The sequence below is a fragment of the Streptomyces sp. LUP30 genome (genome assembly GCF_001746365.1).
Taxonomy (GTDB): Bacteria; Actinomycetota; Actinomycetes; order Streptomycetales; family Streptomycetaceae; genus Streptomyces.
Genome location: NZ_MJAJ01000035.1, coordinates 1 through 57368, shown reverse-complemented (window position 1 = coordinate 57368; position 57368 = coordinate 1). Strand labels below are relative to the sequence as shown.

At 72.0% G+C, this 57368-nt stretch carries 48 protein-coding genes (1 of these 48 running past the window's edge); 21 read left to right on the top strand and 27 right to left on the bottom strand.

Annotated elements, in window-relative coordinates; translation table 11 throughout:
- Positions 1–1253, bottom strand: partial view of a phosphotransferase gene (locus tag BG482_RS25840; RefSeq protein WP_079142155.1) — the 5' portion only. It extends 7 nt beyond the left edge of the window; only the first 1253 of its 1260 coding nucleotides appear in the window; the start codon lies at positions 1251–1253; its stop codon lies beyond the left edge, outside the window.
- Positions 1254–1872: 619 nt separating this feature from the next.
- Between BG482_RS25840 and pdhA the strand changes: the two genes are divergently transcribed.
- From pdhA to BG482_RS25825, 3 genes are read left to right on the top strand one after another with little or no spacing between them, the layout of a single operon-like run.
- Positions 1873–3093 (top strand): pyruvate dehydrogenase (acetyl-transferring) E1 component subunit alpha, encoded by a 1221-nt coding sequence (gene pdhA, locus BG482_RS25835; RefSeq protein WP_069771529.1) that lies wholly within the window; start codon positions 1873–1875, stop codon positions 3091–3093.
- Between the two features lies 1 nt (position 3094).
- Positions 3095–4087, top strand: coding sequence for an alpha-ketoacid dehydrogenase subunit beta (locus BG482_RS25830; RefSeq protein WP_069771528.1), 993 nt, complete (start codon positions 3095–3097; stop codon positions 4085–4087).
- Between the two features lie 10 nt (positions 4088–4097).
- Positions 4098–5582, top strand: coding sequence for a dihydrolipoamide acetyltransferase family protein (locus BG482_RS25825; protein WP_069771527.1), 1485 nt, complete (start codon positions 4098–4100; stop codon positions 5580–5582).
- 88 nt (positions 5583–5670) lie between these two features.
- On the opposite strand, the gene BG482_RS25820 is transcribed toward BG482_RS25825, so the two are convergent.
- Both BG482_RS25820 and BG482_RS25815 read right to left on the bottom strand, forming a co-directional pair.
- Positions 5671–6918, bottom strand: coding sequence for a nitrate/nitrite transporter (locus BG482_RS25820; protein WP_069771560.1), 1248 nt, complete (start codon positions 6916–6918; stop codon positions 5671–5673).
- Positions 6919–6983: 65 nt separating this feature from the next.
- A complete protein-coding gene (locus BG482_RS25815; protein WP_069771561.1) occupies positions 6984–7667 on the bottom strand; it encodes a GntR family transcriptional regulator in 684 nt (227 codons plus the stop codon).
- Between the two features lie 245 nt (positions 7668–7912).
- Here BG482_RS25815 and BG482_RS25810 point away from each other — a divergent pair, with 245 nt between their 5' ends.
- On the top strand, positions 7913–8815 hold the full coding sequence (locus BG482_RS25810; RefSeq protein ID WP_069771526.1) for a D-alanyl-D-alanine carboxypeptidase family protein: 903 nt from the start codon (positions 7913–7915) through the stop codon (positions 8813–8815).
- 91 nt (positions 8816–8906) lie between these two features.
- Here BG482_RS25810 and BG482_RS25805 read toward each other — a convergent pair whose 3' ends face one another.
- Entirely contained in the window at positions 8907–9731 is an 825-nt protein-coding gene (locus BG482_RS25805; protein WP_069771525.1) for a maleylpyruvate isomerase family mycothiol-dependent enzyme, read from the bottom strand.
- Between the two features lie 216 nt (positions 9732–9947).
- Between BG482_RS25805 and BG482_RS25800 the strand changes: the two genes are divergently transcribed.
- On the top strand, positions 9948–10784 hold the full coding sequence (locus BG482_RS25800) for a carbon-nitrogen family hydrolase (RefSeq protein WP_069771524.1): 837 nt from the start codon (positions 9948–9950) through the stop codon (positions 10782–10784).
- A gap of 4 nt (positions 10785–10788) precedes the next feature.
- On the opposite strand, the gene BG482_RS25795 is transcribed toward BG482_RS25800, so the two are convergent.
- The 4 genes from BG482_RS25795 to BG482_RS25780 form a co-directional block, all read right to left on the bottom strand.
- Positions 10789–11298 (bottom strand): LURP-one-related/scramblase family protein, encoded by a 510-nt coding sequence (locus BG482_RS25795; RefSeq protein WP_069771523.1) that lies wholly within the window; start codon positions 11296–11298, stop codon positions 10789–10791.
- A gap of 267 nt (positions 11299–11565) precedes the next feature.
- Positions 11566–11814, bottom strand: coding sequence for a DUF6458 family protein (locus BG482_RS25790; RefSeq protein WP_069771522.1), 249 nt, complete (start codon positions 11812–11814; stop codon positions 11566–11568).
- A 125-nt stretch (positions 11815–11939) separates the two neighbouring features.
- Entirely contained in the window at positions 11940–13238 is a 1299-nt protein-coding gene (locus BG482_RS25785; protein ID WP_069771521.1) for a M18 family aminopeptidase, read from the bottom strand.
- A gap of 154 nt (positions 13239–13392) precedes the next feature.
- Complete coding sequence (locus BG482_RS25780; protein WP_069771520.1) at positions 13393–15219, bottom strand: acyl-CoA dehydrogenase; 1827 nt, start codon at positions 15217–15219, stop codon at positions 13393–13395.
- Between the two features lie 237 nt (positions 15220–15456).
- Here BG482_RS25780 and BG482_RS25775 point away from each other — a divergent pair, with 237 nt between their 5' ends.
- Complete coding sequence (locus BG482_RS25775) at positions 15457–15936, top strand: SseB family protein (protein WP_069771519.1); 480 nt, start codon at positions 15457–15459, stop codon at positions 15934–15936.
- 136 nt (positions 15937–16072) lie between these two features.
- Positions 16073–17053, top strand: a complete 981-nt coding sequence (locus BG482_RS25770; RefSeq protein WP_069771518.1) for a pirin family protein — start codon at positions 16073–16075, stop codon at positions 17051–17053.
- A gap of 84 nt (positions 17054–17137) precedes the next feature.
- On the opposite strand, the gene BG482_RS25765 is transcribed toward BG482_RS25770, so the two are convergent.
- On the bottom strand, positions 17138–18073 hold the full coding sequence (locus tag BG482_RS25765) for a Bro-N domain-containing protein (protein WP_069771517.1): 936 nt from the start codon (positions 18071–18073) through the stop codon (positions 17138–17140).
- A gap of 72 nt (positions 18074–18145) precedes the next feature.
- Positions 18146–20329, bottom strand: coding sequence for a SpoIIE family protein phosphatase (locus BG482_RS25760; RefSeq protein ID WP_069771516.1), 2184 nt, complete (start codon positions 20327–20329; stop codon positions 18146–18148).
- A gap of 165 nt (positions 20330–20494) precedes the next feature.
- Between BG482_RS25760 and aspS the strand changes: the two genes are divergently transcribed.
- Positions 20495–22258: an aspartate--tRNA ligase gene (gene aspS / locus BG482_RS25755; RefSeq protein ID WP_069771515.1), complete on the top strand. Its 1764-nt coding sequence runs from the start codon at positions 20495–20497 to the stop codon at positions 22256–22258.
- Between the two features lie 171 nt (positions 22259–22429).
- A complete protein-coding gene (locus BG482_RS25750) occupies positions 22430–23398 on the top strand; it encodes an intradiol ring-cleavage dioxygenase (RefSeq protein ID WP_069771514.1) in 969 nt (322 codons plus the stop codon).
- 727 nt (positions 23399–24125) lie between these two features.
- Here the strand turns inward: BG482_RS25750 and BG482_RS25745 are convergent.
- A complete protein-coding gene (locus BG482_RS25745; RefSeq protein ID WP_069771513.1) occupies positions 24126–24803 on the bottom strand; it encodes a hypothetical protein in 678 nt (225 codons plus the stop codon).
- 166 nt (positions 24804–24969) lie between these two features.
- Between BG482_RS25745 and BG482_RS25740 the strand changes: the two genes are divergently transcribed.
- Entirely contained in the window at positions 24970–26313 is a 1344-nt protein-coding gene (locus BG482_RS25740) for a polysaccharide lyase family 1 protein (RefSeq protein ID WP_069771512.1), read from the top strand.
- A 102-nt stretch (positions 26314–26415) separates the two neighbouring features.
- Here the strand turns inward: BG482_RS25740 and BG482_RS25735 are convergent, their stop codons facing one another.
- The 6 genes from BG482_RS25735 to BG482_RS25710 form a co-directional block, all read right to left on the bottom strand.
- Positions 26416–26907, bottom strand: coding sequence for a hypothetical protein (locus BG482_RS25735; protein WP_069771511.1), 492 nt, complete (start codon positions 26905–26907; stop codon positions 26416–26418).
- A gap of 182 nt (positions 26908–27089) precedes the next feature.
- Positions 27090–28706, bottom strand: a complete 1617-nt coding sequence (metG, locus tag BG482_RS25730; protein WP_069771510.1) for a methionine--tRNA ligase — start codon at positions 28704–28706, stop codon at positions 27090–27092.
- A gap of 109 nt (positions 28707–28815) precedes the next feature.
- Positions 28816–30819, bottom strand: a complete 2004-nt coding sequence (locus BG482_RS25725; RefSeq protein ID WP_069771509.1) for a VWA domain-containing protein — start codon at positions 30817–30819, stop codon at positions 28816–28818.
- Between the two features lie 168 nt (positions 30820–30987).
- The gene (locus BG482_RS25720) at positions 30988–32940 is read right to left on the bottom strand and encodes an FUSC family protein (RefSeq protein WP_069771508.1); all 1953 of its coding nucleotides are present in this window, start codon (positions 32938–32940) and stop codon (positions 30988–30990) included.
- A 125-nt stretch (positions 32941–33065) separates the two neighbouring features.
- The gene (locus BG482_RS25715) at positions 33066–33974 is read right to left on the bottom strand and encodes a hypothetical protein (RefSeq protein WP_069771507.1); all 909 of its coding nucleotides are present in this window, start codon (positions 33972–33974) and stop codon (positions 33066–33068) included.
- A gap of 390 nt (positions 33975–34364) precedes the next feature.
- Positions 34365–34811 (bottom strand): hypothetical protein, encoded by a 447-nt coding sequence (locus BG482_RS25710; RefSeq protein WP_069771506.1) that lies wholly within the window; start codon positions 34809–34811, stop codon positions 34365–34367.
- Positions 34812–35187: 376 nt separating this feature from the next.
- On the opposite strand from BG482_RS25710, the gene BG482_RS25705 reads away from it, so the two are divergent.
- The gene (locus BG482_RS25705) at positions 35188–36507 is read left to right on the top strand and encodes a hypothetical protein (RefSeq protein WP_069771559.1); all 1320 of its coding nucleotides are present in this window, start codon (positions 35188–35190) and stop codon (positions 36505–36507) included.
- A gap of 52 nt (positions 36508–36559) precedes the next feature.
- Here BG482_RS25705 and BG482_RS44125 read toward each other — a convergent pair whose 3' ends face one another.
- Positions 36560–36730 carry a hypothetical protein gene (locus tag BG482_RS44125; protein WP_176741459.1) on the bottom strand — a complete coding sequence of 57 codons (171 nt, stop codon included), beginning with the start codon at positions 36728–36730 and terminating at the stop codon, positions 36560–36562.
- Positions 36731–36859: 129 nt separating this feature from the next.
- Here BG482_RS44125 and BG482_RS25700 point away from each other — a divergent pair, with 129 nt between their 5' ends.
- Both BG482_RS25700 and BG482_RS25695 read left to right on the top strand, forming a co-directional pair.
- Positions 36860–38203 carry a helix-turn-helix transcriptional regulator gene (locus BG482_RS25700; protein WP_069771505.1) on the top strand — a complete coding sequence of 448 codons (1344 nt, stop codon included), beginning with the start codon at positions 36860–36862 and terminating at the stop codon, positions 38201–38203.
- A 199-nt stretch (positions 38204–38402) separates the two neighbouring features.
- The gene (locus tag BG482_RS25695) at positions 38403–39119 is read left to right on the top strand and encodes a GAF and ANTAR domain-containing protein (RefSeq protein ID WP_069771504.1); all 717 of its coding nucleotides are present in this window, start codon (positions 38403–38405) and stop codon (positions 39117–39119) included.
- Positions 39120–39213: 94 nt separating this feature from the next.
- On the opposite strand, the gene BG482_RS25690 is transcribed toward BG482_RS25695, so the two are convergent.
- On the bottom strand, positions 39214–39984 hold the full coding sequence (locus BG482_RS25690; RefSeq protein WP_069771503.1) for a hypothetical protein: 771 nt from the start codon (positions 39982–39984) through the stop codon (positions 39214–39216).
- A 318-nt stretch (positions 39985–40302) separates the two neighbouring features.
- Here BG482_RS25690 and thrS point away from each other — a divergent pair, with 318 nt between their 5' ends.
- Together thrS and BG482_RS25680 are read left to right on the top strand one after the other, a co-directional pair.
- A complete protein-coding gene (thrS, locus tag BG482_RS25685) occupies positions 40303–41556 on the top strand; it encodes a threonine--tRNA ligase (RefSeq protein WP_079142148.1) in 1254 nt (417 codons plus the stop codon).
- A gap of 36 nt (positions 41557–41592) precedes the next feature.
- Entirely contained in the window at positions 41593–42555 is a 963-nt protein-coding gene (locus tag BG482_RS25680) for a nucleoside hydrolase (protein WP_069771502.1), read from the top strand.
- Positions 42556–42589: 34 nt separating this feature from the next.
- Here the strand turns inward: BG482_RS25680 and BG482_RS25675 are convergent, their stop codons facing one another.
- A complete protein-coding gene (locus tag BG482_RS25675; RefSeq protein ID WP_069771501.1) occupies positions 42590–43558 on the bottom strand; it encodes an LAETG motif-containing sortase-dependent surface protein in 969 nt (322 codons plus the stop codon).
- Between the two features lie 254 nt (positions 43559–43812).
- On the opposite strand from BG482_RS25675, the gene BG482_RS25670 reads away from it, so the two are divergent.
- Positions 43813–45459: a glycoside hydrolase family 13 protein gene (locus BG482_RS25670; RefSeq protein WP_079142162.1), complete on the top strand. Its 1647-nt coding sequence runs from the start codon at positions 43813–43815 to the stop codon at positions 45457–45459.
- 31 nt (positions 45460–45490) lie between these two features.
- Here the strand turns inward: BG482_RS25670 and BG482_RS25665 are convergent, their stop codons facing one another.
- The gene (locus BG482_RS25665) at positions 45491–46219 is read right to left on the bottom strand and encodes a DUF4142 domain-containing protein (RefSeq protein ID WP_069771556.1); all 729 of its coding nucleotides are present in this window, start codon (positions 46217–46219) and stop codon (positions 45491–45493) included.
- Positions 46220–46473: 254 nt separating this feature from the next.
- On the opposite strand from BG482_RS25665, the gene BG482_RS25660 reads away from it, so the two are divergent.
- Positions 46474–47169, top strand: coding sequence for an MOSC domain-containing protein (locus BG482_RS25660; RefSeq protein ID WP_069771500.1), 696 nt, complete (start codon positions 46474–46476; stop codon positions 47167–47169).
- Here the strand turns inward: BG482_RS25660 and BG482_RS25655 are convergent.
- The gene (locus BG482_RS25655) at positions 47166–47417 is read right to left on the bottom strand and encodes a hypothetical protein (RefSeq protein ID WP_141746661.1); all 252 of its coding nucleotides are present in this window, start codon (positions 47415–47417) and stop codon (positions 47166–47168) included. The two genes, BG482_RS25660 and BG482_RS25655, sit on opposite strands and share 4 nt — an antisense overlap.
- 290 nt (positions 47418–47707) lie before the next feature.
- On the opposite strand from BG482_RS25655, the gene BG482_RS25650 reads away from it, so the two are divergent.
- The gene (locus tag BG482_RS25650) at positions 47708–48412 is read left to right on the top strand and encodes a DUF6445 family protein (protein WP_176741462.1); all 705 of its coding nucleotides are present in this window, start codon (positions 47708–47710) and stop codon (positions 48410–48412) included.
- 52 nt (positions 48413–48464) lie between these two features.
- Here the strand turns inward: BG482_RS25650 and BG482_RS25645 are convergent, their stop codons facing one another.
- A complete protein-coding gene (locus BG482_RS25645) occupies positions 48465–49004 on the bottom strand; it encodes a hypothetical protein (RefSeq protein ID WP_069771498.1) in 540 nt (179 codons plus the stop codon).
- 183 nt (positions 49005–49187) lie between these two features.
- On the opposite strand from BG482_RS25645, the gene BG482_RS25640 reads away from it, so the two are divergent.
- Positions 49188–49679: a hypothetical protein gene (locus tag BG482_RS25640; protein ID WP_069771497.1), complete on the top strand. Its 492-nt coding sequence runs from the start codon at positions 49188–49190 to the stop codon at positions 49677–49679.
- Here BG482_RS25640 and BG482_RS25635 read toward each other — a convergent pair.
- The 3 genes from BG482_RS25635 to BG482_RS25625 all read right to left on the bottom strand — a co-directional run bounded on the left by BG482_RS25635 (position 49662) and on the right by BG482_RS25625 (position 52133).
- Positions 49662–50549, bottom strand: coding sequence for a M23 family metallopeptidase (locus BG482_RS25635; protein WP_079142146.1), 888 nt, complete (start codon positions 50547–50549; stop codon positions 49662–49664). The two genes, BG482_RS25640 and BG482_RS25635, sit on opposite strands and share 18 nt — an antisense overlap.
- Positions 50550–50611: 62 nt before the next feature.
- The gene (locus BG482_RS25630) at positions 50612–51595 is read right to left on the bottom strand and encodes a glycoside hydrolase family 26 protein (RefSeq protein WP_069771496.1); all 984 of its coding nucleotides are present in this window, start codon (positions 51593–51595) and stop codon (positions 50612–50614) included.
- Positions 51596–51599: 4 nt separating this feature from the next.
- Positions 51600–52133, bottom strand: coding sequence for a GNAT family N-acetyltransferase (locus BG482_RS25625; protein ID WP_079142144.1), 534 nt, complete (start codon positions 52131–52133; stop codon positions 51600–51602).
- A 249-nt stretch (positions 52134–52382) separates the two neighbouring features.
- Here BG482_RS25625 and BG482_RS25620 point away from each other — a divergent pair, with 249 nt between their 5' ends.
- On the top strand, positions 52383–54092 hold the full coding sequence (locus tag BG482_RS25620) for a lysyl oxidase family protein (protein WP_069771495.1): 1710 nt from the start codon (positions 52383–52385) through the stop codon (positions 54090–54092).
- A gap of 370 nt (positions 54093–54462) precedes the next feature.
- Positions 54463–55758 carry an LCP family protein gene (locus BG482_RS25615; protein WP_069771494.1) on the top strand — a complete coding sequence of 432 codons (1296 nt, stop codon included), beginning with the start codon at positions 54463–54465 and terminating at the stop codon, positions 55756–55758.
- A 298-nt stretch (positions 55759–56056) separates the two neighbouring features.
- On the opposite strand, the gene BG482_RS25610 is transcribed toward BG482_RS25615, so the two are convergent.
- The coding region (locus BG482_RS25610) for a zinc ribbon domain-containing protein (RefSeq protein WP_176741460.1) at positions 56057–57368 on the bottom strand (1312 nt) is incomplete at its 5' end.

Sequence of the window (57368 nt, the reverse complement as noted above, 5' to 3'; positions counted from 1 at the left end):
GTGAACGCCCCGCAGACGGCGTCGTACTCCCGCGTCCACCACACCGCGAGCGCCGAAGACGCCGGGAACTGGGAGTCCGCGCGGGTGTCGCCGCGCTCGTAGTGCCAGCGCAGCATCCAGAAGTCGTTGAGCCGTTCCCACCACACGCGGTGCACGGCCGCGCCGAGTTCGCGGGGTGAGGCTCCCGCCGCCCGCCGGTACGCGCGCGCGTACTCCCTCGCCTTCGGCAGGTCGAGCGTGCCGTCGGGCCGGACGAAGAAGATCGCGGCCGCGCGGACGGCCTCCTCGGCGCGGGGCTGGACCCCGAGCCGGTCCCAGTCGACGATGGCGGCGGGGGCGTCCCCGCGGTAGAGCAGGTTGAAGGGGTGGAAGTCCCCGTGCACCCAGCCGACCGGCCCGCCGGGCGGGGGTCGCCGGTCGGCGTGCCGTTCCAGGAGCCGGCGCCGCTCCAGGAGGCGGTGGCGGGCGAGCTCGTCGAAGGAGTCGGCGGGGCGGTGTCGCCGCACGCGCGCGAGGAGATCGTCGATCAGGACGAAGGTGTCCGCCGGGTCGGGGCTCGGGGCGGGGGCTTCGGGCCGGCCGGCAGCGGTGGACCCGACAGGGGCGGCGGGCCCGCCCGGGGGCTCCGGCTCGGCCCGGGCGGGCGGCTCGGCAGGGGCGGCGCGGGCGGCAGGGGCTGAGGGGCGGGTGAGCGGGAAGGGACCGGTCGGAGGCGTGATGGCCTCCGGGACAGGGGTGTGCTGTGGGTGGGGGGCGCGTGCGCCGCGCCCGGTCGGGGTGGTGCGCTCCGGGTCGCGCGCCGGAGGCACCCGCTCTCCACGCCCCGGCGACTGCCCGGCCGACGGGCGCATCACGTGCTCCAGGCTGGCGTGCACCACCCCGAGCAGCGCTCCGAGGCGGCCGCACTGGCCGGGGGTGAGCTGGGAGCCGTGCCGGTGACGGCCCTCGATCCACGGGTGCAGGGCGTAGGCGTGGCCGCCGACCACGGCGACCGTACGGCCGTCGCGGCCGGGCAGCGGGGGAGCGACCGGGACGCCCAGACCGGCCAGCCGTTCGGTGGCCCGGTGCTGGCGGGCGATCGACGCGGGGTCGGCGGTGTCCGGGTCGAAGTGGTGTTTGAGGAAGTAGCGGCCGCGGGTGGTGCGCAGCCGGAATCCGCGGTTGAGCAGCCCTTCCTCGACGGGCTCGCAGGCGAGCGCGGAGCCGGCGGCGTACCGGTGGAGCAGAGCGCCCAAAGGGGGCGCGTGGGGCATTGAGGGGGGTACACAGGAGCGCGGCACGCGCCCGATGCTAGGCCACCGGTCGAGCCCGTGAGCTGGCCGTTGTCACAGATGGTCACCAAGCGACAACGGGTGTCACGCTCGGTCGTATCAGGTCGCATCAGGCCGCATCAGGTCGTGTCGGGGCTCGCCGCAGGGCGTCGACGAGGGCGTGGACGAGGGTGGCGACGAGGGGTCCGTCGACCGGAGTGCCCGGCACGCGCAGGGGTCCGTCGACCGGCGTTCCGACCGCCCGAACGGCCGCAGGTCGCTGACCGAATGCTCTTCCCGTGGCGCGGGTGCCCGGGATAACGTGCCGTTGCTCCGGCCTCCTGCAAGGCTGTGACCAGGCTCCTTCCCGACTTTGCCGATTTACTTGGAAATCCAAGCAAAAACGCAGGTCAGGAGGGGTTTCACAGAAATGTGAGGCACTGGGTAACGTGTCGACCGCAGGGCGCTCGCCGGGGCACCTGTCACGCCTGGTCCGACCGAGTGACACCCACCCCGTGCACGGGTGTCGGAAACAGGTGAGCCGCTCCCTCAGGCTCTTGGAGAGCCGGGGGGACCCCAGCCACCCGGCGACCCCGGGGGCCGGACCGACGGAGGAGCACACGTGACCGTGGAGAGCACTGCCGCGCACAAGCCGCGACGCAGCGCCGGAAGCAAGGCCGGCGCCAGCGGCACCGAGCGCACCCGCACCACCGCCAGGAAGAGCGCCGAGCCCGAGCTCGTGCAGCTGCTGACGCCGGAGGGCAAGCGGGTCAAGAACGCCAAGAACGCCGAGTACGCCAAGTACGTCTCCGGTGTCACCCCTGAAGACCTCCGCGGCCTCTACCGCGACATGGTGCTCACCCGCCGTTTCGACGCCGAGGCGACCGCCCTCCAGCGCCAGGGCGAACTCGGCCTGTGGGCCTCGCTGCTCGGTCAGGAGGCCGCGCAGATCGGCTCCGGCCGGGCCACCCGCGAGGACGACTACGTCTTCCCGACCTACCGCGAGCACGGCGTCGCCTGGTGCCGCGGGGTCGACCCGACGAACCTGCTCGGCATGTTCCGCGGCGTGAACAACGGCGGCTGGGACCCCAACAGCAACAACTTCCACCTGTACACCATCGTCATCGGCTCCCAGACGCTGCACGCGACCGGGTACGCGATGGGCGTCGCCAAGGACGGCGCGGACAGCGCGGTCATCGCCTACTTCGGCGACGGCGCCTCCAGCCAGGGCGACGTGGCGGAGTCCTTCACCTTCTCCGCGGTCTACAACGCGCCGGTCGTGTTCTTCTGCCAGAACAACCAGTGGGCGATCTCCGAGCCCACCGAGAAGCAGACCCGCGTCCCGCTCTACCAGCGCGCCCAGGGCTACGGCTTCCCGGGTGTCCGCGTGGACGGCAACGACGTGCTGGCCTGCCTCGCGGTCACCCGGTGGGCGCTGGAGCGGGCCCGCAACGGCGAGGGCCCCACCCTCGTCGAGGCCTACACGTACCGCATGGGCGCCCACACCACCTCCGACGACCCGACGAAGTACCGGGCCGACGAGGAGCGCGAGGCCTGGGAGGCGAAGGACCCGATCCTGCGCCTGCGCCGCCACCTGGAGGCCTCAAACCACACGGACGAGGGATTCTTCGCGGAACTCGAAGCGGAGAGCGAGGCGTTGGGCAGGCGAGTGCGCGAAGCGGTCCGCGCCATGCCGGACCCGGACCACTTCGCGATCTTCGAGAACGTGTACGCGGACGGACACGCGCTGGTGGACGAGGAGCGGGCGCAGTTCGCCGCGTACCAGGCGTCGTTCGCGACGGAATCCGAGAGCGGCTTCGCCGCGGGTACGGGGGGAAACTGAGATGGCGGACACCGCAACCACCAAGAACCTGGCCCTGGCCAAGGCGATCAACGAGTCGCTGCGCCACGCCCTGGAGGCGGACCCCAAGGTCCTGATCATGGGTGAGGACGTCGGCAAGCTCGGCGGCGTCTTCCGGGTGACCGACGGCCTGCAGAAGGACTTCGGCGAGAGCCGCGTCATCGACACCCCGCTCGCCGAGTCGGGCATCGTGGGCACGGCGATCGGGCTGGCCCTGCGCGGCTACCGCCCGGTGGTGGAGATCCAGTTCGACGGCTTCGTCTTCCCCGCCTACGACCAGATCGTCACCCAGCTCGCGAAGATGCACGCCCGTTCGCTGGGCAAGGTCAAGCTCCCGGTCGTCGTGCGCATCCCCTACGGCGGCGGCATCGGCGCGGTCGAGCACCACTCGGAGTCGCCGGAAGCGCTCTTCGCGCACGTGTCCGGCCTGAAGATCGTCTCCCCGTCCAACGCGTCCGACGCGTACTGGATGATGCAGCAGGCCATCCAGAGCGACGACCCGGTGATCTTCTTCGAGCCCAAGCGGCGCTACTGGGACAAGGCCGAGGTCAACACGGAGGCCATCCCCGGCCCGCTGCACAAGGCCCAGGTCGTCCGCGAGGGCACGGACCTGACCCTCGTCGCCTACGGCCCGATGGTGAAGCTCTGCCAGGAGGTCGCCGCCGCGGCCGCCGAGGAGGGCAAGAACCTGGAGGTCGTGGACCTGCGCTCGGTGTCCCCGCTGGACTTCGACTCGATCCAGACATCGGTGGAGAAGACCCGCCGCCTGGTCGTCGTCCACGAGGCGCCGGTGTTCTTCGGCTCGGGCGCGGAGATCGCCGCCCGGATCACCGAGCGCTGCTTCTACCACCTGGAGGCGCCGGTTCTGCGGGTCGGCGGCTATCACGCCCCGTACCCGCCGGCGCGCCTGGAGGAGGAGTACCTGCCGGGCCTGGACCGGGTGCTCGACGCCGTCGACCGTGCCCTGGCGTACTGAGGAGAGGGTCGTGACGACGATGACGGAAGCGTCCGTACGCGAGTTCAAGATGCCCGACGTGGGCGAGGGGCTCACCGAGGCCGAGATCCTCAAGTGGTACGTCCAGCCGGGCGACACGGTCACGGACGGCCAGGTGGTCTGCGAGGTCGAGACCGCCAAGGCCGCCGTGGAACTGCCCATCCCCTACGACGGCGTCGTGCGCTCGCTGCACTTCCCCGAGGGCACCACGGTCGACGTGGGCACGTCGATCATCGCGGTGGACGTGGCGGGCGGCGCGGGCGCCGTCCCGGTCGCCGAGGTACCGGCGCAGGCCCCCACGCAGACGCCGGCCGCTCCGGAGGAATCCCGGCCGAAGCCCGGGACGGTGACGGCCGGGACCGCGACGCCCGAGGCGGCGAAGCCGGTGGGCTCGGGCCGCCAGCCGGTGCTCGTCGGCTACGGCGTGGCCGCGTCCTCCACCAAGCGCCGGCCGCGCAAGGGCCCGGAGATCACCGTCCCGCAGGTCCCGGACACCATCCAGGCGGAGCTGAACGGCCACGGCGGCGCGCCCGCCGTGAGGGAGCGGCCCCTGGCCAAGCCGCCGGTCCGCAAGCTGGCCAAGGACCTGGGCGTCGACCTCGCCACCGTGGTCCCGTCCGGCCCGGACGGCATCATCACCCGCGAGGACGTCCACGCGGCGGCGAACCCGGCCGCCGTGGCCGCACCGGCCATCGAGCCGGCGACCCCGGCTCCGGCCGTCCCGGCGACGCCGGCCCCGGTCACGGCCCCCGCGGCCGTGGCGTCGTACGACACCGCCCGGGAGACCCGCATCCCCGTCAAGGGCGTGCGCAAGGCGACGGCGGCGGCGATGGTCGGCTCGGCGTTCACCGCGCCGCACGTCACGGAGTTCGTGACGATCGACGTGACCCGCACGCTGAAGCTCGTCGAGGAGCTCAAGCGGGACAAGGAGATGCAGGGCCTCAGGGTCAACCCGCTCCTCGTCATCGCCAAGGCCCTGCTGGTCGCCGTCAAGCGCCACCCGGAGATCAACGCGTCCTGGGACGAGGCGGCACAGGAGATCGTGGTCAAGCACTACGTCAACCTGGGCATCGCCGCGGCCACTCCCAGGGGGCTGCTGGTCCCGAACATCAAGGACGCCCACGCCCAGACGCTGCCGCAGCTGGCGCAGTCCCTCGGCGACCTGGTGTCCACGGCGAGGGAGGGCAAGACATCGCCCGCCGCCATGCAGGGCGGCACGGTGACCATCACCAACGTCGGCGTCTTCGGCGTCGACACCGGCACCCCGATCCTCAACCCCGGCGAGTCCGCGATCCTCGCGGTCGGCGCGATCAGGCTGCAGCCGTGGGTCCACAAGGGCAAGGTCAAGCCCCGCCAGGTCACCACCCTGGCGCTGAGCTTCGACCACCGCCTCGTGGACGGGGAGCTGGGCTCCAAGGTGCTGGCCGACGTGGCGGCGATCCTGGAGCAGCCGAAGAAGCTGATCACCTGGGGCTGAGCGGTACGGCCCGACGGAGGGAGCCGCGCCCCGGTCACACGGGTCGCGGCTCCCCTTCGTCGAGCCGCCCGGGGACGGGCTGCCGTCCTCAGGCCGGCACGTGCACCGTTTCCACCCTGCTGGCCACCAGCCGCTCCCGTTCCCGCCGAGCGGCCCGACTGCGCAGGCGCAGGATCTGGCTGACGCCGAGGGCCTGCAGGACGAAGACGAAGGAGAAGGCGATCGTGTAGTCGTCGCCGGTCGCGTCCAGCAGCACGCCGATCGCGAAGAGCGTCGTCATGGACGCCACGAAACCGCCCATGTTCGTGATGCCGGAGGCCGTCCCCTGGCGCTCGGGCGGGTTCGCCGGCCGGGCGAAGTCGAACCCGAGCATGCTGGCGGGGCCGCACGCGCCGAGGACCGCGCAGACCACCACGAGCAGCCACATCGGCGCACGGTCGCCGGGCCAGGCCAGCATCGCCGCCCACATCACCGCCGTCGTGCCCACCGTGCCCAGGGCCAGCGGCAGCCGTGCCTCGTGGTGACGGGCGACGATCTGGCCGTAGACCAGGCCCACGACCATGTTGCACAGGACCACCAGCGTGAGGAGTTCACCGGCCGTGGCCCGGGTCAGACCCTGTGCCTCGACCAGGAACGGAAGCCCCCACAGAAGCAGGAACACCATCGCCGGGAACTGGGTGGTGAAGTGCACCCACAGGCCCAGCCGGGTGCCCGGCTCACGCCAGGACGCGGCGATCTGGCGGCGGACGTAGGCCGCGCCCCGGTGCGGGAACGGCTCGGGCTCATGGCCCTCGGGGTGGTCCTTCAGGAACAGCAGCAGCAGGACCAGCACCACCACACCCGCCAGCGCGCTGCCCGCGAAGGCCGCCGTCCAGCCGACGCCGTGCAGCAGACGAGCCAGGACCAGGGTGGAGACGAGGTTGCCCGCCATCCCCACCAGGCCGGCGAGCTGGGCGACCATCGGCCCGCGCCGCGCCGGGAACCACCGGGATCCCAGCCGCAGCACGCTGATGAACGTCATCGCGTCCCCGCAGCCCAGCAGGGCGCGCGAGGCGAGGGCCGTGCCGTACGAAGGGGAGAAGGCGAAGCCGAGCTGACCGGCCGTGAACAGCACGACGCCGATGGCCAGCACCTTCTTCGTGCCCAGCCGGTCGACCAGCAGACCCACCGGTATCTGCATGCCGGCGTAGACGAGCAGCTGCAGGATCGAGAACGTCGACAGAGCCGAGGCGTTCACATGGAAGCGGTCGGCGGCGTCGAGGCCGGCCACCCCCAGAGACGTGCGGAAGATGACCGCGACGAAGTAGACCGAGACGCCGATCCCCCAGACGGCCATGGCGCGCCGTCCGCCCGGGGGAGGGTCACCCGGAAGGGTGGAGTTCACGTCGCGGGGCACGGTGCTCATCGGACCTCCCCGCGGGCGAGGTGGGAGAACCAGCCGATGTGCCGGTGCACGAGCTCGACGGCCCGCTCGGCGTCGCCGGAGCGCAGCGCCTGAAGGATCTCCGCGTGCTCGGAGAGGGTCTTGGCGATCCGGTCGGGATGCGAGTGCAGGACGGCGACGCCCATCCGCAGCTGGCGGTCGCGGAGTTGGTCGTAGAGCCGGGACAGGATCTCGTTGCCGCCGCTGCGGACGATCTCGGCGTGGAAGCAGCGGTCCGTCACGGCGGCCGCGGCCAGGTCGCCCGTCGCCGCCTGCTCCCGCTGCTGGGCGAGCAGTTCCTCCAGGCGTGCGACGAGAGCGGCCGGCGCGGGCACGGCCTTGCGCGCCGCGTGCACCTCGACCAGCAGGCGGGTCTCCACCACGTCGGCGATCTCCTGTGCGGAGACCGGCAGGACCAGCGCACCCTTCTTCGGGTAGAGCCTGATCAGTCCTTCCGCCTCCAGCCGCAGCAGCGCCTCGCGCACCGGTGTGCGCGAGACCCCCACGGCCTCGGCGAGCTCTCCCTCGGTGAGAAGGGCGCCGCCCTCGTAACGGCGTTCCAGGACACCCTGTTTGACGTGCGCGTACACGCGATCGGCGGCCGGCTGCCGCTTGACGGGGACAGGGAAGGGGACGGGGGCGGGCGGAGCGGAGGACTGCATGCCCACAGGATAGATACAACACGTACGCATGGTGGGAGCGGTCCAGGATGCGGACCCGCGGAGGGGGTCCGACGGGCGTCGGCGGGTGGGGTCCGGGTAAGGGGCGGATCAAGTAATCGGAAATTCTGCCCGGCAGACGCACAACTTTGTGTGCTACTTACGTGTCACACATGTGCGGCCCATCTCTTTCCCCCTTTGAACTTGGCCGTACCGCAGGGGCATTCGACGTAATCGGGGTATTTCAGTTGATAACCGCCATCAAGGGCATCCGAGTCCGCAGGGCCACCGCCGTTGCCGTCACCGCCGGCGCAGTGCTCGCGACCGGGGTCCTCACCGCGGCGCCCGCGCAGGCTGTCGCGACGCCCACGATCGCCGCCAAGACCGGCTTCGTGATGAACAACGCGAACGGTGCGGCGCTGTACAACAAGGGTATGGACAGCAAGCTGTCCACCGGCTCCACCACCAAGATCATGACGGCGAACGTCGTGCTCTCGCAGTCGAACCTGAACCTGGACACCAAGGTCGTCATCCAGAAGGCCTACAGCGACTACATCGTCGCGAACACCGCGTCGTCCGCGCGGCTGATCGTCGGCGACAAGGTCACGGTCCGTCAGCTGCTCTACGGGCTGATGCTGCCGTCCGGTTGTGACGCCGCGTACGCCCTGGCCGACACGTACGGCACGGGCACGACGCGGGCCGCGCGCGTGAAGAGCTTCATCGCCAAGATGAACGCCAAGGCGAAGACGCTCGGCATGACGAACACGCACTTCGACTCGTTCGACGGCATCGGCAGCGGGGCGAACTACTCGACCGCCAAGGACCTCACGAAGCTCGCCAGCAACTCGCTGAAGAACGCGAACTTCCGTGCGGTCGTCAAGACCAAGTCGTACACCGCCAAGACCGTCACCAAGACCGGCTCCATCCGCACCATGGGGGCCTGGACCAACACCAACACGCTGCTGAGCAGCTACAGCGGCGCCATCGGCGTGAAGACGGGCTCCGGCCCGGAGGCGAAGTACTGCCTCGTCTTCGCCGCCACCCGCAACGGCAAGACCGTCGTGGGCACGGTGCTGGCGTCCACCAGCGTGACGGTGCGCGCGGCCGACGCGACGAAGCTGCTGAACTACGGCTTCGCCAGGCTGGGCTGACCTCCGGTCAACCGCTGAGCACGCAGAACGGGCCCGTCGTGATCGTCACGACGGGCCCGTTCCGTCGGGCGCCGCTCCCGGCAGGCGCCGGTTACCTGGTGACCGCGAAGTTCCGCAGGACGGCCGCCGTGAGCTCCGGCTCGCCCTCCGCCTTGACCCGGTCGGCCACCGCCTCCGCCGTCACCCGGCCGCAGGCCAGGCGGACGTACGTCTCCCAGTCGAGGGTGAACGCGGCGGCCGGCCCGAGCGCGGGGGCCGTCTCCAGGGTCCCGCGGCCCTGGATGTCGACGCGGATGGTCCGCAGGAACTCGATCGGGCCGTGCACGTCGAAGACGACCGCGGAACTGCGCGGTGCGTCGGCCTTCTCGGCGACGACCGCCGGCAGCTCGGCGAGGAGCGCGTCCCGGGTGATGTGCGCGCCGGGCGAGTCGAGGTTGCCGGGGCGGCCGAGGGCGGCGCGCAGATCCTGCTCGTGCACCCACACGTTGAACGCGTGCAGCCGCATGGACTCCTCGAGCGTGAGCTCGGTGCCGAGCGGCCCGCGCACCATCGCCGTGGGCTGGCGCGACTCGTTGCGCAGCTGCCGGTTGCGGCGGATGACCGTGTACTCCAGCTCGGACGTCATCTCGGGGGCCGTGTGGTGGCGGCGGACGTCGACCTGCATCTCCATGTAGCGCTGCAGGTCGTTGGTGACGTGGAAGAGGTCGCGGGGGAGGGTGTGGATGGGACGCGGGTCGCCGTACATCTCGCAGTCCAGTCCGATGACGTGCGAGACGATGTCGCGCACCGACCAGCCCGGGCAGGGCGTCCGGCGGTTCCAGTCCGCCTCCACCAGCGGCTCCACCAGCTCGGATATCGCTTCGATGGAGTGGGTCCAGGCGTCGGCGTAGGGCTGGAGGGTGGGATGCAGACTCACGGAAACGGGACCCCTCGGCGATCGGTACTCGGGTGGGCTGTGGCGGCGTTGCCAGCGGGAGCGGGCGCTGTCGGCGGCGTCTCGAGACTCCCCCCGTCTCGGCTGCGCTCGAATCGGGGGGACCCCCAAGTTACGCTGCTGTGAGGCACCCCGGCAGTGCTTTCGTGTGACGATCGTAGGCCCTGTGGACTACTCGAATACCAGGACGGTGGTAGTGTGCGCGCCTCTCTGATCCAGATCGCCGTAGACGAGGACGAATCGGTCGAATCGCGGCGGTCGAGGATGGCCGCACTGGTCCGGGAACAGGCGGGCGCCGCCGACCTCGTGGTGCTGCCGGAACTGTGGACGACGGGCGCGTTCGCCTATGAGAAGTTCGCCGACGAGGCCGAGTCGCTGGACGGGCCGACGGCCGAGGCGATGGCGAAGGCCGCGAGCGACGCGGGCGTGTGGCTGCACGCGGGCTCGATCCCGGAGCGGGTTCCGTCCGACGACGCCCGCGCCGAGGGCGGGAGTGCCGAGGGCGGGAGTGCCCTCTACAACACGTCTCTGGTCTTCTCCCCCTCCGGTGAGCTGGTCGCGTCCTACCGCAAGATCCACCGCTTCGGCTTCGACAAGGGCGAGGCCGTGCTGATGGCCGCGGGCGAGGATCTGGTGACGGTCCGTCTGCCCGAGACGACCGTCGGCGTCGCCACCTGCTACGACCTCCGTTTCCCCGAGTTGTTCCGCGGTCTCGTCGACGCCGGCGCCGAGACCCTAGTCGTCTCCGCGGGCTGGCCGGAGCGCCGCCGGGCGCACTGGACGCTGCTGGCCCAGGCGCGGGCGGTCGAGAACCAGGCGTTCGTGCTCGCGTGTGGAACGGCCGGGACGCACGCCGGAGTTCCGCAGGCGGGTCACTCGATCGTGGTCGATCCGTGGGGTGAGGTCCTCGCGGAGGCGGGAGCCGGCGAGGAGATCCTCACCGTCGACCTCGACCCGGCGAAGGCGTCCGAGACCCGCGAGCAGTTCCCGGCCCTCAAGGACAGGGTGCTCGGACTGCGGCCCCCGCGCCGGTGACCGCTCAGTCGTCCCCGTCCTTGTCGTCCCGCTCCTTGTCGGCGAGGTGGATCACGCACACCGCCACCGCGATCAGCAGCGCGATGTCGGCGTCCTCGCGCACGACGTCGACGCCGTAGGTCTCCCGCACGTGCAGCCAGCGACGGGAGACCACGGCCAGCAGTTCGCCGTCGTACTCGACCGCGAACTCCCGGTCCAGGATCTTGCCGCTGACGTCGAGCTCGGTGCGGCCGTCCGCCAGGGCCACCCGGTAATGGTTGCGCAGCAGCGACAACCGTTTGCGCCGGATCGTGGCCAGCGGTTCGCCGTCCCGTTCGATCACCATGGTGTCCCGCAGGGCGAACATCTTCTGGTGGATGTCGATCAGGACGCGCCCGCGGACGTCCTTCAGCTCGAAGGTGTCCCGCAGCCGCATGGCCTTGCCGTCGACGAGGTAGACCTTGTTGCCTCGGTCGTCCTCGATCCAGTAGTCGTCACCGAACCCGAGGAGCCGGTCGCGCACGAGGAATCTCATACGGGTACTGCTTCCCCGGGCGGAGGAACGTCTCCCGTCGGCGACGGGATTTCCCGACACGGTTGACCCGACTGCCGACGGCGGGGGTGTCGGCCGCGGGGGTGCCGGCCGCGACGGTGAACACGGAGCGGGGGAGCCGGCGCAGCGGTACGGGCCCGGCAGGTGTTCCCGCCGGGCCTCAGGAGTCCCGTTTCTTCACGATATTCACACAAAGGTACCGGACATATCGGGGTGCGGAACGCTCAGGACGCCCCTTCTGCCGGTTCGTCAGACGCCGTAGCCGTCGCTGTATCCGTCGGTGTGACGCCGTTCGGTCTCGACCACCGTGGTCGAGGCGGGCGGCACCATGACCCGGCGACGCCGGGCGATGCTGCTGAAGGTCGTCACACCGATCAGGCCGACGATCATCAGGATGACGCCGACCAGGTCGAGGTTGACCCCCTGCATGTGCCAGTCGGTCGCAAACGTGAGGATGGCTCCCACGGCGATGAGGATGATGCACCCGCCGAGGCCCATGATGTCGCCTCCCTGTCAGGATCACCGGTCGGTCCGGCTCCGACATCCGGGTACCCCCGCGGGGAACTCCCATGCGGGGCCCGATCCCTGCGCCCGCCCGGGGGCCCGGCCCGACAGGCGGCGGACTACCCCTGCAGGAACGCCGTCAGGGCGTTGGCCAGCAGGTACGGGTCGGCGTCGCCGCACAACTCCCGGGCGCTGTGCATCGACAGGATGGCCACGCCGATGTCGACCGTGCGGATGCCGTGCCGGGCGGCGGTGATCGGGCCGATGGTCGTGCCGCACGGCATGGAGTTGTTGGAGACGAAGGTCTGGAAGGGAACGCCGGCCTTGTCGCAGGCGGCGGCGAAGAGCGCGCGGCCCGTGCCGTCCGTCGCATAGCGGTTGTTGACGTTGACCTTGAGGATCGGTCCGCCGTTGACCCGCGGATGGTGCGTCGGGTCGTGCCGCTCCGCGTAGTTGGGGTGGACGGCGTGCCCGGTGTCGGAGGACAGACAGACGGTGCCCGCGAAGGCTCTCGCCCGGTCCTCGTACGATCCGCCGCGCGCGAAGACCGAACGCTCCAGCACGTTGCCGAGGAGCGGGCCGTCGGCGCCGGTGTCGCTCTGCGAGCCGTTCTCCTCGTGGTCGAAGGCGGCCAGCACCGGGATGCACGGGAGTTCCTCGCCGCCGGCCGCCACGGCCGCCAGCGCCGCCGTCCCGGCGTGCACGGACAGCAGGTTGTCCATGCGCGGACCGGCCACCAGCTCCTCGTCGCGGCCCAGATAGGCGGGCGGCTCCACGGAGTGCACCATCAGGTCCCAGCCGGTCACCTGGCCCGGGGCCAGTCCGGCCTCCTGCTCCAGGAAAGCGATGAGGTCGCCGTCGCGCAGGTCGCCGCCCAGACCCCAGACCGGCTGGAGGTGGCGCTGCTTGTCGAGCTTGAGGCCGTCGGCGTTGACCGACCGGTCCAGGTGGATGGCGAGTTGGGGGACGCGCAGCAGGGGACGGCCGACGTCCACCAGGCGGGTCGTGCCGTCGCGCAGGGTCAGCCGTCCCGCCAGGCCCAGGTCGCGGTCGAGCCAGGAGTTGAGCAGCGGGCCGCCGTAGATCTCCACGGCCACCTGGCGCCAGCCGTGCGCGCCGGTGTCGGGCTGCGGTTTGACGCGCAGGTTCGGGGAGTCGGTGTGCGCGCCGATGATCCGGAACGGCGTGTGCGGCGTGGCGCCCTCGGGCACGTACCAGGCCACGATCGCGCCCCCGCGCAGCACGTACTTGCCGCCGTTGGTCCCGTCCCAGGCGTCCGTCTCCGAGACCTGTCGGAAACCGGCCTTCTCCAGCCGCTCGGCCGCCGTCGCCACTGCGTGGTACGGCGACGGGCTCGCCGTCAGGAACGTCATGAGGTCGTCGGTGTGGCCGCGGTCGAAGCGGGAGGGTTCGCTCATGGGGTTCACCTTAACGACGTACGAAAGCCCGCTCCCGGCGATGGGAGCGGGCCCTCGTGAGGACAGTGTGGAGTGCTGAGCTGGAGTGCTCGGCCGGGGGCGCCCAGAAGAGCGCCCCGCCGTTGTCCGGGTGTCCGGGTGGTCCGGGTGAGTCCTAGAAAGCGGCCTCGTCCAGCTCCATCAGGTCGAGGTCGACGCCCTCGGCGACCTTGCGGGCCAGGGTGACGCCGGGCAGGACGTTGGCCGCGAAGAACTTCGCCGCCGCGATCTTGCCGGTGTAGAAGGCCCGGTCCTTCGCGGAGGCCGTCTCCAGCTTCTCGGCGGCGATCGCCGCGCCCTTGAGGAGCAGGTAGCCGACGATCACGTCACCCGAGGCGAGCAGCAGGCGCGTGGTGTTGAGGCCCACCTTGTAGATGTTCTTGACGTCCTGCTCGGTGGCGGCGAGGTCGGTCAGCATCAGGCCGACGATGGCCTCCAGCTCGACGGCGGCCTTGGCCAGGTGCTCGCGCGCGCCCGCCAGGTCCTCGCCGCCGGTGCCGAGCGCCAGGAACTTCTTGATGTCCTCGGCGAGGGAGTTCAGGGCCGCGCCCTGGTTGCGGACGATCTTGCGGAAGAAGAAGTCCTGGCCCTGGATCGCGGTGGTGCCCTCGTAGAGGGTGTCGATCTTGGCGTCGCGGATGTACTGCTCGATCGGGTACTCCTGCAGGAAGCCGGAGCCGCCGAAGGTCTGCAGCGACTGGGCGAGCTGCTCGTAGCCCTTCTCCGAGCCGTAGCCCTTGACGATCGGCAGGAGCAGGTCGTTGAGCGCGTGCTCGGTCTTGGTGTCCTCGCCGGCCGCCTCCTTGACCGCGATGGCGTCCTGGATCGAGGCCGTGTAGAGGACGAGCGCGCGCATGCCCTCCGCGTACGCCTTCTGCGTGATCAGCGCGCGGCGCACGTCGGGGTGGTGGGTGATGGTGACCTTGGGCGCGGCCTTGTCCATGAAGTTCGCCAGGTCGGGGCCCTGGACGCGCTCCTTGGCGTACTCCAGCGCGTTGAGGTAACCGGTGGAGAGGGTGGAGATCGCCTTCGTGCCGACCATCATGCGGGCGAACTCGATGATGCGGAACATCTGGCGGATGCCGTCGTGCTTGTCGCCGATCAGCCAGCCCTTGGCGGGGTGGCGGTCGCCGAACGTCATCTCGCAGGTGTTGGAGGCCTTGAGGCCCATCTTGTGCTCGACGTTCGTGGCGTAGACGCCGTTGCGCTCGCCCAGTTCGCCGGTCTCGAAGTCGAAGAGCGTCTTCGGGACCATGAACAGGGACAGGCCCTTGGTGCCGGGACCGGCGCCCTCGGGACGGGCCAGCACGTAGTGGATGATGTTCTCCGACATGTCGTGCTCGCCGGACGTGATGAAGCGCTTCACGCCCTCGATGTGCCAGGAGCCGTCCTCCTGCTGGACCGCCTTGGTGCGGCCCGCTCCCACGTCCGAGCCGGCGTCCGGCTCGGTGAGGACCATCGTGGAGCCCCACTGCCTCTCGACGGCGATCTGCGCGATCTTCTTCTGGACGTCGTTGCCCTCGTCGAAGAGGATGCCGGCGAAGGCGGGACCGGAGGAGTACATCCACACGGCCGGGTTCGCGCCGAGGATCAGCTCCGCGAAGCCCCAGATCAGCGACGGCGGGGCGGTGGTGCCGCCGATCTCCTCGGGCAGGCCGAGACGCCAGTACTCGGAGTCCATGAAGGCCTGGTAGCTCTTCTTGAACGACGCGGGCACCGGCGCGGTGTTGGTCTGCGGGTCGAAGACCGGCGGGTTGCGGTCGGCGTCCGCGAAGGACTCCGCCAGCTCGTTCTCCGAGAGGCGGGTCAGCTCCTCCAGGATGCTTTTCGCGGTCTCGGTGTCCATCTCCTCGAACGGGCCGGAGCCGTACAGCTTGTCGCGCCCGAGTACTTCGAAGAGGTTGAACTCGATGTCGCGGAGATTCGACTTGTAGTGCCCCATGGCGACGGCTCCCGGCTCCCTAGAGAGATCGGCGAGGCACTGGATCCTCGCGCTAGTTCACGTACCAACAAGTAGCTACGATGATGCTACCCGTCGGTAATAAGTCGCAACCCCTACTCGGCCAAGTGTGAGAAGGGTCTAGTCGACGGGACGGCGGCGACCGCCGAACGGTTTCCGGGGTCGGCGGGATCTTCCCCTGCCGCTCGCCGACCGGTCCGTCTCGGTACGCTTGCGCCCATGTACGGATACGGCCAGCCCATGGACGGGGCCGCACAGCAGCAGTACGCCCCGCCGCAGCAGCAGATGCCCGGCGGCCACGGCGGTTACGGCCAACAGCCGCCGCTCTATCCGGAGCCGTCCCCGCCGTCCCTCGCGGACGCGGTGCGGGCCTTCACCACCGGCCAGTTGGCCGCCGAGGACTTCCAGCAGGTCTTCGCGACCTCCAAGGTCTACTGCCCGCGCGGCGACAACCCCGGGTTCCTCGCCCTGCACAACACCCAGCAGCCGGTGATCCCGATGTTCACCAGCCTCAAGGAACTGCGCCGGTACGCCGGCAAGGAGTCCAAGTACTTCGTGATCACCGGGGCCGAGGTGATCGACCTGCTGCCCACCGGCTACGGCTTCGTCCTGGACATGGAGGGCGAGCACCGGATCGTCTTCGACGCGAAGGCGGTCGAGCAGATGGTCGACTTCGCGATGCGCCGGATGTACGGCTGAGCGTTCCGATGTCCTTTTCCCGCCCCGCCGGCGGGAGCGCCCGGAGGGAATGCCCTCCGGGCTTTCGCTGTTACGGGTGGCAGAAAGTTCAACGCTCAACTAAACTGGGACGTACGTCGCCCAAGGAGGTACGGACATGCCCGCAGTGACCGTCGAGAACCCGCTGACCCTGCCGCGCGTCGCGGCACCGGCCGACGCGGTCGCACGTCCCGTGCTCACCGTCACGACCGCGCCGAGCGGTTTCGAGGGTGAGGGCTTCCCGGTGCGCCGTGCGTTCGCCGGGATCAACTACCGCCACCTCGACCCGTTCATCATGATGGACCAGATGGGCGAGGTGGACTACGCGCCGGGAGAGCCCAAGGGCACTCCCTGGCACCCGCACCGCGGCTTCGAGACCGTCACCTACATCATCGACGGGATCTTCGACCACCAGGACAGCCAGGGCGGCGGCGGCACCATCACCAACGGCGACACCCAGTGGATGACGGCCGGTTCCGGTCTCCTCCACATCGAGGCGCCGCCGGAGTCGCTGGTCATGTCCGGCGGTCTCTTCCACGGCCTCCAGCTGTGGGTGAACCTCCCGGCCAAGGACAAGATGATGGCCCCCCGCTACCAGGACATCCGCGGTGGACACGTACAGCTCCTGACCACTCCGGACGGCGGCGCGCTCCTGCGCGTCATCGCGGGCGAGCTGGACGGCCACGCCGGCCCGGGGATCACCCACACCCCCATCACCATGGTCCACGCGACCCTGGCGCCGGGTGCGGAGCTCACTCTTCCGTGGCGCGAGGACTTCAACGGCCTCGCCTACGTCCTGGCGGGCCGCGGTTCGGTCGGCGCCGAGCGCCGCCCGATCCAGCTGGGCCAGACGGCGGTCTTCGGCGCGGGTTCCTCGCTGACGGTCCGCGCGGACGAGAAGCAGGACTCCCACACGCCCGACCTGGAGGTCGTCCTCCTCGGCGGGCAGCCGATCCGCGAGCCGATGGCCCACTACGGCCCGTTCGTCATGAACACCCGCGACGAGCTCCAGCAGGCCTTCGACGACTTCCAGAAGGGGCGGCTGGGCACCATCCCGGCGGTCCACGGAATGACCGAGGGCGGCCCGCAGACCGCCTGAGTTCCGGTACCTTGCGACAGGGCCCGAAGCCGCAACCTGGTTTTGCGACTTCGGGCCCTGCCTCAATCCGGTTCCGTTACCGCGTCACCGCAGAACGCAGATCGGGCTCCCGTCCTCTGCATGACCCGCGTGCCGCACACATCCTTGCTCGAACAGCAGCTCCAAACAGTCATGCACGCGCTCGTGCGACAGCCCCGTGTGGGCGGCGATCTCCTCCACGCGATACCTGGCCCCACCGTGCAGCAGTGCCGGGGCCAGATAGGCGGCCACCGCGTGAGTGTCCTCTGTGACGACGAGATTCTCCGCCTTCCATCGGGCGAGGAGTTGCTGGGGCGTCAGTTCCGGGGCAGGCGAGCGCCGGGAGCGGTCGACGGGGTGCTTGAGGGCAGCGGCGATCTCCCGCAGAGCATCGGCCATGACGTCCTGGCTGCGCGTGATCTGTCGCAGTAGGTCGGTCCGCTCCTCCTGGAACGCAGCCAGCATCTCGTCCGCCCGAATGTTCCGCTCTTCCAGTCGCACGATGGCGTCGGCGACCTGCTGAGGCATGACGTAGGCCGTGCCGTTGGAGTCCGCGGCCAGTACGGGGGCCGGCTCCAGGGAGTAGGAGCCGTCGTGAAGGACAGTCCTGATGACCTCGGAGACCCAGGCCTTGAACGGCTCGCACTCTGGCTTGGAGCATCCGTTGACGAGCCTGATGAGCCCCTTCAGGTTGACCATGTTCATCGACTTCTTGAGCCCGTGACCTGCGATGTTGCGTGAAGCGTCTGCTCCGAAGACGCTTTGCGCAAGGTCGTTCAAGGTCTTCTTGGAGTCTGCTGCAACGTGCGCGATGAGCGCTTGACGCGTGTTCACGTAACCCAGTTCCGTGGCGACGTCTGCCGCCACGAACCAGTGCTCCCCGTCCGGTGTCGTTAGCCTCCTCAGCCGCGCCCCCGTCGCCGCGAAGACGAAGTCGTTGATGTTGATCGCGTCCTGCCGTGCCGCCGACTGAGGCGGCGGTGTGTTGTTCTGCTCGTACATCGAGCGTCACCTCCGCCTCGGACGCTAGGCATATGCCCGATCGGTGGGTGTGCCCCTTGCGGAGGTTCACCCTTATAGGGGACGTTGAGGCATCGATTCTGCAGGTTTGCCGGGGTTTTGGGGTTCGTAGAGTTCGAACCAGATGCTCTTGCCCTCGCCTCGGGGCGCCACCCCCCAGGTGTGCGCGAGGAGTTCGATGAGGACGAGGCCGCGGCCCGAGGAGGCCAGTTCGCCGGGGCGGCGTTTGTGCGGGAGGGCGTCGCTGTTGTCGGTGACCTCGATACGCAGCCGGCGCTCGCCGGGCGCGCCGGTGACCTCGGCGACGAGCAGCGCGTCGGCGTCGGTGTGGACGAGGACGTTCGTGAGGGTCTCGGAGACGAGCAGGACCGCGGAGTCGACCTGGTCCTCGCAGGCCCAGTCGTGCAGCAGCTCGCGCACCTGCTGGCGGGCGACGGCGATCCGCTCCGGCTCGGCCTGCGCGACCGTCAGCATCGAACGGCGCACGAGCCGCCGCGCCGGCAGGGGGACGGCTCCCGGACCACAGCCGCCCTCGCCCTGCCGGCACAGGAGCAGTACGGCTATGTCGTCCTCGCGACGGTCCGCGAGGGGGCCGGTGGTGTGGTGTGAGGAGGGGCCGTGCACCGCCTGGACCAGGGCGTCGGCCAGTTCCTCGAGGTCGCCCTCGTGGGCCTCCAGGGTCTTGCGGACGCGCTGCCAGCCGGTGTCGAGGTCGTGGCCACCGGTCTCCAGGAGCCCGTCGGTGCACAGCATCAGCGTTTCGCCGGGTTCCAGGACGAGCCGGGTCGTGGGGTAGTCGGCGTCCGGGTCGATGCCCAGGGGCAGGCCGCCGGCGGTCGCCCTGACCAGCACCGTTCCGTCGGCCATTCGGATCGCCGGGTCCAGATGACCGGCCCGGGCGGCTTCCAGAACGCCGGTCGCCGGGTCGACCTCCACGTAGAGACAGGTGGCGAACCGCAGGTCGGCGCCTCCGTCCGCGTCGGCGAGACCGTGCAGGAAGCCGGAGGCGCGGGAGAGGACGGCGTCGGGGCGGTGCCCTTCGGCGGCGTATGCCCGCAGCGCGATGCGCAGTTGGCCCATGAGGCCCGCCGCGCGCACATCGTGACCCTGGACGTCCCCGATGACCAGGGCGAACCGGCCTCCACCACGTTTCGCCCGGGAGGCGCCCCCGGGCAGCGGGATCATGTCGTACCAGTCGCCGCCGACCTGGAGGCCGCCGCCGGTCGGTATGTAACGGGCGGCGAGCGTCAGGCCCGGTATCTCGGGGCCCAGACTCGGCAGCATGGAGCGCTGCAGGCCGTCGGTCAGCTCGCGCTGGGTCTCCGCCGCGCTCGCGCGGGTGAGCGCCTGGGCGAGCATCCTGGCGACGGTCGTGAGCACGGACCGCTCGTCGGGGGTGAACGCCACCGGATAGGCGAAGGCCGCCATCCACGCGCCCATCGTGCGGCCGGCCACGGTCAGCGGGAGGAACGCCCACGAGTGGCGGCCGAACTGCGCGGCCATCGGCCAGGTGAGGGGGTAGCGCTCCTTGTACTGCTCGGGCGAGGACAGATAGACGGCCCGCCCGGTGCGCACGACCTCGGCGGCCGGATAGTCCGTCTGGAGGGACATCTGGGTGAAGGGAACCTCGTCGCCGGGCTGCTGTCCGTGGTGGCCGATGATCGTCAGCCGGTCGCCCGTGACGCCGAAGACGGCCAGTCCGTCCGGGGAGAAGCCCGGCATCGACAGGGCGGCCGCGACCCGCAGCACCTCCTCCGTCGAGCGTGCCTCGGCCAGCGCGCGGCCCGCGTCCAGCAGGAACGCCTCACGCGAGCGCCGCCAGTCGCCGGTGACGGCGGTCCGGCCGGCGGCGGTGCCCGGCGTCGGCTCGGTGACCTCCTGGAGGGTGCCGATCAGCTCGTACGCCTTCTTCACCGGGTCGAAGGACGGCTTCGAGCGACTGCGGACGACCCGCACGACCCGCCCCCGGTCGTCCATGATCCGGATCCGCACCTCGGCGAGGGTGCCCTCGGCGACGGCGAGCTGCACCACGCCGGTGATCTCGTTCCAGTCGACGGGGTGCAGACGGGCCCGGGTCTGGGCCTCCGTGAGGACGGTCTCCTCGGCGGGCAGCCCGAGCAGCCGGGCTGCCTCGGCGTCGACCGTGACCAGCCCGGTGGCGGTGTCCCAGTGCCACACGCCGGTCGCGAGGGAGACAAGGACCTCCCCCACGGCGGGCAGCGGCTCGCCAGTACGCATTGCCCCACTTTAAGAAGACGGGAACGAAGAGTGCCACTGCTCACCGTCGCCGCTGCCCCTCGGGAATGGTGGGAGTCGATCACCACGTGCCCGGTACGCTGGGGTTGTTTCACGTGAAACACCATGAAACACAGACCCCGATCCGCGAAGACTGGATGAACGACGATGCATCGGTACAGGTCCCACACCTGCGGCGAGCTCCGCGCCTCTGACGTCGGGAGCGACGTCCGGCTGAGCGGCTGGCTGCACAATCGGCGCGACCTGGGTGGCATCCTCTTCATCGATCTGCGCGACCACTACGGCATCACGCAGCTCGTCGCCCGTCCGGGCACCCCCGCGTACGAGGCCCTCGACAAGCTGACCAAGGAATCGACGGTCCGCATCGACGGCAAGGTCGTCTCGCGCGGCGCGGAGAACGTCAACGCGGAACTGCCGACCGGCGAGGTCGAGGTCGAGGTCGGAGAGGTCGAGCTGCTGGGCGCGGCCGCGCCGCTGCCCTTCACGATCAACGCCGAGGACGGGGTCAACGAGGAGCGGCGGCTCGAGTACCGCTTCCTGGACCTGCGCCGTGAGCGCATGCACCGCAACATCATGCTGCGTACGTCGGTCATCTCGGCGATGCGCCACAAGATGACGGCGTTGGGCTTCAACGAGATGGCGACGCCGATCCTGTCGGCGACCTCTCCCGAGGGCGCCCGCGACTTCGTCGTGCCGTCCCGGCTGCACGCGGGCCGGTTCTACGCGCTGCCGCAGGCCCCGCAGCAGTTCAAGCAGCTGCTGATGATCTCGGGCTTCGACCGCTACTTCCAGATCGCCCCGTGTTTCCGCGACGAGGACGCCCGCGCGGACCGTTCGCCGGGTGAGTTCTACCAGCTCGACGTCGAGATGAGCTTCGTCGAGCAGGAGGACGTCTTCCAGCCCATCGAGAAGCTCATGACCGAGCTGTTCGAGGAGTTCGGCGGCGGCCGCCACGTGACCTCGCCCTTCCCGCGGATCCCGTTCCGTGAGTCGATGCTGAAGTACGGCTCCGACAAGCCGGACCTGCGGGCCAAGCTGGAGCTCGTCGACATCACCGACGTCTTCGAGGGTTCGGAGTTCAAGGCGTTCGCGGGCAAGCACGTGCGTGCGCTGCCGGTGCCGGACGTCTCCGGCCAGTCCCGGAAGTTCTTCGACCAGCTCGGCGACTTCGCCGTCTCGCAGGGTGCGAAGGGTCTGGCCTGGGTCCGTGTGGCCGAGGACGGCTCGCTGACCGGCCCGATCGCGAAGTTCCTGACCGAGGCGAACGTCGCCGAGCTGACCAAGCGCCTGTCGCTGACCCCCGGTCACGCGGTGTTCTTCGGTGCGGGCGAGTTCGACGAGGTCTCGAAGATCATGGGCGCGGTGCGGGTCGAGACCGCCAAGCGTGCCGGGCACTTCGAGGAGGGCGTCTTCCGGTTCTGCTGGATCGTCGACTTCCCGATGTACGAGAAGGACGAGGAGACCGGCAAGATCGACTTCTCGCACAACCCGTTCTCGATGCCGCAGGGCGGCCTGGAGGCCCTGGAGACCCAGGACCCGCTGGACATCCTCGGCTGGCAGTACGACATCGTCTGCAACGGCGTCGAGCTGTCCTCCGGCGCGATCCGGAACCACGAGCCCGAGATCATGCTCAAGGCGTTCGAGATCGCCGGTTACGACCGCGACACCGTCGAGGACAAGTTCGCCGGCATGCTGCGCGCGTTCCGCTTCGGCGCCCCGCCGCACGGCGGCATCGCCCCCGGCGTCGACCGCATCGTCATGCTGCTGGCCGACGAGCCGAACATCCGCGAGACCATCTCCTTCCCGCTCAACGGCAACGCCCAGGACCTGATGATGGGCGCGCCGACGGAGCTGGAGGAGGCCCGGCTCAGGGAGCTGCACCTGTCGGTGCGCAAGCCGCAGCCCAAGTAGCGGGACGCCGCAGCCCGAGTAGCGGGGCGAGCGGCAGGCGGGACGAGCAGAAGCGCAGAAACGCCGGGTGGCCCGGAACCGACGTCGGTTCCGGGCCACTTTCGTTCTTCCCGGCAACTGACAGCCCTTGCCCATGCTCCTGACAGGTGGGATCCCTAGCGTCCCCGCCTTATGACGGAAACTCAGAAACCCCACAGCGAACAGGGATGGACGCGTCGCAAGGTCGTGGCCGTCGGCGCGGGCGGCATCGCGGCGGCGGGTCTGGGCGGCACCGCCTTCGCGGCGAGCGCCTCCTCCGAACGCGGCGGCGTGACCGCGGCCGGCGCCGACGCGGAGGTCTGCTACCGCCTCACCTCGGAGACCGTCGAGGGCCCCTACTACATCGACGCGGACAAGCTCCGCCGGGACATCACCGAGGACCGGGAGGGCATCCCGCTCCTCCTCGCTCTGAACGTGATCGACTCCGACACCTGCAGACCGCTCGGCAACGCGGCCGTCGACATCTGGCACTGCGACGCGACGGGCGTCTACTCCGGCTATGAGAACCAGGGCAACGGGGGCGGCGGCGGTCCCGCACCCACCGGAGAACCCCCGACGGGCGAACCCCCGACGGGCGAACCCCCGACGGGCGCGCCCACCGGCGCGCCTGCGGGAGGCGGCCACCGCCGGCCCACCGACGACACCCGCTACCTGCGCGGCACCTGGCGGACCGACCGGCACGGCCAGGTCTCCTTCCGGACGGTGTTCCCCGGCTGGTACCGCGGCCGGTGCGTCCACATCCACGTCAAGGTCCATGTGGGCGGCGAGTGGACCGACGCCGGGTACGAGGGCGGCCGCACCTGTCACACCGGTCAGCTCTTCTTCGACGAGGAGTCCGTCCTGGCCTCCGCGGCGGTGGAGCCGTACGCGAGCAACGACGCCGAGCGCACGACCCTCGCCGAGGACACGATCTACGACCGGAGCGGCGCCCGGGGCGGCCTGCTGCGACTGCGCTACGACCGACGCCGCATCGGCAGGGGGGTCCACGCGACGCTCACGGTCGGGGTCGATCCGGAGGCCACGGAGGACGGCCAGGGCCGTCCGTCGCAGCCCAGCGCCTCGGCGTCGGCGTCGGCGACAGGGTCGGGGTCGGCCGGCTGATCCAGCGGGTCCCGGTCCCGGGCATCGCCGTCCACCTGGGCAGGCGACGGCCGGGCCCGAGGACGACCTCACCGCAGCCCCACAGCAATCCCGGGGGACGCCCACAGCGCTCTGCCGTCTCATGGAGGAGCGGGACGGACGACGGCCGACACCGGCCGGCGGGGCCAGGGAGGAAGCCGGCGATGGGGTCTACGGGATGGATGATCACACTTGCGGTGCTGCTGATCGCCGGCGCAGCGGCGGTGGCGGCGGCGGTGCAGCGCCGTCCCCGGCGCGGGCGGCCCGCGTCCGGCCTGGACGCCGAGGCCGAGGCCAACCACTGGCTGGTGCGGCTGGCCGGTGGCCTGGTCCCGCCGGACGTTCGGGCGTGGGCGGGGGCGGACGAGACGGCGGGCCGGTCCCTGACGAACGCCGCGGAGTGCCATCGTGCGGCAAGGGCCCGGCTGGCCGCGGCCCGTACGGCGGCGGAGTACGGGGAGGCGACCCGGCTGGCCAGGGAGGGGCTGGAACACCTGAGGGCGGCACGCACAGCCCTGGACCGGAACGCGGCCCCGACCTCGGTCCCGGCCCCGGTTCCGGCCCCGACCTCGGTCCCGGCCCCGGTTCCGGCCCCGGTTCCGGCCTCGGTCCCGGCCTCGGTCCCGGCCCCGGTCCAGGCTTCTACGCGGGCTCCGGCCACGGCTCCGGCTCCGGCTCCGGCTCCGGCACGAGCGGGTTTCCCCTTCGCTCATCCGTCCGGTGACGCCCCTTCCTCCAGCAGCCTCTCCGCGATGTCCGTCGACCACGACTGGGCCCACGCCCGCAGGGCGGCGATGTCGGGTTCGGCGAGGCCGTACTGCGTGAACGCCGAATCCGGGTAGTGGTCCGTGCCTTCCAGCCGCGCCTGCAGCGTGGGCAGGTCGAAGTCGTCGCGGGCGTGCCGGCGGCCCGCCTCCTCCAGGTCGGGGTGGGTGAAGAGGGTGTTCGCCGCCCGTGCGTCGATCAGGTCGACCGCCAGCCCGCGGTCGTACAGCGCCCGGATCTTCGTGCCCACCGCGTCCTGAGGCGAGAGGGCCAGGCCGCTGGGGGTGGGGACGGGCGGGCTCCAGAAGGTCTCCTTGTGCAGCGCCAGTCGCAGAGCGACGCCGGTCTCGCGGTCCCGCACGGACAGGTGCGCGGACAGCGGGTCCAGGTCCTGCGGCGTCGCCTCGTGACGGCCCAGAGCGGTCAGCGCGGAGGCCAGGGTCTCCGCCAGCAGCGGCATCGGCTCCGCGCTCTCCGTCGCCAGGTCCACGTTGTCGTGGGGGCGTCGCAGCAGTCCGTGCGCCTGCAGCGCGTAGCCGCCGGCCAGGACCCAGGAGGTCGTGGGGCCGGGCATGCCGAAGATCTCGGCGAGGAGGAGAAGGTGGGGTCGAAGAAGGTCCACCGAGTAGTCGTAGCAGCTCCGGCTGGTACGCGGGGCCGGTACACGCGTGAAGGCGTTCGATCGCGCACCCGACGCGGCCGGAGAAAAGTTCTCCTCGGGCGGCAACTCTTCACACGGCGGCAACCACTGACGGGACGTAAGCACGCTCCTCCCGTAAGGATCCCCCGTGGCAGCTCCCTCCCATCGCCGGTCCCTCCGCTCCCGCCATGTCCTCGTGATCACGGCCGCAGCCGTGGCCGCCGGCGTCGGCGCCGGCGTCGTCGTGCTGAACGCCAACGCCGGGACCGTCGACCTGTACCACCAGACGCTCGCCGCGAAGGACGGCTGGGCCTCCTCCGGCGCGGGCACGACCGGTGGCGCAAAGGCCGACGCGGCGCACACCTTCACCGTGTCCACGCGCGCCGAACTCGTGAAGGCCCTCGGGGCGGCCACCGACACCGCACCCCGGATCATCAAGGTCAAGGGCACGATCGACGCCAACACGAACGATGCCGGCAAGAAGGTGACCTGCGCGGACTACGCGGCGGGCACCGGCTACTCGCTGTCGTCCTATCTGAAGGCGTACGACCCCGCCGTCTACGGCCGGTCGAAGCTGCCCTCGGGCGCCCAGGAGAAGGCCCGCGCCGCCGCCCAGACGAAGCAGGCGAAGAACATCGTCTTCAGGGTGCCGGCCAACACCAGCGTCGTCGGCGTCCCCGGCACGGCCGCCGGGATATCCGGCGGCATGCTGCAGATCCAGAACGTGGACAACGTCATCGTCCGCAACCTGAGCTTCGCCGCCACCGAGGACTGCTTCCCGCAGTGGGACCCGACCGACGGCGAGGACGGCAACTGGAACTCCGCCTACGACTCCGTCACCCTGCGCGGCGCGACCCACGTGTGGGCCGACCACGACTCGTTCACCGACGCGCCCCACCTCGACAGCGCCAACCCGAAGTACTACGGCCGCGAGTACCAGATCCACGACGGCGCCCTGGACATCACCAAGAGCTCGGACCTGGTGACCGTCTCGCGCAACCGGTTCACCGACCACGACAAGACGATGCTGATCGGCAGCAGCGACAGCGAGCCCGCGGGCAGGCTGCGTGTCTCCCTCCACCACAACGTGTGGAAGGGCATCGTCCAGCGCGCCCCGTTGACCCGTGTCGGTCAGGTGCACATCTACAACAACTACTACGACGTCACGACTCTCGACGGATACGCGACGCAGTACAGCATCAACTCGCGCGCCAAGGCCCAGGTCGTCGCCGAGGACAACTACTGGAAGGTTCCGGCCGGCGGCAAGGTCGCGAGGCTCCTCAGCGGCGACGGCACCGGCTCGGTCAAGGGCTCCGGCAACCTCGTCAACGGCACGGTGACCGACGTGGTCGCCGCCTACAACGCGGCCGCGTCGAAGAAGCTGAAGACGACCGTGAACTGGACCCCGACCCTCACGTCAGGCCTGGAGACCTCGGCGAAGAACCTGCCGACGACCCTGGCGACGACGACGGGCGCGGGCGTCCTCGAGTAGCGCGGGGTTCGCGGGTGCCGCGGCGCGTCGGGGAGCCCGCGGAGTCCGGGAACCCGGGGGGCCCGGGGAGAAGGCTCCGGTGGGTGACGGACCCTCGGAGCCTCAGGTGTCGTACGTGCCGTCCCACGGGTCGGCGAAGGCGAGGCGGTCCGGGTAGAGCTCCGCCCAGGTGTCGGGCCGGCCGTCCTCGTCCTTGTCCTCGCGGATCACCAGTCCGAACAGGACGTTCTCGTAGGTGAGTCGGAAGGGGCGGATGGCGATGTCCGTGTAGGAGCGGCGGGGCAGACTGCGCAGGAGGGTGGCGAGGCGGACGCGGGCGCGGGTGAGGACCGAGTCGTCGCCGTGCGGGGCGCGCTGCTGCTCGGCCCAGGTTCCGGCGCACCAGATGTCCGAGTCGCGGTAGACGCCGTCCGCGTCGAAGGTGTGCAGCACGGTGTAGAGGCGTTTGTGCTCTTCCCAGCCGTCGTCGAGACGGAAGCCCTCGGGGAAGGCGTACGTGACCGACGCGAGGAACTGCCCGTCCGCGTACCGACCGATGGACTCGGTGCGGTGTCGCGGCTCATAGGCGATCGGAATGACCTCGGGGACTGCCATGGCGGAAACCATACGGCTTGGCGAGAACATGCCGAAGCAGGGGGAACCCCTCCGCCTTTTCCTCTACATCTTCTCCTTTGCGCGCGGCCGACAGCACCGCTGACGCCGACCCGTACGGACCGACCGAGCGGGGCCCGGGAGGAAGAGGAGTCTCCCGGGCCCCCGTCGCGCCGACGAGAACGCTATGCGTTCGGCTTTTCCTCCAGGCGCGGGAAGAGCACCGCGCCCTTGGTGATCGTGGTGCCGACCGGCAGGATGCCCCACTGGCCGGCCTCCTGGACCCGCTGATCCGCGAGGGCACCGAGGGTCGCCTCGGCGCCCAGGGAGTCCCACAGCTTCTGGGAGGTGTCCGGCATGACCGGGTTCAGGAGAACGGCGACGGCCCGGAGCGACTCCGCGGCGGTGTAGAGGATGGTGGCGAGACGGGCCCTTCCCTCGTCACTGGCGTCCTTGGCGACCTTCCACGGTTCCTGCTCCGTGATGTAGCCGTTGACCTGCTTGACGAACTCGAAGACCGCCAGGATGCCGCCCTGGAAGTCCAGCTCCTCGCCGATCTTCCGGTCGGCCGTCGCGACCGCCTGCGCCAAGCCGTCGTGCAGCGCCTTCTCGGCCTCGCCGTCGGCGGTGGCCTCCGGGAGGACGCCGTCGAAGTACTTGCCGACCATGGCGGCCACGCGGGAGGCGAGGTTGCCGTAGTCGTTCGCCAGCTCGCTCGTGTAACGGGCGGAGAAGTCCTCCCACGAGAAGGAGCCGTCCTGGCCGAAGGCGATGGCGCGCAGGAAGTACCAGCGGTAGGCGTCCACGCCGAAGTGCGAGGTCAGATCCTGCGGCTTGATGCCCGTCAGGTTCGACTTCGACATCTTCTCGCCGCCGACCATCAGCCAGCCGTTCGCGGCGATCTTCCCGGGCAGCGGGAGGCCCTGAGCCATCAGCATGGCGGGCCAGATCACCGCGTGGAAGCGCAGAATGTCCTTGCCGACCAGGTGGACGTCGGCCGGGAAAGTGGCCTCGAACTTCTCCTGGTTCTCGTTGTAGCCGACCGCGGTGGCGTAGTTCAGCAGAGCGTCGACCCACACGTAGATCACGTGCTTCTGGTCCCACGGGATCGGGATGCCCCAGTCGAACGTGGAGCGCGAGATGGAGAGGTCCTGAAGGCCCTGCCGGACGAAGTTCACGACCTCGTTGCGCGCGGACTCGGGCTGGATGAAGCCGGGGTTCGCCTCGTAGAGAGCGAGCAGCTTGTCGCCGTAATCGCTCAGCTTGAAGAAGTAGTTCTCCTCGCTGAGGATCTCCACGGGCTTCTTGTGGATGGGGCACAGCTTCTGACCTGCGAATTCACCCTCGCCGTCGAGCAGCTCGCCCGGCAGCTTGTACTCCTCGCAGCCGACGCAGTACGGGCCCTCGTAGCCGCCCTTGTAGATCTCGCCCTTGTCGTACAGGTCCTGCACGAACTCCTGGACGCGGTCGGTGTGCCGCTGTTGCGTGGTGCGGATGAAGTCGTCGTTCGCGATCTCCAGGTGCTCCCAGAGGGGGCGCCAGGCCTCGTCGACGAGCTTGTCGGCCCACTGCTGCGGGCTGACGCCGTTCGCCTCCGCGGTGCGCATGATCTTCTGACCGTGCTCGTCCGTGCCGGTGAGGTACCACACCTTCTCGCCGCGCTGACGGTGCCAGCGGGTGAGCACGTCGCCTGCGACGGTCGTGTAGGCGTGGCCCAGGTGAGGAGCGTCGTTGACGTAGTAAATGGGGGTGGAGACGTAGAACGCCTTGCCACCCTGCTTCTCGGTTCCAGTGGCCGCCATGCCCGAAATCCTACTGGGCGCGTGCAGGTCGGCTCACACGCGTTTCGGGGGGTGGACGGGACGGTATGTGCTCCGTCCCGTCCACCCCCCGACGGGGCTCCGTGGGGTGTTACGGCCGCCAGACGGCCAGTACGCCCTCGTAGAGCTCGGCGTCCGTGAGCTCGCGTGGGGCGGGGCCCGCGTGGAAGAAGGACGTGTTGGGGGTCTTGAGCTTGCGGAGGTAGTCGAAGGCCTTGTTGTCGTGCTCGCCGAACGCGACGAAGGAGAAGAAGACGTCGGGGTGGTTCTTCGCCGCGTCGGTCAGGGCCTGGGTGGCCGGGGTCTTCGCGTCCGGTGCGCCGTCCGTCTGGAAGACCACCAGGGCGGGGACGCCCGGGGTGCCGTTCTTCTCGTGGCGCCCGACGACGGCCTCGACCGCGGCGTGGTAGCTGGTACGGCCCATGCGGCCGAGGCCGGCGTGCAGCTCGTCGATCTTGTTCTCGTGGTCGGTGAGGGTCAGCTCCCCGGTCCCGTCGAGCTCCGTGGAGAAGAAGACGACGTGGACCCTGGCCTCGGGGTCGAGGTGCGCCGCCAGGGCGAGGGTCTGCTCGGCGAGGGCCTGGGCGGAGCCGTCCTTGTAGTACGGGCGCATGCTCGCGGAGCGGTCCAGCACGAGGTAGACGTCGGCACGGGCCCCGGTGAGGCCGCTGTTCTCGAGGGCGGTGGCGGCTGCCTGGTAGGCGGTGGCGAGGCCGGCGAGGGCCTCGGCCGGCAGCCGGGCGGGAGCCTGTGCCTCGTCCCCGCCCGCACCACCGGTGCGGCTCTCGTCGGCGGCCGCGGGCGTCTCCTGCGCGGCGTCCTCGCCGTCGGTGGCCGCGGGCTCGTCCGGCTCCTCGACGGACGCGGGCTCTCCCGCGTCAGCCGCGGACGCGGCCTCGGGCTGCGGTTCGGCGGGGGCTCCTGCCTCGGGCTCGGGCTCGGAATCCGCCTCCGCCTCGGGGGCGGACTCAGGCTGCTCCGCAGCGATCACCGGCTCGGGTGCCGACTCCGGCTCCGCTTCGACCGCCTCCGGTGCCACCTCGGCTTCGGCCTCGACCTCGGCCTCGGCGGTCGGCTCCGGGGCGGTCTGCGGCGCGGGTTCCGAGGAGGGCTCCTCGGCCGTCGTCCCGGCCTCGGGCTCGGCCTCGGGCTCGGCCTCGGCCTCGGCGGAGGCATCTGCCTCGTGCTCGTCCTGGCTCGCGGCCGCCGGCGTTTCTGCGGCAGCCTCGGCCGCGACGTCGGCTTCCTCTGCTTCCGCAGCCTCAGCTGCTGCCGAGGGGTCCGCCGTCGCCTCGACGACGGCGTCAGCCGCGCTTTCGGCCGTGGCGTCGGTTTCGACGTCGCCCTCGACGTCGCCCTCGACGTCGCCCTCGACGTCCGCTTCGGTCGTCGTCTCGGCGCGGGTGTCAGCGTCGGCCCCGGCCCCGGTCTCAGCCTCGGTCGCGGTCTCAGCCTCGGTCGCGGCCTCGGCCAGGCTCGCGGCCTCGGCCACCGTGCCGGTCTTCGCCTCGGCGTCGACCTTGGTCTCAGCCTCGGCTGCAACCTCGGCGTCAGTCGCGCTCCCGGCTTCGTCCCCGGCGTCAGTCGCGCTCTCTGCCTCGGCCTCGGCCGTGCCCGCGGCGTCGGTCGTGTCCGCGCCCTCGGCCTCGGTCTTCGGCTCGGAGTCGGTGTCGACGCCCGTCTTCGCTCCAGCGTCGGCGGCCTCAGCCTCGGCGTCGGTCGCGCTCTCGGCCTCGGCTTCTGTGGTGATCCCGGTCTCGGCGGCCGCCTCCGTGACCGCTCCCGGGCTCGTGGGGGCCGGGGCGGTGGATTCTGTCGACCTGGCGGGCTTCGGGACCGATACGTGGTCGAAGGCCGCTGCTACGAGGTCGTGTTCGTCCTGGGTTGCCGGGCGGGGTTCCGGGACCTTGGCGACCGTCGGGTCCGGCTTCGGCTCGGTCGGAGACGTGGGGGCGGCCGGGGTCGACTGCCCCTGCTCCCGTCCCTCGGTGGCGGTTCGTTCCTGCGAAGGAACCTGGTCCGCACCCTCTGCCTCGGCGGTACGCCCCTTGCGGGACCTGCCGAACGCATTCCGCAGGAGAGTGAGAATGCCCATTTGCGCAACCCTTCGCATGAGTTGATCCCGTCAATCCCTGGCCAGGACGGACACGTAAGGTTAGCGGCCCCGTGTGGTGATCTTGGGCAGGGGTGAGTGTGCGGAACCGGGGTGTGTCAACACCGCCTCGGCACGGCCCCGATGCCCGCTCCGGCAGGGCGTCGGCGTCTAGTCGCCCGAGTGCGGTGAGGTGATCACCCTTGCCGCCGCCACCTCCTGGCGCAGGGATTCCAGGACGCTGTCGGGCGGGCCGGTCAGGTCGGTGCGGACGGGGTACAGCACGTCCGTGTCGCGCAGGCCGTCGGCCAGTTCCCGCAGTTGCAGGGTGACCTGGGCGAGTTCCGGCTGCGACGGCGGTTGCGCTCCGTGTCCGACCCGGACCCGGGCCGCCGTCGTCGCGTCGACCACGCGTTCCACCGCGACGACCAGCGGCCACCAGGCTGCGGCCCGGCGTCCGGTGGGCGGGGGCTCGGTCAGGGCGCGCTGGAACTCCGTGCGGACGACGGACAGGTCGCGGTAGAGACGGCGGCGCATCCGGGCGCGTTCGGCGGGGTCGACGTCGGGGCCGAAGGCGGCGTCGACGTAGCGGGCGGTGTCGGCGACCGCGTCGGCCAGTCGGTCGCCGACCCGGGTGTGCCAGCTCTCCGGCCACAGCAGATACCCGGCGACGAGCGCGATGCCGCAGCCGATCAGGGAGTCCACCAGGCGGGGCAGCAGGAGTGCCGTGCCCTGGTGGTTCAGGATGTCCGACAGCAGCAGGATCACCGGGGTGATCGCCGCGGTCTGGTAGCCGTATCCGCGCGGTGTCAGGGCCGGGATCAGCGGGGCGAGCAGCAGCATCGCCGCCACGTCCCACCATCCCCGCGGCACCTGGGACAGCACGGCCGCCGCGACCACCAGGCCGACCACCGTCCCCAGCGCGCGCAGCAGCGCCCGCGAGAACACCGAGCCGAAGTCGGGCTTCATGACGAACGTGATGGTGAGGGCCACCCAGTAGGAGCGCGGCACCGGGACGATGGAGACCAGCGCCTGGGCGAGGCCGATGCACAGGGCCAGCCGCAGACCGTAGCGCCAGGACGCGGCGGAGAGGGCGACGTCACGGGCGGCGCGGGCCGCACGGACCCGCAGGCCGGCCGGACGGCCGAGCCGGTCGTCGAGCCCTCGCGGGTCGAGGTCGGGGGCGGCGACCACCTCGGCGGCGTGCCGCAGGGCGTGGTCGACGGCGCGCGCGGTCTCCGAGCCGGGTTCGGGCAGGCGGAGCCCTATCGGCCCGGTGAAGCCGGTCTCCACCGCCCGCGCGAGATGGAGCACGGCCCCCGGGACCTCCGCCGGGAGCGGCCGGCCGTTCAGATGCGCCGCGGGGGCCGCCTCCACCACCGGGGTGATGGCGTTCAACTCGGCGACCAGTCGGGTCAGTTCGGCGCTGCGGCCGTGGTGACCGGTGCGGCGGGCGAGGACGAGGTCGTAGGACTGGTTGAGGGACTGGGTGACGGTGTGCCGGGCGCCCTCGTACTCGCCGGGGACCTGGCTGCCGCAGGCGGCCAGCAGGTCGGCGACCGTGCGGTAGGTGGCGGCGACCGCCGTGCGTTCCGGCACCCCGGAGCGCAACGGCCAGGCCAGCAGGGCGAGCAGCAGCACCAGAAGTCCGCCGCCGGTCATGAGGAGCGGGGCCAGCCACCAGGGGCCGGGCAGGGCGAGGCCGGCCCCCACCACGGAGTTGAGCAGGAGCAGCAGCCCGGACACGGACGCCACGGCCCCGATCGTCGAGATCATCCCGGAGAGCAGCGCGACGCCGGTGACGGCGGCCACCGCCAGCCATCCGTGCCCGTAGACGGCGGATCCGAGGGTGACGCCCACCGCTCCGAACAGCTGGGGGATCGCGATGTTGAGGATCCGCATGCGGTAGGCGTCGGCGGTGTCGCCGATGACGCCGGACAGCGCGCCCATGGAGGCGATCGCACCGTAGGCGGTGTGTCCGGACGCGAGGCCGATCGCCAGCGGCAGCGCCATGGCGAGTGCGGCGCGGGCGACGGCCGGCCGGTTGACGGGGGACCGCTGGGACCGGAGGTTCCGCACCAGCCAGTCCGGAGGGGTGAGGCCGATGGGGAACGCGCGGGACATGCGCTCATTATGAGCACCGCTCGCCGGGCCACCTCCCTGGCGGGGTGTGACGTCCGACAGGGTCCGGTGGGTCCGGTGGCTGCCGTGGCCCGGTGCGTTCGGCGGCTCCGGCGGGACGGGCGGTGTCAGGCTCGGATTCGCCTCGGCTCCGCGGGCGGGGCGGGCGACGGCGCCGTGGGGGCTCGCCGGCCTCGCAGGCGGCGGATCAGCGGGGAGCGGGGGTGGGTGAGCCAGGTCGCCGCCGCCACCGTCAGCCCGAGCGCGAGCAGCAGCCAGGACGCCGTGCGCAGGGTGGCGGTGAGTGCGTCGTAGACCGCGCCCGCGGCCGGACGGCGGCCCTCGTCGGGCAGGTCGGAGAGGGTCAGTCGGCGTCCGACGGCGACGGCGAGCCCCAGGAACGCGCCGCCCAGGGCGGTGCCGAGCGCGGTCGCGGTGATCGCCCGCCGACGGCAGGCGGCGACGGCGATGCCGGCGACCCCGAACGCGACGGCGGCCAGGGGCAGCCAGAAACCTGCGACGTCGAGCACGCGGTAACCCTTCCGGAGTGCGGCCAGGTCGTCGGACGGGAGCAGTGCCACCCGGGTGTGCTCGACGGGGAGCCGCTCGGCGAAGGGCACGTGATCGGCCGTCAGCTGACGTTTGAGGGGGGCGGTCACGGTCGCCAGGTCCACGGTGACCGGGCCGTCGGCGCGGTCGCCGCGGTCGTCGCGGAGTGCCTTCATCACCGCGGTGTGCGCGGCCGTGTTGCCGGCGTCCCAGGCGGTGCGGTACGCGCGGGTCGCGGTGAACGAGCGGACGGCGTCCCGCAGGAACACGGGGTTCATGCCGGCCTCGCGCGCCACCCCGTCGCCCACCGTGTCGGCGACGGCGTCCCGCACGGCGGGGTCCGAGGCGAGCGGCGCCATCGCGGTGACGTAGCCGCGGGTGTCGGTGAGGCCGTACGCCGCCCAGGCCGCGAGCGCGCCGAACGGCACGAGCAGGCAGGACAGGGCGACGAGGACGGCCGAGAGGGCGGTCCGCAGGCTGGGGGACACCTCTCCAGGCAACGGGCCCGGGGCGCGGGGCGCGAGCCCGTCGCGGCCGTACGGGTGGCGTCCGGGCCCGCAGGGCTCGCCCGCCTCCCCGCCCCGTCGGCCCCGCAGGGCTCGCCCCGTCCGCCGCTCCGCACGCCCCCGGGGCCGGCCGTCCGCGCCTGCTCCGGTGGAGGGTTCACCCGAACGGGTGTTTCCTGGTTTTGGGGAGAAGGCCGGTCCCGGAGAGAGCGGGGAGAGGTCGGGAGGCCGCTCCTGCGCACGGCGTGACGTCAGGTACCTCGTCGGGCGGCCGGGAGTTGATCGTCCTCGGTCGGCCGGTGAGTGGAGGGATGAGGGAACGCATGGGCCCCGGCGTGAACCGCCGGGGCCCATGTGGCGCGGTCGCCGGGTTCAGCGGATGCGGTGTCCCGCCGCGTCCTCGTGCGTGTAGTAGCGGAAGAACAGGACGGCGAAGGTGGCCGCTCCGATGGTCAGCCCCATTCCCGCGGAGCGCAGGACGCTCGCGTCGGTCTGGCCGTAGAGGAAACCCATGGCGCAGCCGGCGAAGGCCGCCCACAGCAGGGCGTGCAGCTCGCGCCGCATCTGGGGGGCGAGCGCGTGGATGCCGGTCCACAGCGCCGCGAACACGAGCGCGCTCACGAACCCGAGCAGGATGTTCCAGCCCGTGATGGGGCCGCCGGAACGGTTGTTGGCCGCGACCCAGTAGCCGTAGACGAGCCCCAGTGCCGAGGCCGTCGCCCAGCTCGCGATCCGGTGGGTCCGTTCGCTGAAGACGTCGGGCGTCCGGGTTCGCGCGGAAGGGGTCCGCAGTCCCGACGCCGGTGCCGCATGAGCCATGAGAGCGCTCCTCTCTCTCCTCGCCCCCGGCTTCCAGGTCACACCCCGGCCGCGGCCGTGGCAAGTCGGATGACCGAATTCCCGGGGCGGACGCCCGGATGCGGGGGCCGTCCGCCCGTGTTTCGCCTACCTCGCGTGCTCGCGGCCGTCACCTGCGCCGACTTCGGCGCCACCGGCGAGTTCCGCGTCGTCCGGAGTGCCGGGAGGGCCCGGTGGACCCGGTCCTCGGGTCTGCCGTGCCGTGCACGGGACCGCGGACGACGACGAAGGCCCCGTAGGGGGACGTTTGCGGTCCTGAGGCCCCTCTTTGCAGCAGCAGCGGTTACGGTGCTGACGTACGTGATCGACAGGGGGAGGGGCCATGCGAGAGGGGATCATGCCGGGAACGGTGCTGCTGCTCGCGGCCTCGCCCATGGGCAAGGGGTGTCTGGTCGACGCGGCCTCCGTGCTCCCCGTGCTGGCGGCCGTGCCGCCCTCCGTGCTGGCCGGCGCCGACACCGCGAACGTCGTCGAGCTCGCCGATCCGCTGGAGCCGCAGGCCGTGCTGACCCGGCTGCGGGCCGCCGCGGCCGCGCCCGGGCCGCTGACCGTGTACGTCGCCGGACAGCTCCAGCTCGACCGCCGCCAGCGGCTGCCGCATCTCGCGCTGGCGCGCACCACGCCGTCCACCGTGCGGTACACGGCGCTCCCCTGGCACTGGTTCCGGGAGGAGCTGCGGCTGCGGCCGGCCGGGGCCACGACGGTGCTGCTGGACCTGCACGCGGACGCGGAGACCTGGGAGTGGCTGCGGGGGAACGTCCTGGACTGCGGTCCCGCGGTGACCGTGTACGGGAGGGTCGCGCCGCCGGCCGGACGCGGGCGACGGACGGTCGCCGCGCCCTCGTACATGAAGGCGGTGGCGACGATACTGCGCAGCGGGGGGCGGCCGGGGCTCGACCGGCTGCACCAGATGGCGACGGCCCGGATCGCCGGCGAGGGGGAGACGGGAGACCTCGTCATTCCCGCCCGCGCCGGCCAGGCGACACCGACGCCGCCTTCCCACCCCGCCGCCCCGCCCCTGCCCACCCAGCCCTTCCCCGTCCGGTCCGTGCCCGTGCAGTCCGTGCCCGTCCGGTCCGTGCCCGTGCAGCCCTTCTCCGCCCAGTCCGTGCCCGTCCGGTCCGTGACCACGCCGTCTCCGCTCACCCCGTCTCCGCCTGTCACGTCCCGGCCCGTTCCGGCGCCGGCCGTTTCCGGGGGCGCCCGGGCCCTGGAGCAGGGAGGGGCGCCGGGCGGCGATCCGCACGCCGACATCTCCGCCGCCGTCCGGTCCGGCCGGCACGCGGACGCCGACGCCCTCGCCGCGCGGTGGGAGCAGGCTGCCGTGGTGGCGCAGGGGGCCGGCTCCGAGGAGGCGCTGCACTGGGCCGAGGTGCGGGCGGACCTGGCGATGTTCGCGGGGGACGCCGCGGGCAGCTGCCGTATCTGGATGGCCGTCGCCGCCGCACGGCTGGACGCCGGTCAGCCGGTGGACGCGCCTGCCGTGGAGGCGGCCGTGGACCGGGCGCACCACCAGTGGGGGCGGATCGGCAGCGCGGCCAGCGCCCGTGAGCTGGGGCCGGCGCTCGCCCGGTTGCGCGGCCGGGTGCCCGGCCGGCACGAGGGCGCCCTGGACCACGTCCAGGAACAGCTGCGGCAGCTGCAGACCCAGGGGTGACCCGGCGGCGCGGGCCGGGCGTCCCGGTGCGGCGTCGCCGGTGTCAGGGGCGTCAGTGGCGTTCCGCCGTGTCGTGCCGGGCGACGGGGGCGGGCGGAGCGCTGCCGGGGGCCGTGGCCGGGCCCGCGTTGGCCGCGGTGATCAGCGCCGTCACGGTCAGCACGGCTGCGGCGACGGCCCTGACACAGGGCGCGGAAGGGCGTGCGGAGATGCGTCCGGACACGGCTACCTCGCAACGTCGGCGACTGCGATACTCACGTCAGCCAGCTGTTAAGCGTGCTTAACTCGCTGTTTAACCTAGGGGCAGGGCCAGTCCGACGGCAAGAGGCACAGGGCGAGTTGGGGGACCGGCGTGGCAGAGCGGGACGAACCGGAGGTCGTCGGGCGTCGGGTGCAGCGCCTGCGCGTCGAACGAGGGCTCACCCAGAGGCAGTTGGCCGAGCCGACCTACACCCCCGCCTACGTCTCCACGCTGGAGGCCGGCCGGGTGCGGCCCTCCGACGAGGCGCTCAGGCACATCGCCGAGCGGCTCGGCGTCGACTTCGAGGAACTGGCCACCGGCCGCCCCGCCCGGCTCGTGACCGACCTGCGGCTGCGCCTCACGGAGGCCCAGCGGGCGCTGGCCACCGGGGAGGCAGAGGAGGCGACCCGGCAGTACACCGTGCTCCTGGCGGAGGCCGAGGAGCACGGGCTGGCCGCGGAAGAGGCCACCGCGCTGCTCGGCCTCGGGGAGTGCGGCATCGACGCCGGAGACCTGGACACGGCCCGGCGCTGCTTCGAGCGGGCCGAGCGGCGGCTCGCCGACGCCCCGCTGACGGCCCGCGTCCCCGCCCTGCGCGGCCGGGCCGTCGCCCACTACCTCGCCGGCGAACTCCGTTACGCCGTCTACCTGCTGGAGTCCACCCTCGACGAGCTCAACCGGGGCGGGCTGCACGACCCCGACGCGCTTCTGCTGCTGTACGCCTCCGTCATCGGCCCGTACATGGACATGGGGGCGGCGGCCCGCGCCGCCCAGGCGGCCGAGTTCGCCCTCGCCCTCGCGCCCCGGGTCGGCGACCCGGCCCTCGTGGCGCGGATGCACCGGTCGGTGGCCCGGACGCTCCTCGCCGAGGGCCGCCTCGCGGAGGCCGACGCCTCGCTGGCCAAGGCCGCCGAGCTCTACCGTCAGCTCCAATTGCGCACCGAGCTCGCCAACTGCCACTGGATGCGCGGCTACGTCTACGCCCAGAACGGCGAACTGGAACGTGCGGAGGACGAGTTGAGGCAGGCGCAGGCCATGCACTCCGCGCAGCGCGCCGCCCTCTACAGCAGTCAGGTCGCCGTCGAGCTGGCCGACGTGCTGCACCGCAGGGGCAAGTCCCAGGAGGCGGCCGCGCTGCTGCACGGGGTGCTGGGGGACCTGTCCTCCGAGCGGGGGGCCGTGCACTCGGCCGGCGCCCACCGGCTGCTCGGCATCATCGCCGAGGACGCGCGGGACACGGAGGCGGCCGAGGAGCACTACGTGCGGGCGCTCAGTCTGCTGGAGCGGGCGGGCGCGGCGGGCGACCTCGCCGATCTGTGCCGGATGCTGGGCGATCTGCTGCGGCGCACGGGACGGGTCGAGGCGGCGCTGGACGCGTACCGCACAGGTCTCGGGCACCGTACGGCGCCGGGGTCGACGACGCTGGGTCCGGCCCCGGCCCAGCCGCCGCTGTAGCGCGCTTCCGGCCCCCGCCCATGTCCGCCCCGCCCATGTCCGCCCTGCCCATGTCCGCCCTGCCCATGCCCGCCCTTGCTCATGTCCGCCCTGCCCATGCCCGCCCTTGCTCATGTCCGCGCCGCCGGTTCCCGTGCCGGTGACGGGGTACCCGGCCGACCGTCGGAGGTGGGCGCGCTCCGCCACGGAGGTGAGGACCATGGGCGGCCAGGAACGGAGCCGGGTCGCCGAGGTCATCGCCCGGGAGATGCGCGGCGCCGGCCCGCGGGAGGTGCCGCAGCGGCTGTGCGACGCGGTGGTGAAGCTGCTGCCGGTGGACGACGTGGGCGTGACCCTGCGCGGAGAGGGGATGTCCGTGCCGCTGGGGGCGAGCGGGCAGCGGGCCGCCGACGTCATGGAGCTGGAGGTCACCCTGGGGGACGGGCCCGGTCTGGAGGCCGCCGCGACGGGTTCGCCGGTCAGCGCCGGCGATCTGTCCTCCCGCCGGGACGCGTGCCGGTGGCCGGTCTTCGCCCAGCAGGCGGCGGCCGCCGGGGTGCGGTCGGTGTACGCGCTGCCGCTGGGCGACCGCACGGTGTGCGTGGGCACGCTCGACCTCTACCGGGCCGTCCCCGGGGAGCTGGCCGCCGACGAGCTGCGCACGGCGCGGGAGGTCGCCGACGTGGTGACGTCGGCGCTGGTGTCGCTGCCCCGGGGCGGGCGGGACGACGCGGGCCGGTGGCTCAGCCCGCTGGCCGCCGACCACGGTGAGGTGTACCAGGCGACCGGCATGGTCATGGTGCAGTTCGGCGTCACGGCGGACGAGGCGCTCGCACTGCTGCGCGGCCACGCCTTCGCCCAGGGCTGCCCGGTCCTCGAAGTGGCCCACGAGGTGATCACCCTCCACACCCGCTTCGACCGGCCCCCGCCCCTGTGAACGTCCGTCCGCCGTCCGTGCGCCGTCCGTCTGTGCCGCGTGGGCCGCGGCTCCGCCGGCCGCCGGGGGGGGGCAGACCTGCCGCCGGGGGTGTTCAGACCTGGACTTTGGGCTGCTTCCTGACGTCCGCCAGTCGGCGTACGCCGAGTTGTACCGCCGCCTGCGTCGCCTCGTTCGGGGCGTCGCCCAGGCCGCCGTCGACGAGGGCGAAGGCGTCCTGGCCGGCCCGCACGGCGGCGACGTCCAGGGTGAGGACGGTCGGGTCGCCGCCGTTCTTCACCTGGACCGTCGCCTTCACGCGCAGACCCTGGCGGACGTCTCCCACCTCCGGCAGGGGCAGCTCCGAGACCTGCACGTCGAGCACCGTCTTGCCGGTCGCCTCGGCCGCGAACCGGGCGCACTTCTGGGGCATCGTCTTCAGCCAGGCCAGCCTGCGGTCGACGTCCGCCGGGCGGTGGCCGGTGAGCTGGTAGCGGAGCTGGGCGCCGGTGTCCGGGTCGTCCAGGGCGGTGACCGCACGGGCGGGGCCGCCGAGCAGCTCGTCGGCGTAGAGGTCGTCGAGGAGCTTCTGGCACTCGGCGGTCGACGTGGTCGCCTTGAGCATCCCGTCCCGCCAGGTGGCCGCGCCGCGGGTCCGGGTCCAGGGCGGGCCGAGGTCGGTCTCGGTGATGAGGGAGGCCCGCGCCTGCGCGTCGGTGAGGGCGGAGGAGGCGGCCGGCGCGGTGGGCCGGGCCGACGTCCGCTCGACCGTGGGCAGGGCCGGAGCGGCCGTCGGCGGGTGCTCCAGGCCGAGGGTGGCGCAGCCGGTGACGGTGGTGAGGGCCAGGACGACGGCGGTGGAGGCCAGGAGGGTGCGACGGGTCATCGGGGGGTGCCTCCAGGAGTGCGCGCGGGCTGCGTCCTCCCACGGCACCATCGGCGCCGTCCGACGACCAGCGCGACGGTCCGTACGGGTTACCGGGGTTGGTGCGGGCGGGTGGGCGGCGCGGGAAAACGGTTGGCGCGGCGCGTGCCGCCGTTGCTACTTTCGCCGGCATGAAGCGCGCCCAGCCGTCCCTCACGACGACGCCGGACACCGTCCCGGCGCGCTGATCCACGACTGGATGACCGAAGCCCCGGGGCGAGCGCCCCGGGGCTTCGCCGTTCCCCGGTCCCTCGCCCCCCTGCGAGCGAGGAGCCCCCCGTGAACGACCACGACCGCGACCGCCACCACGATCACCGCCGCCTGGGCCGCGAGCTCGGCCTCTTCGACACCGACCCGCTGATGGGCGCCGGCCTGCCCTACTGGCTGCCGGACGGCGCGATCGTCCGCCACACCCTGGAGGAGTACGTACGGCAGGCCGAGCGCGCCGCCGGCTACCGGCACGTGTACTCGCCGGTCCTCGGCAAACGCGAGCTCTACGAGCTCTCGGGCCACTGGGACCACTACAGCGAGGACATGTTCCCGCCCATGGAGCTGGGGGCCGAACAGGTCGTGCTGCGGCCCAGCCTCTGCCCCCACCACGCCCTGATCTACCGTTCCCGCTCGCACAGCTACCGCGAGCTGCCGCTGCGCATCGCCGAGCTGGGCGGCATGTACCGCTCGGAGCCGTCCGGCGTGCTCGGCGGTCTGACCCGGGTGCGGGCCATCCAGCTGAACGACGCGCATGTCTTCTGCACCCTGGAGCAGACCGTCGAGGAGGCCCGCGCCGCCCTCGACCTGATCGGCAGCGCCTACGCCGACCTGGGGATCCGTGCCTCCCGGTACCGTCTCTCCCTCCCCGGCGAGGGCGGCAGGTACGTGGCCGGCCCGGGGCTGTGGCGACGGGCGACCGCCCTGCTCAGGGAGGTCCTGGACGGCTCGGGGATCGCGTACGAGGAGGCGGAGGGCGAGGCCGCGTTCTACGGTCCCAAGATCGACGTGCAGATCACCGACCGCGCCGGGCGCGAGGCCACCCTGTCCACCGTGCAGATCGACTTCCACCAGCCCGAGCGCTTCGGCCTGCACTACGTCGGCGCCGACGGGGCGAGACACCGGCCGGTGATGGTGCACCGCAGCGTCATCGGCAGTGTGGAGCGGGCGGTGGCGCATCTCGTCGAGGAGCACGGCGGCGCGTTCCCGGTCTGGCTGGCCCCCGTCCAGTTGGCGGTGCTGCCGGTGTCGGGCGCACAGGAGGAGCCGGCGGCGGAGCTGGTGCGGCGGGCGGTGGCGGCGGGACTGCGGGCGGAGCTCGCGGGCCCGGAGCAGGGCAGCCTGGGGGCCAGGGTCCGGGCCGCGCGTCTAGCGCCGTACCAGGCGGTGATCGGCGAGCGTGAGGCGGCGGACGGGCTGGCGGCCGTCCGGCTGCGCGACGGCCGTCGGCCCGGCGCGCTGCCCGTGGGAGAGCTGGTCCGCCGGATCGGGGAGCGGGCGGCGGCGCGCGGTGTCCGGCTGTGGGAGTCGGACGCGCCCGCATAGGGTCGGGGACGACCGTGGTGCGGAAGGAGTCCTCAGGTGACCGAGCAGCCCATTCCCGTGATCATCGACTGCGACACGGGCGTCGACGACGCCCTGGCCCTGCTGTTCGCCGTGCGCCACCCCGGCCTGGACGTGCGGGCGGTGACCTGTGTGGCGGGCAACACGGACGTGGACGGGGTGGTCCGCAACACGCTGACCGTCCTGGAACAGGCGGGCGCCGGGGACGTCCCGGTCGCGCGCGGCGCCGAGCGTCCGCTGATCGAGCCGCTGCGCGTGGCCCGGCATGTGCACGGCGCCGACGGCATGGGCGACCTGGGCCTGCCGGCTCCGGCCCGCCGTCCGGTCGACGTCGACGCGGTGACCCTGCTGCGCCGCGAGATCCTCGCCTCTCCGCGCCCGGTCACGCTGATCCCCACCGCCCCCCTGACGAACATCGCCCTGCTGCTGCGCACGCATCCGGAGGTGACCGGCAACATCGAGCGGATCGTGTTCATGGGCGGCGCGGTGACGACCGGGAACGCCACACCGGTGGCGGAGTTCAACGTGTGGCACGACCCGGAAGCGGCGGCGGTCCTGCTCACCGCGGGCGTGCCGATCACGATGTACGGGCTGGACGTGTTCAAGCGGGTCCTGGTCCCCGCGGCGGACGTGGCGCGGCTGCGGGCGAGCCCGGAGCCGCGCCTGCGGCTGGCCGGCGAACTGCTGGCCCACCGCGACCCGGCGACCTCGGGCGACCCCACGCCGACCGGCGGTCTCGGCGACGCGGGAGCGGTCTGCGCGGTGGCCGACCCGGCGGGCCTGACGACCGAGCTTCTCCCGGTGGAGGTCAGTCTCGCTCCCGGGCCGGCCCGCGGTCAGACGGTCGTCGACCGCCGCCCGCGCCCCGGCGAGTCCGAGATCCACGAGGGTGCGCGCGAACAGACCCTGGTGGACGTGGCGTTGGACGTGGACGTGGAGCGCTACGTGAAGCTGTGGCTGACGACGGTGGAGGGCGGCTGACGCTCGCCCCCCACCGGCATCGACGTCGCTGACGTCAGGCGCGGGTGCCCTTGCGGCGTCGGGTGGCGACGACGATCGCCGCACCGCCCGCGAGCAGTGCCGCGGCGCCGCCCGCGATCAGGGGCGTCTTGCTGCTGGCGCCCGTCTCCGCGAGGCCGCCGCCGCCCCCGTCGGGGGTGGGGGCGGGGGCGGCGGTCGACTCGGAGGAAGACGGGACCGGGGTCGGGGAGCCGCTGTCGGAGGCGGACGGCGACGGCGTGGCGGTGTCCCTGTCCGACGGGGCCGACGGCGTGCTCGCCGGGGTCGACGGCGTGCCCGAGGGGGTGCCGGACGCGCTGCCCGACGGCGCCGGCGGGGTGGCGGGCGGCGGCTGCTCGGTGACGACGCAGTCCTTGGTGCCGCCGTTCCAGGCCGCGATCAGCTTGTCCTTGATGACGGGACGGTCCGGCCCCTTGGGCAGGTCGCCGTGGACGAAGCCGTCCTTCGCGTCGGTCTTGCCGTCGAACTTGACCGCGCCCCGGTAGAGGTCGATCTGCGCGAAGCAGCCCGCGTCGGGCACCGCGATGTCGAGGGCGTCGGTCTGGCCGGCCTTGACCGTCACGCTGTCGAAGTCGACGAAGACCTGCTCGCCGGAGGTGCGGAAGCTGGACCCGTGGGCGAGGTAGGAGGCGAGGGACGCGGTGCACGCCGAGGCGTCGCCGGCGGCGCGGACCTTGATGTGGACCTTGCCGTCCTCGGTGGGCCGCAGGGTCTGGTCGTCGACCCGGACCGAGGCCTGGAAGTGCGTGCCGTCGAGCGAGAACTCGCAGCGGTCGGTCCCCGTCTCGGTGCCCGCGCCGGTGCCCGGCTGGTACTGGCCGCCGGGCTTCCAGCCGTCGCCGCCGGGCGTCCCGGTGCCGGCGAAGGCGCCCGAGGCGGCGGCCGCGGAGGCGGCGCAGAGGGTGAGGGAAGCGGCGCCCGTCCCCAGCAGTCGGCGTACGGTGACTCGGCTCGCTATGGACATGCGCATCCCATTCTTGGCGAGTGCCAGGGGTGAGACTGATGGGTCAGATCAGTCGAATTCTCAGGAGAGGCACTGGGCCCTTCGGTCCCGGGCGTCACAGTGTGAGGCCATCGTCGTGTGGACGGCCGACCCGTGTCAACCTGCTTCAAACCTCTGGGAGTTCAAGTTTCCGCCACACCTTCGCCACGAGCGGAACGATCAGCTCCGAACGGTTGGACGTTCACTTTCCCGGCAAGCTGGACAGGCTTTCCCTCGTGACCGACTTCTCCTCCCACCGCTCCGACTGGTGGCGCCAGGCCGTCGTCTACCAGGTCTATCCGCGCAGCTTCGCCGACGCCGACGGCGACGGGCTCGGTGACCTGCGCGGCGTCGCCGACCGGCTGCCCCATCTGGCCGCCCTCGGCGTGGACGCCCTCTGGCTCTCCCCCTTCTATCCCTCCGAGCTCGCCGACGGCGGCTACGACGTCGCCGACCACCGGGACGTGGATCCCCGGCTGGGCGACCTGGCGGACTTCGACGCACTGGTCACCGAGGCCCACCGCCTCGGCCTGAAGGTGATCGTCGACGTGGTCCCCAACCACACCTCCCACCGGCACGTCTGGTTCCAGGAGGCGCTGGCCGCCGGCCCCGGCTCCCCGGCCCGGGAGCGCTACGTCTTCCGCGACGGGCGCGGTCCGGCCGGGGCGCTCCCGCCCACGGACTGGCAGTCCGTCTTCGGCGGCAGCGCCTGGCAGCGCGTCCCCGACGGCCAGTGGTACCTCCACCTCTTCGCCCGCGAGCAGCCGGACCTGAACTGGGACCACGCGGAGGTCCGCGAGGACTTCTGCACCACCTTGCGCTTCTGGTCCGACCGGGGCGTCGACGGCTTCCGCGTCGACGTGGCCCACGCCCTCGCCAAGGACCTCGCCGAGCCCCTGCGCGACCTGGGCGCGCCGGAACTGTTCGGCGAGGAGGCCCTCCACCGGCTGCCCCCGGGCGCCCACCCCTTCTACGACCGCGACGAGGTCCACGAGATCTACCGCGACTGGCGCCGCCTGTTCGACTCCTACTCCCCGCCGCGCACGGCCGTGGCCGAGGCCTGGGTGCCCGGTGCGCGACGTGCGCTCTACGCCCGCCCGGACGAACTCGACCAGGCTTTCAACTTCGAGTACCTGCAAGCCGGCTGGGACGCGGAGGAGATCCGCGCGGTCATCACCGACTCGCTGGCCGGGGCCCGGGAGGTCGGCGCCTCGGCCACCTGGGTCCTGTCCAACCACGACGTGGTGCGGCACGCCTCGCGCCTCATGCTCCCGCCGGGCGCGGACGGCGACGCCTGGCTCCTCTCGGGCGGCCGCGCCCCGCGCGTCGACGAGGAGGCCGGTCTGCGACGGGCCCGCGCGGCGACGCTGCTGATGCTGGCGCTGCCGGGATCCTCGTACCTCTACCAGGGTGAGGAGCTTGGCCTGCCGGAGGTGGCCGATCTGCCCGTGGAGGTGCTCCAGGACCCGGTGTGGGAGCACAGCGGCCGCGTCCGCAAGGGCCGCGACGGCTGCCGGGTGCCGTTGCCGTGGACGGCGACGGGCCCGTCGTACGGCTTCGGCGCGGCCGGCGCGTGGCTGCCTCAGCCGCCGGACTTCGCGCGGTACGCCGTGGCGGCACAGGAGGGCGTGGCGGGCTCCACCCTGGAGCTGTACCGCACGGCCCTGCGGCTAAGGCGCAAGCTGCTGGAGGGCGAGGAGCTCACCTGGGCGCCTCGGACCCCGCCGGGCGTGCTGTCCTTCGCCCGCCATGACGGCTGGCGCTGCGTGACCAACCTGTCCGAGGCGTCCGTGCCGTCGCCGCCGGGCGAGGTGCTGCTGAGCAGCGTCCCCCTCGACGACGACGGTGTGCTGCCCCCGGACACGACGGTCTGGCTGGCGTAGCCCCGGCACTGTCGCTGTTCCTGCCCCGCCCCTACTGGGCGCCGTTGCCGCCCACGACCGCGCTGAGGTCCAGGGGGGTGGAGGTGGCGGTCGGCGGCGGGGTGAGGACGATCATGGGCTGGCCGGCGGGCGGAACCGGCGGGGTCAGGTCCGACTTGGGCAGCTTCGGCGGCGTGGTCTGGTTGAACAGCGTGGTGTCGAAGTCGACCAGACCGGTCTTCTCCATCACCGTGATGTGGTCCAGAACGGTGTTGTTGGCCTGGTCGGCCAGCGCGCGGACCAGCGTGTTCTTGGTCGTGGACCGGATCTTGGCGATCGTGTTGAAGATCGAGCCGTGCGTCATGCGCAGGATGTTGGCGAAGTCGGCGTCGAACTGCTTGCCGCTCTCCGCCTTCAGCTGGGTGACGAAGCCCTCCTGCTGGGGGCTGGCGACGTTGGGCAGCGTGATGTTCAGCATCGGCGCGATCTTGCGGCAGCTGGTGTCCAGCGCTCCGTGACCGTCGATCAGGTGGTTGCTGGCGGTGCGAACGGCCGGGGTCTGGCTCTTCTGGAGCCCGAGCTGGCCCAACGGGTACTCCCACAGGCCGGCGGCCCGCACCTTCACCACGAAGTCCCGGTCGCCCTCGGTCAACGGGCCCCACTGGGTGTTGGCGATCACCCGGTCCGTCGAGGTCGACACGGTGTCAAGTCCGAGCATCGATGGGTAGGCGAGCGCGCTGAGCGTCAGGGTCAGCGCACCGCCGACGAACAGGGTTCCCATCATGTTTCGCGAAAGTGGCACCGTGCCTCCTGCCCGGTCGGGGATTCCGCCGCTATGTCGATGTGCCGTGCCCGGTGGGGGCGGACACACAGGAGTACGGCCGGGAACCGGATCCGACTCACCGGTATCCATGAAAAGTTGAGGGAGGGCCAGAGAGCTCCCCGTGCCCCGGAGAGCCGGAAGGCTGGAGGGCGGAGGGCCGGAGGGTGTGCAGGACGGCAGGGGCGGTCGACGGAGACGAGGGGGATCCACGGATGACGGTCGCGAGACTGAGCGGGATCACGTACTACCCGGTGAAGGGATGCGCGGGGACGGAGCTGTCCGGGGCGACGCTGACCCGCGCGGGCCTGCCGCACGACCGCGCGTACGCGATCGCCGACGAGAAGGGCGACCTGCGCTGGCAGGGGGGCGACCCCGCGCTCGCTGTGATCACGCCTGAACTGACCCGGGGCGAACTGACCTTGCGGGCCCCGCACCGGGAGCCGGTACCGGTGGACAGCGCGGACGTGCATGCCTGGCTCACCGACGTCCTGGGCGCCCCGAGCACCCTGGTCCGGTGCCCGGCGGGCAACGGCGGCCGCCTGCACGTCGTCTCCCGGGCCAGCCTGGACGCCCTGAACAGGCGGGTCGCCGCACGCGGAGCCGCGCCCCTGCCGATGAACCGCTTCCGCCCGAACCTCGTGGTGGACGGCTGGGAGGCCCCGCACACCGAGGACGGCGCCGCCCGGCTCGTCGTCGGCGGCGCGGAACTGGCCTTCACCGAGGTCACGATCCGCTGCGCCGTCACCATGGTCGACCAGCGCACCGGCCTGCGCTCCGGCCCGGAACCCCTGCGCACCCTCGCGGACTACCGCCGGGCGGACGGCGGCGGCCTCGCCTTCGGCGCCTACTTCGAGGTGCGGCGGGCGGCCCGGGTGTCGGTGGGCGACGAGGTCACGGCCGAGGCCTAGATGCCCTCGATGCGTTTCACGCCCGCGGTCCGCGTCATCTCCTCGACGGCCTTCGACAGGCGGCGGGCCTTGAGGGCGCGGTTGATGGTGTGCACGCGGACCGCGGTGAACAAGGCGACGGCGGCGCCCAGGGCCACCCCGATCCACTCGTGATCGCGGATGCCCGCATAGAAGAGGAGGCCGCTGAAGGGGACGCCGACGGCGACGAGCAGGGGTTCGCGCACCCAGAACGGGAGAACGCGGATCACGAGACCGATCATCCGGTCACTTCAGCAGCCCCGGACCCCACATGCTGTGATGGAGGCCACAATTCCGGGAGTTCTTGTGTGGACGGCGTGAAGGAGGCGCGTCACGGAGGTGGAGCCGTCAGGCCGCCCCGTCACCGCCGACGACCTCTTCGCCGATCCGTGCGGGCAACACCGGGGCCTGCCCGGTTGGTGAACCGTTGACCGGCCCGGCGAACTGTTGACCAGTTCGCGGAGGAGTGCGGACGAACGGGAGGGCGAGTCGTGGCGGAACCCCCGCCTAGATTCGCCGCATGTCCATGCCACAGCGGCCCCACCAGCCCGTGAGGGCTGCCGCCACGCTCCCGGTCCTGCCCTACCGCAAGCCCACCAAGGGCCGTGACTACTGGGTCCTCGACGACGTCTTCCCCGAGGCGGACGTCACGGCGATCCGGGAACGGTGTCTCGCCAAGGACGACTGGGTCGAGGGCCACCCCTACACCTCGGAGAGCTGGCCGGGACTGCGCACCATGCCCGGGCTGGAGCCCGCCGAACTCGAGCGCGTGGAAGGGCTGGTGAGGAAGGCGACGGGGGCGCGCAGGCTGTGGGTGCAGCAGGCTCCCGGCGGCGGCACCCTCAACCACAACTGCGTCCAGGTCGTGGGCGAGGGGGAGAGTTCGCCGCGTCCCCACTCCGACTCGCGGGCGCTGTGCCGGTACGCGGCCGTGCTGTATCTCAACCCGGCGGTCCCCAAGGACTGCGGGACCAGTTTCTACCGGCAGTCCCTGCCCGGCGGCCGGCTCGGCGGCAACGTCGTCCAGGCGCCGCACAACAACCTCGTCGAGGCCCTCGGCACGCGGTTCGTCGCGCCGGACGCCTTCGAGGAGGACGTGCGGGTGCCGCACAAGCCCAACCGGCTGCTCCTCTACCACGCCAACCTCGTGCACAGCGCCACCGGTTACTGCGGCACGACGCTGGAGGAGAAGCGGATGACGGCCGTCTTCTTCTGGATGGCCTGACCCGCCGTGCGGGCGTACCGGCCCGTCCACTTCGCTCCCGGGGCGGTCCTGGTCAGTAGCGCACCGCGCGGACCGCCTCCGTCCTCACCTCGCCGGACAGCTTTCGGTTGCTGCGGGCGGTGGCCTTTCCGGTCTTGCCCGCCGGGACGTCGGAGACCGTCACGAGGACCGTGTCGAGCCGTTCGCCGCCGGAGTCCTCGAAGTCGACCTGGACGGCGAAGGACTTCGTCGAACCGGTGCTGTTGGCGGCCGTGACCTCGACCGTGCTGCGGTCGCCGTCGGTGCCGGGCGTGCCGAGCTTCACGTCGCCCCTGGCGTCGACCCCGCCCTTGATCTCGTCGAACCGTCGGTTCACCTCCGCCGTCGCCGACGCGTACGCCTCCGACGCCTGCGAGGCGAGTGAGGCGAGCGAGGACGCGGCCGCGGTGGCCTGCGCGCCGACCGACTGCGCGGCGGACGCGGCCTTGCTGGCCACCGACGAGGGGGTCTCGTCGCCGGAGCAGCCGGTGAGCCCGGCGGCCCCGAGGAGCGCCGCCGCGCAGGCCGCCGTCACCAGCACGCCCTTCTGCCGACGGGTGCGGTGAGCTGCCATCTCTCCTCCAGGTCGCTGACCGGATCCGGGTGCGGACCCGGTGTCCAGTGAAGGACGGGACCGCCGCGCCCGCATGCCGGCTCACCCGAACGGCACACCCCCGTGGTGGCGTCCCCCGGCCGGACGGATGGTCGAGCGAGGACGACCGAGGACGACCGAGGACGACGAGGGACGGGGTACGCCATGAGCGACCAGCCGCACGCACAGCCGTCGGGGTCCCCGGTGTGGGACCCCTCGCACCAGGGCACCGGCACGCCGCCCGACCGGCCCCCGGGCGGGCCGGGAGGCGGGGCGGTGGCCGCCGGCGGTGTCGTCTTCGCGGGTGTGATCATGTTCGTGAGCGGTGTCCTCGCCGCATTCCAGGGCATCGCGGCGATCGCCCGGGACGACGTGTACGCGCGGATCGGCAGTTACGTCTACGAGATGAACCTCATCGGCTGGGGCTGGGTCCTGCTGGCCGTGGGCGTCGTGGCCGCGTCGACCGGCTGGGGCCTGCTCACGGGCGCCGTCTGGGCCCGCGTCAGCGGCATCGCGCTGGCCTCCCTGAGCCTGGTCCTGCAGTTCCTTTTCCTGCCGTACGCGCCGTTCTGGGCGGTCATCCAGATCGCGCTCGACGTCTTCGTGATCTGGGCCCTGGCCACCTACGAGCCGGCCGCGTCACCGCCTCGGGGATAGGGCGTGTCTCCGAAGGTCCCGTCTGCCCGACGTCCCCGCGGTCAGGGCGTCACCGGCGTCCCCGGACACCTGTACCTCCTTGCGGCGCAGCCAGGGCAGGGGTGGTACCGCGGAACCGGCGTACGGGGTGATCCGCACCTCGAAGTGCAGGTGGGGGCCGGTGACGTTGCCGGTCGCGCCCGAGAGGCCGATGCGCTGCCCGGCGGTCACGCGCTGCCCCCTGCGCACGTCGATGCGGGACAGATGGGCGTACTGGGTGAAGTAGCCGTCGCCGTGCCGGACCAGGACCTGGTTGCCGAAGCCGTCGCCGCAGGTCGTGATCCGGACGACGCCGGAGCCGACGGCGTACACCGGGGTGCCGGAGTCCACGGCGAAGTCCTGGCCGGTGTGCCGGTGGGCCCAGCGGGAGCCCCGGGCGGCGTACCCGGCGGACAGCCAGTAGCGGCGGGCCGGGGCCGTCCAGGGGCGGGCGCGCAGCTCGGGCGGGCGGCTGCGGTCCCCGAACGGGCAGTGGCCCTGCCGTCCGGACGGATCGACGGCGACCGGGTCGGCGGTCTCCCTCGCCCCGGCCCGCAACCGGTCCCACAGCTCGGAGCGCAGCGCCTGGCGGCGGCGTTCGGCGTCCTCGATCCGGGTGGGCAGGGCGTCGGCCTCGCGGAGCCGGTCGACCCGTTCGCGGGCCTGTTCGTGCGCGCGGACGGCGCGGGCGGCGTCCTTGCGGAACCCGGCGCTCCCGGCGCTCCCCCGCCCTTCGGCGCCGGCGGGCGCGACGGCGAGGGCGAGCAGCAGGAGGGCGAGCAGGGCGGACCCGACCGCGGCGCGAAGGCGCGCCCGCGTCCGCGGATGACGCGCGTGGTGTTCTCGTCCCATCGTGCGATCATCGGACCGGCGCGGCGTGCGGTCCGCGCGCCCTGCCGCACGGCACGACGGGTTCAGCCGGACGGACCAGCGATCAGGGCCCGGTAGACGGCCGAGGACCGCGGATTGCCGGCACAGCGCCACACGCCGTGCGGACAGTAGTCGCTGATGGTCTGGTACAGCGGCCGGTGTTCGGCGAACCAGTCCAGCATCCCGCGCACGTAGTCGGGGTCGTCGCCGTTGCGGTACAGACCCCACTCCGGAAAGGCCACCGGCTTGCCGTGGGCCCGCGCGAACCGCACGTGCGCGGCGAGCCCGTACGGCTCGGCGACCTGCTCCTCGAAGGACATGCCGTGGGGCTGGTCGTAGGCGTCCATGCCGACGACGTCGACGTGCCGGTCGCCGGGATAGCACGCGGTCCACGGGACGGCGTCCCGACCGCGGCTGGGCGTGAACTCGAACCGGAACGCCGCCGGACCGGCCACGGAACGCATGGCGTCGACGATCCGGACCCAGTACCGCTGCCAGGCCCGCGGATCGGGCCCGCAGCGATGGGTGTAGGTGTCCCCGTTCATCTCCCACCCCACCACCAGCACGGCGTCCGGCAACCCCAGTCCGACGAGCCGCCGGGCCAGCGCCCGGAAGTGCCCGTCGTAGTCGCCCCGCGCGCCCCTGCGCAGCTCCTCGCGCACGACGGCGTCCGGCACGTGCTCCTCGGTCCGCTCCAGCATCGGCACGTTCAGGACGAACATCCGGTCGGCGCGCTCGTGCCGCCACCGTGCCCAGTGCTCCAGATAGCCGGGCGCCCCCTCGATGTTGCTCCATCGGTCCCCCGGCAGATAGGCGTGGCCCACCCGGGGCGTGGCCGGTCCCAGCCACGCGTCGAGCCCGGCGATCCGCCGTACCCCGGCGTCGTCGTACCCGACGTACGCCCCGAACGCTCCCGGCGGCGCCCCGGAGCCCCGCCCGAGCGGAACGCAGGCGGGTCCGGCGAGCAGCGCCAGAGCGGCGAACAGCGCGGTCAGCGGGGCCCGTCGGGCGCGAAGGAAGCGGAGCACCGGCTCATGATGTGGCCGTCGCTCCCTCTCCCGTCCCGAAACCGGCGCCGAACCACCCGGACCGGGTACGGGCACCGGCATCGGCAGCGGCGCGGCGGTCACGGGGCTCGCGGACCAGGAAGACGTCCACGGCGTCCTCGTGATCGAGCGTGAAGTCGTGCCGTTCGTACAGCCGGCGGGCCGCGCTGCCGCGCAGGACGTCGAGACGCAGACGCCGACCCGCGCGGTCGGCGCTCTCCACCACCTCCCGCAGCACGGCGGTGCCGATGCCGCGCCCCTGGGCACGCGGGGCCAGATAAAAGTGCTCCAGCCAGTGCGCGTCGTCTTCCGGACGCAGGGCCACACACCCGGCGAGGACGCCGTCGAGCTCGACGATCCAGGTGTGCGCGGGCACGAACGCGTCACGCAGCCGCTGCCGCACACGGTGCTCGTCGTAGCGCCCGAGCCGCTCCAGATCGGCCCGCATCGCCACCGCCCGCACCTCCGCAACGGGCTCGACGTCGTCCGCCGTGGCCGCTCGGATCTCCCAGTCCGCCATGGCGCAGATGCTACGGCGGTGGACGGCGGCGCTCGTCGGGGCCGGCGGCGACCGCGTCCGGTCCCGCTGCCCCCGGCGCGGGGATTTGGCTTCTTGTCCTGTCAACAGGCAACCCCGCAAGGCCATTTGGGCCTCTCACAGGGTGCTCACAGGTCCGGCTCGGCGCGTGGGGGTGCGTCTGCAAGGCGGCCGGGGTGTGGGCTGTCCAGTCCGATGCCACCGACCATGGCACTCGCAGACGAGGAACCGATGACCAGACAGCACCATCGCAAGGGCCTTACGCGTGCGGCGTTCGCCGCGGGGGCCGCGCTCACCGTCGTCACCGTCGCCGGGGCAGCTCCCGGCGCCGACGCGGCGGTCGCGAGCACGCCGGGCAAGCCGCAGCTCAAACTGATCGCCGCGTCGAAGTCCGTGATCCTCGACCGGTACGAGGGGAACTCCGGCGTCTACCTCGACCTCGGCACGTACGTCACCGTCGACAACGCTCCGCTGGAGCTCAAGGTGACCCGCAAGTCGTACAAGGACCCCGTCGTCGCCACGCAGATCCTGCGCAACGGGACGAAGACGACGACGAGGACGCTGCCGGCGGGCACCGTCAAGGACTTCAGCGGGCTGACCGGCTTCCTGGAGGTGTCCATCAAGAACGCGGCCGGGGTGGAGGTGCGCAAGACGCAGGGCGCCTTCTGTCCCAACAACGCCTCGGGGCGACTGCGTCCGGACGCCCCGGCCACGTCGCACTATCCGGAGAGCTGCTCCACGAACCCCTTCACGCTCGGCTCCGTCTGGGGCGTCGAGAAGGGCTGGGCGTCCAACTCCAGCACCGTCGACTACGACGCCCCGGTGGACCTCGCCCCGGGCGAGTACACGGCCAAGGTGTCGGTCGCCAAGAAGTACCGCGACCTCTTCGGCATCCCGAACGACCAGCCGACCATCAAGGTGACGGTGCGACAGGTGACCGGCGGCGAGGGCGGGGGCGTCGGCCTGCGTTCCTCGACGCCGTCCGGCGACCACACCGCCCACGGCGGCGGCCACGACATGGCCGGGATGGAGGGCATGGAGGGCATGACGGGCATGGCCGCCGGTCACCACCACGGCCCCCGTGGCGCCGACGCCCCCACCCCGTCCGCGCTCTCCCACGCCCTGGAGTCCCGAGGTCTCGCCCACCTGGGCGACGGCGCCGGTCACACCGACGGCTCCCGGATCGCGCCGGCGCTGAAGGCCGCCGCCGCGCGGCCCACCGGACGGGCGGGCGCTCCCGCCAACGTGCCCAAGCCCGACCTGCGTTCGCTGCCGGCCTGGGACATCGCCGTCACCGACGGCGAGGACGGCGATGCACCCGGCAAGGACTACCTCGCCTTCAGCGCCAACGTCTGGAACGCCGGCCCGGCCCCCCTCGTCGTGGACGGATTCCGCAAGCCGGGCGCCGAACTCATGGACTCCTACCAGTACTTCTACGACGCCAAGGGCAAGCAGGTCGGCTACGCGCCCGCCGGCACCATGGAGTGGGACCCGCGCACCGGCCACGAGCACTGGCACTTCACGGACTTCGCCAGCTACCGGCTGCTCGCCGCCGACCAGCACGAGATCGTCAAGAGCGGCAAGGAGGCGTTCTGTCTCGCCAACACGGACGCGATCGACTACACGGTGAAGAACGCCAACTGGCACCCGAACAACACCGATCTGTCGACCGCCTGCGGCGAGCAGAACTCCATCTCCGTGCGCGAGGTCCTCGACGTCGGTTCCGGTGACACGTACACCCAGTACCGTCCCGGGCAGTCCTTCGACATCACCGGCCTCCCCAACGGCACCTACTACATCCAGGTCATCGCCAACCCGGCGAACCGTTTGCAGGAGACCGACACCAAGAACAACGTCTCCCTGCGCAAGGTCGTCCTGGGCGGCACCCAGGGCGCCCGCACGGTGAAGGTCCCGCCGGTCGACCTGGTCGACGCGCCGTAACCGGCCCGCCCCGCCGGACCCTCCCGGTCCGGCCCGGCGATGTGACAGGACGTCTGTCACATCGCCGGGCGCGGGGCAACCAACCCGAGCTTCCGGTGGTCTTGTGAGTCGCCAGTGCTTCTCGGACGTATTCCTAGGCAGCTGTAGGGTTCCGACGTTCGGGGACGACCGACGCCGACGACCGAGCACGGTGTACGGGGTGAAACGGCCGAAGCGGAGGGGGCGAGCGCCGGTGGGCGGATCGAGAAGGCGTGGACGTACTCCGGCGGGGGCTGCCGGCGGATGGGGGAGCGGCGGCACGGCGGCCGGCTCCAGGCCCGGCGGGACGCGGCTCACCCGGCGCGGACGGGTCGTCGCGTGGAGCGCGGGCGTGACGTGCCTCGTCCTCGTGGGAGCCGGCGGGGCCGGTGCGTGGATCTACTACGACCTCAACAACAACATCAAGTCCGCCGACGTGGACGACAAGCTGGGCGCCGACCGGCCGGTGAACCTCAGCCCCGGCTCGAAGAACATCATGATCGTCGGTTCCGACACCCGTGAGGGCGCGAACGCCAAGTACGGCAAGGACCTGACCACCATGCAGTCGGACACGCTGATGGTGCTGCACATTCCGGCCGACCGTAAGTGGGCCTCGGTGGTGTCCTTCCCGCGGGACTCCTGGGTGGAGATACCCGGCTGCGAGAAGGGTGACGGCAGTTCGTCCTCGCCGCACCACTTCAAGATCAACGAGGCGTTCGCGATCGGCGGCAGCAACGGGAAGGTCGCCGAGGCGGCCGCCTGCACCATCAAGACCGTCGAGTCCAACACCGGCCTGCGCATCGACCACTTCATGACGGTCGACTTCTCCGGGTTCAAGGGCATGGTGGACGCGCTGGAGGGCATAGAGGTCTGCCCGAAGGAGGCCATCCACGACAAGAAGGCCCACCTGGACCTGGAGGCGGGCTGCCAGACGGTCAAGGGCGAGAAGGCGCTCGGATACGTCCGCACCCGCTACAGCGTGGGCGACGGCTCCGACATCGGCCGCATCGGCCGCCAGCAGGAGTTCATGGACGCCCTGGCCAAGAAGGCCAAGTCCAAGCTCGGCAGCCCGGACGCGATGTACGGCTTCCTGCAGTCGATCACCAAGTCCCTGACGACCGACCCCGACATGGCGGGCATCCAGCCGCTGTACGGGCTGGCCGACGAACTCAAGGGGATACCGAGCGACCGTCTCGGCTTCCTCACCGTCCCCAACTACGGGCGGGTGGCGGACCAGCCCACCGACAAGGCCAACGTCGTCTGGCAGTACCCGCAGGCGGCCGACCTGTTCACCGCGCTGGCCAAGGACAAGGAGATCACCAAGGCGCAGTTGGAGGCGTCGAAGAAGAACGTGGTGTACGCCTCGTCCGTGAAGATCCGGGTCCTCAACGGCACCGGCGTCTCCGGACGCGCCGCGTCCGTCGCCGAGAAGCTGAGGAGCGCGGGCTACACCGTCGTCGGCACGGGCAACGCGCCCGGCGGCACGGCCGCCAGGACGACGGTGACCTATCCCGCGGGCCTCGAGAGCCAGGCCGCCGTTCTCGCCTCCCGGCTGCCCGGTCTGCGGGCCACGGCGGACGGTTCGGCCGCCGCGGGGGCGGTCACCCTGGTCGTCGGACCGGAGCTGAAGGTCGAGGACGTCGCCTGATCATCGAGCGGTCGTTCCTGGTCAACAAGGCCCCGGAAATGGGGTAAGCTTGATCTTGAGCCGGTCACCGGAACGAAAAACGGTGAACGACCTCTGCGTTGGTGGTCCAAGGAAAGACGCCCCGCTTCCTGCGGGGAGATGCAGGTGCAAGGCCTGCCCGGCGCTCCGCGAAGAAAGAGTCCCATCCCGTACACGGGGTGGGACTCTTTCGTGCTGTCCGCTCACCGGGGCGGACAGCACGACGGGAACAGGGCCGTGTACGGCGGGAGGGGAAGCGTCCACTCCCGCCGTACACGCGTCAGGACGAGCCCGCGCTGGAGCGTCCGAAGAACTCGATCTCGGCTATGGACACCTGCTTGCTCCCGGAGACCGAGTACGAGGACTCGATCGTGAAGCGGACCTTCGTCACCTCACCGACGCGGAAGGCGCGCCGCTGGCCGCCCGCGCTCTGATCGAGGGTGAGTTCGCGGGTCGTCTTCGTGCCGTCCTTCAGGGTGATCGTCGCCTTGATGCGGTGCGGGAGCGCGGACTCGCTGAGCTGGTCGGGGCGGGTGGAGGTGCCGGAGGTGATGATCACGTCCAGCAGGCGGGTGGGCTCGGCGAAACGGGCCTCGATCCACTCGCCCTCGCCCGACTGCGAGACGCCCGGACCCCACCAGGTGTTGTTGATCTTGTCGAAGGCCAGCTCCGGCTTGTGCCCGGGGTAGGACCGCGACGCGGCGACCGAGTCCGGGGGAACCGGGGCGCGCTTGGAGAAGTGGTCGCGGGTGGCCTGGACCGCCGCGGGCGTGTTCACCCCGGCGACGATCAACAGGGTGAGGACGACGGCCGCCAGGACCCAGGTCATGACGCGGTCGAACGTACGGCGCAGGCGCGGGCGGTCGCCGGCCCAGGGGGTCTCGCCGTTGCGGTTGAACAGGCGGCGCCACCAGGGGAGGCGGACGGAGGAGCGGTCCTCCAGGGTCATCGGCATCGCGCAGCGCACGCAGAAGTGCCGGTCGGGGTTGTTGGGGGTGGCGCACCACGGGCAGGCGACGCCGTGCTGCTCGCCCTGGACCGGACCGGGGGCGCGGACCTGCGGCCGGTCCGCGACGGGCCTGCCCGGCAGGACCGGGGCGACGGACGGGGGCGCGGCGGGGCGCGGTTCGGCGTCCGCGACGGGGACGAGCAGGGAGCGGGCGCGCGCCGCCATCGTGTCGCCCAGGTCGGGTGCGGGTGCGGGTGTGGGGTCGGGGTGGGCGGGCCCGGCGGGTGTCGCCGCCGGGACGGGCACGGTGGGCGCGGTCGCGTCGGGCGCGGGGGCGGACGCTCCCGACGGGGCCGACGGGGTGGGGGAGGCGGGGGGCGTGGCAGCGGGGCCGGGGAGCGGGGCGCCGTCCGCCGCGGTCGTCGTGCCGTCCTCCGGCGGGACGGGCGGGAGAGGGTTCTCCGCGGTGTCCTCGTCGTCGTTGGCATCGGTGGCGCCGGTGGCGCCGGTGGAATCGGCGGTGGGACGGTCGCCGCGGGTGTGGCCGGCGTCCGTCGTGGGAGCGTCCGTCGCGGCCCGGGACGGGGACGGCTCGTGCGCTGCTTCCCCGGACCGGCGCCCGGCTCCGGCGCCGGGCGTCGTG

Coding starts and splice junctions, on each gene's coding strand:
- BG482_RS25830 (WP_069771528.1), top strand. CDS start 3,095: ATGGCGGACACCGCAACCACCAAGAACCTGGCCCTGGCCAAGGCGATC.
- BG482_RS25820 (WP_069771560.1), bottom strand. CDS start 6,918: ATGGCCGTCTGGGGGATCGGCGTCTCGGTCTACTTCGTCGCGGTCATC.
- BG482_RS25815 (WP_069771561.1), bottom strand. CDS start 7,667: ATGCAGTCCTCCGCTCCGCCCGCCCCCGTCCCCTTCCCTGTCCCCGTC.
- BG482_RS25795 (WP_069771523.1), bottom strand. CDS start 11,298: ATGAGATTCCTCGTGCGCGACCGGCTCCTCGGGTTCGGTGACGACTAC.
- BG482_RS25790 (WP_069771522.1), bottom strand. CDS start 11,814: ATGGGCCTCGGCGGGTGCATCATCCTCATCGCCGTGGGAGCCATCCTC.
- BG482_RS25785 (WP_069771521.1), bottom strand. CDS start 13,238: ATGAGCGAACCCTCCCGCTTCGACCGCGGCCACACCGACGACCTCATG.
- BG482_RS25780 (WP_069771520.1), bottom strand. CDS start 15,219: ATGGGGCACTACAAGTCGAATCTCCGCGACATCGAGTTCAACCTCTTC.
- BG482_RS25775 (WP_069771519.1), top strand. CDS start 15,457: ATGTACGGATACGGCCAGCCCATGGACGGGGCCGCACAGCAGCAGTAC.
- BG482_RS25770 (WP_069771518.1), top strand. CDS start 16,073: ATGCCCGCAGTGACCGTCGAGAACCCGCTGACCCTGCCGCGCGTCGCG.
- BG482_RS25765 (WP_069771517.1), bottom strand. CDS start 18,073: ATGTACGAGCAGAACAACACACCGCCGCCTCAGTCGGCGGCACGGCAG.
- BG482_RS25760 (WP_069771516.1), bottom strand. CDS start 20,329: ATGCGTACTGGCGAGCCGCTGCCCGCCGTGGGGGAGGTCCTTGTCTCC.
- aspS (WP_069771515.1), top strand. CDS start 20,495: ATGCATCGGTACAGGTCCCACACCTGCGGCGAGCTCCGCGCCTCTGAC.
- BG482_RS25750 (WP_069771514.1), top strand. CDS start 22,430: ATGACGGAAACTCAGAAACCCCACAGCGAACAGGGATGGACGCGTCGC.
- BG482_RS25735 (WP_069771511.1), bottom strand. CDS start 26,907: ATGGCAGTCCCCGAGGTCATTCCGATCGCCTATGAGCCGCGACACCGC.
- metG (WP_069771510.1), bottom strand. CDS start 28,706: ATGGCGGCCACTGGAACCGAGAAGCAGGGTGGCAAGGCGTTCTACGTC.
- BG482_RS25725 (WP_069771509.1), bottom strand. CDS start 30,819: ATGGGCATTCTCACTCTCCTGCGGAATGCGTTCGGCAGGTCCCGCAAG.
- BG482_RS25720 (WP_069771508.1), bottom strand. CDS start 32,940: ATGTCCCGCGCGTTCCCCATCGGCCTCACCCCTCCGGACTGGCTGGTG.
- BG482_RS25710 (WP_069771506.1), bottom strand. CDS start 34,811: ATGGCTCATGCGGCACCGGCGTCGGGACTGCGGACCCCTTCCGCGCGA.
- BG482_RS25705 (WP_069771559.1), top strand. CDS start 35,188: ATGCCGGGAACGGTGCTGCTGCTCGCGGCCTCGCCCATGGGCAAGGGG.
- BG482_RS25695 (WP_069771504.1), top strand. CDS start 38,403: ATGGGCGGCCAGGAACGGAGCCGGGTCGCCGAGGTCATCGCCCGGGAG.
- BG482_RS25690 (WP_069771503.1), bottom strand. CDS start 39,984: ATGACCCGTCGCACCCTCCTGGCCTCCACCGCCGTCGTCCTGGCCCTC.
- BG482_RS25675 (WP_069771501.1), bottom strand. CDS start 43,558: ATGTCCATAGCGAGCCGAGTCACCGTACGCCGACTGCTGGGGACGGGC.
- BG482_RS25665 (WP_069771556.1), bottom strand. CDS start 46,219: ATGGGAACCCTGTTCGTCGGCGGTGCGCTGACCCTGACGCTCAGCGCG.
- BG482_RS25660 (WP_069771500.1), top strand. CDS start 46,474: ATGACGGTCGCGAGACTGAGCGGGATCACGTACTACCCGGTGAAGGGA.
- BG482_RS25650 (WP_176741462.1), top strand. CDS start 47,708: ATGTCCATGCCACAGCGGCCCCACCAGCCCGTGAGGGCTGCCGCCACG.
- BG482_RS25645 (WP_069771498.1), bottom strand. CDS start 49,004: ATGGCAGCTCACCGCACCCGTCGGCAGAAGGGCGTGCTGGTGACGGCG.
- BG482_RS25640 (WP_069771497.1), top strand. CDS start 49,188: ATGAGCGACCAGCCGCACGCACAGCCGTCGGGGTCCCCGGTGTGGGAC.
- BG482_RS25635 (WP_079142146.1), bottom strand. CDS start 50,549: ATGGGACGAGAACACCACGCGCGTCATCCGCGGACGCGGGCGCGCCTT.
- BG482_RS25625 (WP_079142144.1), bottom strand. CDS start 52,133: ATGGCGGACTGGGAGATCCGAGCGGCCACGGCGGACGACGTCGAGCCC.
- BG482_RS25620 (WP_069771495.1), top strand. CDS start 52,383: ATGACCAGACAGCACCATCGCAAGGGCCTTACGCGTGCGGCGTTCGCC.